This window comes from Pseudoalteromonas sp. BZA4, assembly GCF_040104395.1.
Lineage (GTDB): Bacteria > Pseudomonadota > Gammaproteobacteria > Enterobacterales > Alteromonadaceae > Pseudoalteromonas.
The window spans coordinates 56445-103636 of the sequence record NZ_JBECOT010000011.1 but is presented as its reverse complement, the minus strand read 5'-3'; the positions used below and the strand labels follow the sequence as shown (position 1 = coordinate 103636).

The window sequence follows — 47192 nt, the reverse complement described above, 5'->3', positions numbered from 1 at the left end:
TCATACAATAAGCCTCGTATTTCATTACTATTCGCTGTTCTGTCTCGCTCACATTTCTTGCGTAGTACATGCAGCGATTGAATATCTTGTTGGGTTTGGGTTTTTGTTCTAACAAAACGCATTTCTGGTCGCACAACACCTTCGGCTATGGCTAATGCATCATTAAAATCTGTTTTGTTACCTCTGACATAAGCCTTTACGTGTTGAGGCGCTATTTGTTTTACCCGATGCCCCAGTTTTTCGAGTTCTCTTGCCCAGTAATGTGCACTGGCACATGACTCGACTCCAACTAGGCAATCATCTAGTTGAGCAAAATAATTCAGTATTTCTTTTCTTCTCAGGATTTTTTTCTTAACAATTTTCCCTACTTGATTACAGCAAACCACATGACTCACATTCTTTGCTAAATCTAATCCAACTGTTGTAATATTCATCTCGGTCTCCTCGCTTTATTACTTGAATCGTTCAATTCCAAGTTTGGCACATTGCGATGCCGAAAGGGAGGAGACCATTTCATCGTTGAACTTTGTGGTATGAAAAACAAACAGCATGAAGATAAGATATAATTGAATTCGCCAGAAAACTTTACACCGAACCTACATGCCAAGATTAATGTTAACAGACGGGACATGGAGTGTTTTATCAAAAGTAATGTACTTAAGTGGTCGAATTTATAATAAGCCCGCCATAGAAAAACGCTCGAAGGCATACTGTATAAGATGCGCACAGGTATTCCATGGCGAGATTTACCTTCTGATTTTGGCCGTTGGAGTGCTATCTACAGACTGTTTAATTTATGGTCCAAAAAAGGGATTTTGAATGAACTGTTTCGCGCATTATCTCGTGATGCGGACATGGATTGGGTCTTCATTGATGGCAGTATTGTCAGGGCTCATCAACATAGTTGCGGTGCAAGAACTGCTGACAATGAATCAATTGGAAAGAGCCGAGGTGGAAATTCTACGAAAATTCATCTTGCAGTCGATAGCGGAGGGTTGCCTGTTTATTATGAATTATCCTGTGGAAATACGCATGATATCGTCCATGCAGAGTCACTCGTAGCTAATTGCCCAACAAGTAATATGGTTGTCGCAGATAAAGGCTACGACAGTGAAAAACTGAGAGCGTTTGTTCGTGATAATAACGCTACACCCGTTATTCCACGTAAGGGCAACAGTTTAGTAGGCAATGAAGATATTGACTGGTGCATGTACAAATATCGGCACTTGGTTGAGAATGCATTTGGCCGTATTAAGCAATATAGAGGGATAGCCACGCGGTATGAAAAGCTTGAACGAAATTATCATTCAATGCTCGCTTTAGCATTTACTATGATGTGGCTACCAATGTGGGCTGATTGATATATGTACTACAAAGATCAACAGCCCCTAATTATTTCCAGAAATTTCTTCCGTCGCCTCCTGACGCAGTTTCTGAGCATCCATTCCGTTTAGCCTTCCAATAGCTCTGTCTGGGGCACTTTGACGGTTTCCATCCACGTTTAGCGTACTTCCTGAGCCTGTGAGTCGTTCCAGATCCAGTGACGGTACTTCGGGTAGGTTGCCTGTTATTGACAAGATACCTATCCATTCATCCAGATTGACTTGGCTCCAATCTACCTGGTTTAACTGACTCGCAGTCAAACCTTCACAGTTTGGAGACTTCGCACTGCCCCAACCAAGGCCTAATTGCGGACGTACTTGTTCTTGAATGATCCGTGAAAGTGGCGAAGTAAAGCAGCAATATGACTGCCGTTTTTCAACACAGGCTCCTAAGAACTTAGACTTGCAGTAAGAGCCTACATAGTGGCAACTCTTCAATACCCGCTTGGCGTTCATTTCAAACTCACTCTGCTCACATTTCCAGATAAGCTGAATGAGGATCATGGTGACTGAATAAATCATGTATGCCGTCATAACCGTACTCAGAACCGCGCCCGCAGCGCCACCCAGCGCGAAGTTACCACCCGAAACGACACCATCGGCTCCAACTGCGCCACCAACGTTACTAAACAGTGCCGATTGTGCCCCCGAACCAAAGGTCGTACCTACCCATTCAGCCGTTTTGTTGGTCAACACCTGCATAAAGCCAGTCGCAGCTTGCTCCGCTCCCGCGCCGGCAGCCGTTGATGGCCCTGCTCCCATAAGAGAGTCCCATGCAGACACAAAAGGCTCCTTGACCGCACTCCAGGTACTCGTGATCGGTTCCCTGAGAGTATTCCAAGAACCATAGATTGCCGAAGACGGATTCATGGCCATGACTGCCGTATCAAGCTTGTTGACCGCCACAATCATTGTGATGTAATCCGATAACGACACGCCACTTGGCTTTTCACAGCAATCTACTATGCCGCCAACGGCTTTTTTACACTGGCCAGCATTACCTTTAAAGACAGTACACTCAACGTTATCTTGGCCATCAGCGCCCGTGCATGACATATCATTGGTCATAAACTGCGCCGCATTAAGCATCGCTGCGGCTTCTGCAAAGTTAGCCTGCTTGATTGACTCTGGCTCTAAACAATCTGTGCCCATGCAGCGAACTGGCCCCTCACAGTTGTATTGAGTTTCCATTCGTGCATTTTGCACTTCAACGCTTTGTCCGCAGTCATACACCAAACTTTGGATATAACAGAAGCCTTCATGACCAGCTCCGCCTTCAGTGCATTCGGTTCTGACATACTGGCAGGCCGGGTTTTGTTCTAGCGCGGCACACGTATTGGTGGTCGTGTTTTGTCCGTTATTGACGATGGTTTGCGTATTACCATTGGCATCTACCCAGCTATCTGAGCTGCCCATGTTGAACTCTGGATGAGCAGTCGAAGCATTGTAGGTCGCTCTTGCCCTCCAGCATGAGAGCCCCAGTCCATCAGAACTGCCGCGACTGGTTAAATGAGAAGGAGACGAAACAACAGCCGGATAAAGACTTCCAAGATTGGCCAACTCGCCACTACCAACCATTAATCCATCGATTCGTTTTGTACCCGTACCCAAACACTGCCACCGCACCGCAGTGAACTGATCCGTTTGCATCAAGCATTGCTCTATGCCCGGATCACTTGATTGATGAACAATGTCTTGCTCTAAGTACTTGCCAGAGAAGGTCAATGAAGCGCTCAGTTTCGCAGGAGCCAAGCACTTCTGAACTTCTCGGCTGCAAGTATCGAAATCGACTTCGTTCCAGCCGGACTCACATTTGGAACGAGTGACTTCCTGAGGTTCATGCCACGAAATAATCGACCCATTAACGACCTTGCACAATGAGCCAACCAAGGTTCCTTTTGGACAGGTCATTTCAGGGTACTTGATGGACGGTTTCGTCTCTGTGACCGCTTCTTTATTGCCCGTCAGTGAGAGTGTCGTTTTCCAACCATTTGCCTTTGACGGCGACTCGGTGATTTTTATCTCAGTATTTTGATTATCAAAAATCCTCAGCGTCGCGTTTCCAGTTTGCATAGTACTGCTGTGCTGTGGAACAAAACTGAGCGTTTCGGAGCTAAAGCAACCACGCTCAATGGACCAGCTTTGTTGATGGGTTTCAGCGGATACACGTCGCTCTAACTGACACTGAGTAAGCGCGCTGATCTTCTCGCACACCTGGTAATCCGGTACATGCTTGGTTTCAGTAAATGGCGTAATCGTCTGAGTAGGCTCACAGGCCTCAAAACTACTCGGCATAAGATTGGATACCACGCACTTTGGATCACTGGTTTGCAATCCACAGTCATAGGTATCGGTAAAACGCATGCATTCACCTTTATCATTGGTTTCGGCACATTCTGACGACATGAAGCCACAGGAAGGGTTCGCTTCAAGCACTTGGCAGGCCTGATTTTCAATCCCCTTATAGCTTTCATCATCCACACTGACTTCTACACGCCGACACAAAGGCGATATGCCAGCCACAGGGCTTGCGGCAAAATAGGATTCACAAACTGAAACACCATTGACCACCGTACATCCGTTGGTTGAAGACGGCTGATCCGTGCATTGAATGCTGTAGTCGGAAAACTTAGCCGGGATCTCCGCTGCTTGTTCGATACAGGATTGTGGCGACCAACGATCATTCATCACCACCTTGGTTGGATCAAAGCGCACCTTGATGCGTGCATACCCCTCACCACTACCCGTAACCGATACGCGAATTTTTACCGGCACTTCTAAACCTGGTTCTACCGCTTTTAGCCTGGCAGTGAGATCGGTATTTGGATTGCGCTCCCAACTGGTACTGAGCTCGCAGCGACCTGCCGTTTCTGGTGGAAAGTTATTGTTCGGTCCAGACCAGACTTTCTGATCGCCAAGCCACACTTGCATGTAGTCATCCCATTTGGCGTACTCAAGTACGGCTGAGGTAATCGCATCAGGGTTCACGACTTTGAGTGTGATGGCCTGTTCGAACACTTTACAACGGCCACTCCAGTAGTTGTCACCAATTCGTCCTATCCAAACTTCAAGACACCCCTCACCACAAGAGCGAAGGTTCATCGGTCCTGAAACATGTTCAATAATGCCTGCCGTGTAATCGTGAGTAATCGTGCAGCTGTTAACCGCTGTATTGAGCCTGTCACATTGCTGGTAGTTTGGGCTTCCTTCACCTTGAGACTCACAATCTGGGAAGCTTTGGGTTAATAGATTGGGGTCAGTTTGAACCGCATCAGTTAATGCCCAAAGCGGATCATTAACCATATCTGGCCGAGACCTGTCTTTGATTTGCTGTAGCGAGCGAAACGCCTCACCCGTAGCGCTACTTTCGGATGCCATGCTCTCTTGGCGCTGCGTCCCCAATTGATTCATGCTGGCATCAGAGCCATAAACGCCCGTTAAGACATCCAATGAGCCCTGATCCATATCAGGGAAAAGCTCTTGCAAGTTAATGGACTCATTACCACTGCCATTCGGCACCGACAATGTATTGCCATTGAGTGCGGGCATCGTCCAGTTTTGCAGCAATTGCTTACCTTCTTGTTGTCCGCTTAGGCCGGATTGGCGCTGCACATCAGCGGCCACACCATGTAAGGGCAAGCACGCCATAGTGATAGATAAAATACCCGCCAACAGTCGGGTAAAAAATGTTGGTTTCATAGTTAACCTCCCGAGTTACAGCAGTCTTGCCAGCGCCACAAAATGTAGAGCGCATCTTCACCGGCACCAGGGATCGTTCGCCACTCTCCCCATTTCATGGTGCTTTCACCAATGACATGCGCACTTTCAGTTTCCGGTACTGGGAAGAACATACTCATCTTGTATTGAGATTTCGGCAGCATGGGTTCGATAACAGGACGGCATAGCGCACTGTTCCCCATTGTTCGCCTTGCAAGACCACGCCTGTGTTGAGCCGCGATTGCACGCGCCGCTAAATGGCTAGTGTTTTCTGCTAATGAGCCAAAGGCTAAGGTGTGGCCAGATAAGGGATAGAGATGGCCCCAACTGCCAGCACACCAAAACAACTGGTCGATGGGTTTACCAAGCGTTGATGAGGCAGCGTCAGCGGTACAAGCAGATATAGCCAATGGATTAGCAACAGCAGCCGCTTCAGGCTGAGTAAAAAAGGCCAGTTCATCATTCAGCCATGTTGGGTCCAATTCCGACAAATACATCAAGTCAAAGTCCATGTAACCATCGGCATTGCAATTGCCATCCATGAACAAATCGAGTATGACCAAAAGCGGAAAGGCGTAATAATGGTAATGGTAGAAAGCGAGATCGCCGGTATCGTATTCACCTTCACCATGACCACCTTGCAGTCGTCTATCACCTAACGGTAAACGGATCCCTCCCAGGGAAGGCGAACAACCCGGCGTTCTGACCAATTCAATCAGACGCGCTGGCTCCCACATGCTGGTAACAATACCTGGCCTTGGCACGCCTAAGTTGTCTTCACACAAGCAAAATGACTTGTTTGATGCGCCGCTTGGGACATTGCCAGAGCCAAGAGGAAGCCCTGCAACCCGGATAGGAAAAATGCATGACCAGCAAACATCCGTCAGCAACTTGCCCGACAATAAACCCGCGTCTGGGCAGGTCAGTTCGGCTTTTGCAGGAATAGATGCGCCCAGGACAAGCATGACAACGAGAGTCCGCATCAGACGATACGTGTTATTGAGCTTTTGCATGAACAAGCTCCTTTGCTGGAATTTCTTCTATTTCAAACGCGAGCCCCTTTGCTTGAACAAACGATGGGGTGACTTGCAAATCAAAGCGCTGCTTTAGCGAGGCATTGAGAAGGTAAACCGGACTGTCCAATGTCTTTTCGAGCGCATTGAGGCTATTCCAACCTTGAGCACGGTCGAGCTGCGTGGTGATAAACGTAATGCGGCGTAGTGTCCTATCTTGGCCCTCAAGCCAATGCGCAACTGCGTTTACTTCCTCAGCGTTCGACGCATTAAACACCACGAGCTGCTGAGTAAATGGTAAGGCTTTTAGCGGGTTAATACGCGTTCCTGCTGGGATCAATGTTCGGCCATTGGCATCCAATAGTGGCCGCTGCATGACGATGGTTGGATCAACCATTCTTATCCGATACTGCGTGGCTTTGGGTAAGTTAGTAAATGTTTGGCGAGACCAGAAACGCTCAATGGCTTTTTTCTTTAACGCGCCGAGGTCAAGCGACTGTAAACGCTGCATCGCCACTTTCATCAAATCCGGTTCTAAAATCGAATGAATCGGACCGCGTTGACCCAATGAACCGCTATTGCCAGTTTCAATTTGGCGCTGCAACCAGTCCTTGCTGTAAACCCCTAGTGCACTTGCAGTCACCTTGTCATCCTCTATGCGGAAAATGGCAGGCACGCTAGTCACCCGCCAGTGCACAAAGGCTTTCGGATCGATTCGCACCTGAGGAACAGGATCAAGCCCTGTCATCAGTGTATGCCAATCACGGATAGCCGCCCCCAAGGTCTTTCCTTCAGGAATTCCCCGAAACAACACAATAGCGCCGGTAGTACTGGCCTCTTTAAATAGCTGCTTCAGTGACGAATCCCCCAGTGAGGACGACGCAAATATCACCCATTCATCGCTGTGTTTGAGCGACGCAGATTGTTCAACCGGTGCAAAAGGCTCAATAAATTCAGATGAGCCATCCACAGCACTTTGTAAAATGCTGCGGCTCATTTCGACGATCTTTTTGTCTTCGTCAGACAACAGAAAAGGCTCTTCTGCCCAGGACACTTGAACCCAAGACAATGGAGCAACCAACAAAAATAAGAGGCATAGTCTTCTCATCATCTACCTCCTACCAAAGCGGCCAAGCGCGACCGACAATCTGCTCGCGCTTAACGGCATTCCAATAGCGGGAGTCGAAACTCGTAGCAGCCTCGCCCGAAAACCAATATTCGTTTTCTTGCAGCGTCAATGAGCGGCTAAATTGTGATTCCGCGACACCAAGACGCTGGGCTAATGCCATGCCGGTAGAGACTTGAGCACCATTCACCAGCACATGCTCAGGCGTCACATTGACTTCATCCCCAGGCATCCCTGTTAGGCGTTTCAGCATCCGAGTACCGTCGTTATATAACGGAGCGAGTCCTTTTGAGTGGAAGGCATACAAACCATCCTTAACGGGCTCTTTATTCCATAGGTCAATCAGATACACCGTGGTATCAGGCAGGCAGCGCTCTTGCTGGGTATCAATACCTATTCGGTAGCGCATCATGGCGTAGGTGCCTACCATGGCCATGATTAACGCAAGAATGGTCAACCGAATGAGATATGGCCGCCAAGGCATTCTTTTACGGAGTATCTGCATGAGACACCTCCTTTGAGCCTACTGGCACAAATACAGAATCATCAGCACCCACCACCGCTTGGGCATCCAGCACAATAAAACCGGCTGCTTTTAGCTTTTCAATTTGCTGATTGGTCTGAAGCAACCTGGATTCGATGTCTTGTTCGCTGGCATTAGGACCCAGTGACAACACCGCCTCCCCAAAATCCACGACTGCAATGGGCGTACTTAACGCCAACTGGCTGTGGATGGGTTCGAGTGTTTTCATTAAGAGCCAGCTGGTCATTAAACCGCTACCAGCAATAGACAAAGTAATAGAAGCCATAAATGGCCAAAGCGTGGACTTATTCATAGCCTCGCTCCTTCAACAACTGAGAGATGGCATCAGCAACAGAAAGGCCTTTGCGCGTTAACTGCTTAATCGCGTTTACATCTTCTGCACGGGACGAGTACAACAGCTTGTGAAACGGATCGACGATAAGGCGGCCAATCCCGGTGCCCATTTCGGTAATAAAGAAAATTTCGGAATAGACACCCGTGACGGTATGAACGGTTTTCAGGTATTCGTAGCCGCCTTCACCTAGTGGCAAGCGACCTTCTTTTTTGAGTGCGTTGATGGTTTCAGCTTTTTGGCCAAGCAGGTACATATTGGCCGAGTTTTCAGCGATGGCTTTACCTGTTGGGCTGTCATACAAATCGTTGACCGACTGCGTTACCGTTACAGCACTGCCGCCATATTTTCGAAATCGACGGTAACCCGTCTCGATGAACTTACCGACATCACCTTGAGTCAGCAGATCCCAAGCTTCGTCAATGAACACAATCTTGCGACGATCCCGCTCACCTAAGTACATCTCTTGTTGGATTTGGTAGATAAGCTGAAGCAACACCACTTGTTGCAGGTGCTTGCGCCCCTTGAGCTCTTCTAACTCCAAAACGGTGAAACGGTTTTTGAAGCGAATATTGTTGTGGCCATTAAAGAAGCGGCCATATTCGCCCTGTGTCGTAAACGGATAGAGCTGCTCACCCACGTCCTGCACACGTCGGTCTTCATGATTTTTTAAAGCCTCTGCCACATCATCAACCAACATGGCACGACCTTTTTTCTCCCAAAGTTCACGGGTCTGACGCTTTAGGTTGGCCATCTGAAAATCGGTTAATGACTGCGTAGGTGCGGCCATTGCGGCCAATAACCCAACTAGTACATCCGCTTCTTCGTCATAGTCCTCAACGATTTCAAACGGATTTAAGCAAATGCCACTGTTCCGCCCGAACTGTAAGAACTCTCCGTCATAAACTTCACACAGCTTTTCATAGGAGCGGCCAACATCAATCACCCAGCATTGCCCGCCTTCTGATAAGTAGGAGGAGATGATTTCGTTCACCAGGAAAGACTTGCCCGACCCCGATTGCGCCGCTATGCAACAGTTGTAATTACTGCCCGAGTCATAAAGGGACACACTCATGATCTGGCCATTACGGGAAACAAAGTTAATCACTGGCGTGCCTGTACCTTTCCAATCCGCAAACAAAGGCAACAGAGGGATCACATGCCGTGTCGCCATAGTCTTGAATCGAAACAAGTCGTTCATCGCCTGGCGGTCGGCACCAAATGGCAGGGCATTCAGAAAAATGGGCAAACAGAAGTACTTGTCTTCCATCAGCTCAAATCCGAGTTCTTTGAAATAAGTTCGAGCATTTGAAACAGAGCTGATGGACGCTTCTTCAGTTGGTGAAAACAGCGTCAAAGTCATATTTGCCCGAATAGGACGATCACCTTCTTGCAAGGCTTCAAAAAGAACATCAAATCCCTTTTTCTTGGCTGCAAGCACCGGCACAAACTTGAGCATCGGGCCATAGGCCTGATTGACCGCCCATTGACGCTTCGTCTCTAAACGAGATCGCATCGCCTCAGCTGAAGGAAAGTGAATGGTGACATTCAGCAAAAAGCTTCCGCGTAAACCGCGACTGCCCGTCATCATATCGCCCGCAAAACTTGCGGCATGACCAAACCAGATCCGCTCAGGCAAGCGCTTAAACGATAAGGTTTTAACTCGGTAATCACCCAGCATCAGACCTTGGCTATCCACCTTGATAGCTCGGTCATAATCCAACACTTGCTCTCGAAGTGGTTTATCTGCCTCACTGCGGATTGGTGATGGATTGCGCCAGGAAGCATCTTTTCCCCAGTTAAGCTGCGCACTTAATGCCGCGAGCCAATTTCTGTCAGTCATCTCAGTGACACGAAAACCAACCGTTGCCAGCGCTTGCGAGAAAGAAGCTCGAAGCGCGGATGCTCGACTCAACTCACGCTCCGTCGGTATAGGACTTTCCAAAGGCAATTTGCAGGTGACGATCAGTTGAAAGTTGCGTACCTGAGTCTGGGTCGATTCTTCTATCGGTTGAACCGTGCCGCCATCGAGGAAATCCGCACGTTTGCGTATCGACGCCCTGAGCAATGGATCGGATTGACGATGCCGCAAGCCCATCATGCGCTGAAGGTCGGTTTGAATATCAGGCGAGGCGTACAGGCCAAATTGCAGCAAAGTGTCTTTTGGCCAGTCGTTGTTAAGTAGAACATTAACCCTGTCTGCAACAGACTCATCACCACCCGGCAATGGGTCACATAGAAAACCAAAGCCAACACTCTGGTCTTCCATGAAAAACAGTTGCTCATCGTCGGAATAGGCCAATATTGGCAACAGCTCTGAAGCGCGTTGCCCTGAATATAGAGAGGCTTTCATTAACGCCCCTCCAACCAAGCAGAAAGATCATAAGGACGACCTCGGCTGATGCGACCATCATTGGCGACAATGAAAGGCACACCTTGAATGCCCAGGATTTGAGCCGTCACCAAAGTACGCTGCATTGGCTCCAAGTTGCAGGCATCATCCTGTTCTAGGTTACCAATCCGGCCATTGAGCAATGCATCGGTGGCCGCTTTCTTATCACGCGCACAGCCAAGTTGGCGAACCTGACGCTCTGAATCTGGACCAAGCACTGGCACAGGGAGTATTTGGAAGGTGTATTCTTTGGTTAGCGGTAAAGCTTGTTTCAAAAGCTCATGGCAGTGCGGGCATCGTGGGTCAACAAAGACCACCACTTTCTTTTTGCCTTCGCCCAGCGTCAGTGGGTTCAAATCATCCATTTTTAAACCAAGACGACCTAAGTCCAACGTGTTACCCGCATCACGAATTGCTTCAAGGCTGGTAAGCGGCTTTTTCGACCAGGCATCATAGAGCGTGCCATCAATGACGAACCGGCCACTGTCTGACATGAAAACAATACGGCCATTGCTTTCGACCGCTTTCATACCCGTGACAGGTAAAGAAACCATGCCGTCAATTTTGCCAACGGGCGACACTTCAGACACAGGTTCAGCTTGAACCAATGGAGACAGCGCAAGCGCCAGAATAATTGGAGATAGTTTTCGCATGAGGAGTCCTCGTTAATGTAAATCGAGGCTCCAGTCTATGCAGTTGTCCTATGTGGACTCGGTTAGATAGATTGAAGAATTGGATGCCTTGCTAGGGTGCCACGTGTTGTTACGCACTATTAGTAGAGGTATAGCTCTCATTCTGGCAGCCTTACAGGCTTCCCCTAATTTATCTAGTTTATCTAAATCCTCTTTTTCACACTCTGGGTGTTAAATTTCATCACCGCGTAAACTAACCAAGCCCTTTCCTCCCAGAAGTCAAGTTTACAAGTTTGACATTTTTTAGTGTCGTTATTGTATACTTGCACTCCGCAAGGATTAAGTCTACACTTATGACATGTTTAAGTGTCATCCTTGATAACTAGAGGCGTATTGTGAAAAAGGCTGAGGCAATTAAAAAGCTCTTAGAATACGACAAGCGTGGTCGCTGTGTTTTTACTAATTCAGATCTGGCGAAAATCTTTCATCAAGATAATGAACGAGCATTGCGTGCAGGAATTAAACGTTTGCAAGACGATGGCTTACTCACCCGTATCATTAATGGTGTGTACTTATACAATTTAGCGCAGTCGAAAGGCAGCGATACGTTGGAGCAAATTGCTAAAACCATTCGGCGTGGAGAATATAACTACATTAGCCTAGAGTCTGCACTTTCTGATTTTGGAGTTATTTCGCAAATTCCAGTAGATCGCTTAACTGTTATGACAACGGGACGTTCCGGTGAATTCAAAACACCTTTGGGTACAATTGAATTTACGCATACGAAACGAGATCCAATGGATATTTTAGAAAATACCAGTTTAGTCGGCAGACCGCTTAGGTTAGCAACGAAACAAACTGCATACAGAGACTTAAAACGAGTTGGCCGAAATACACATTTAGTAAGCAAGGATGGGCTATATGAAAATTGATCAAGAAAATTTCGCGCAATTGGTAAATAAAGCAATGCAAGTTGAAAATGTATCTCATATGCGTTCAGTGATAGAGAAAGAGCTCTTACACTACGATATTTTATTTGCGCTAGAGAAAGGTGGACTTCTAGACAAACTAACTTTTCAAGGTGGCACTTCATTGCGCCTTTGTTATGGCGGCAATCGTTTCAGCGAAGATCTGGATTTTGCTGGCGGGAAGGATTTCAGCTCAGCAATGTTGGCAGACATGAAATATTGTATAGAAAAGTACATTGGCGAACGATACGGGCTTGAAGTGACAGTAAAAGAACCAAAGGATCTAAAGCAAGATCCTAAATATTCTGAATTGAGCATTGATAAGTGGCAAATAGCGGTAGTGACTTCTCCTGAGAGAAAAGATCTGCCAAAACAAAAAATCAAAGTAGAAGTGGCAAACATTCCAGCCTATACAAGAGAGCCGCAACCTCTTCAAATAAACTACGATTTTTTGCCTGATGGATACAGTGATACGCTAATTCTGACAGAAAGCTTGGATGAGGTCATGGCGGATAAAATCATTTCTTTACCTGCCACTACAAGGTATGTCCGCCACCGAGATATATGGGATTTAGCTTGGTTACAGCAACAAGGCGCGACACTCAATATGGACTTAGTTAAAAACAAAGTGTCAGATTATAAACTTGAGCACTTCAACAAAATGTTGGAAAACTTTCTCGAACGACTTCCTGATATTGTGTCTAGTGAAGCGTTCATTGCAGAAATGAAACGTTTCTTACCAACAGATGTATTTGATAGAACCCTAGCTCAGGATAAGTTTCAAGTTTACCTGCAAAATACTTTGGCGAAACTATTTAAAACTGTGAGTAACGAGTTACTAGGCAACGTTACAAATAATGAATTTAGAATGTAAAAATTGGGTCCACAAAGCAGTGACTTTGTAGACCCAAACCTTTTAAAGGTCTCTATAGAGTTTATCAGGTGCCCAGTAAGACGGCGCTGATTGCTGGAACTGTTGTGCCAACGACTTCTTGAGTGCTGGCAACAACAGGTAAAGTTGCAGACATGACACTTTCAACGACTGTTGGCGTATTGTAGAGACCCATACCGCCTCCAATGCCCAAGGCAAAAGCCATCAAGCTTTGGCGAGCGATACCGCCCACAATACCCACCAGAACCATGGCTCCCGCTACGATCCGTCCCAAAGTACCTTGGGTCCAATCTTTTAGGGTATCCCACACATCGGTGAAAGCATCACCACCGGTGCCCGCAAATGAGGGCTCCGAAATCATTAACGCCATTAAACCAAGCGCACCAATGGTCATTAGGCGCTGAGTTTGAATGGTGCGAACTGCATTTGTCATTCGTTAGTTTCTCCGTAGATACTCAAGTTATCGCGCTTACCAGCAGCTCCCGCTGACGCTGAATCGCTTTGAGTCTGAAGTGGACGTAGCACTGGCGAAACTGTTCGAGGTGCTGACACCCCAATATCCCACCGGCGCGGTTCAATTTCGGTAAACACGTAGCTGGATAAATTCAGATCTCCACGGTCATCCTCCCAAGGCGCAATCCAAATCCGCATTACCCTTGAAGGAATGCGAATAGGTGCAGATTGCTGCGTCTCGGGTAATGCTGGATGGCTCAGCAGTCCTGTCTCTAAATCAGATTGTGAATACCCAGAGGGAGAACCAATTCGAGTCGCCACAGCATCAATCGTCTTGGGTGCAGCTCCATTACTGGTAAGCTCATAGACTTCATGAGCGGATAAACAGCGCACACCGTCAGGCATACCTGGGCATCCATATTCACTACTCCCAAGACCCAATGAACTACAGCCAGACAATAAGGTTGAGCAGACTGCCAATAAAAGTAATCCAGCTTTAGACCACTGTTTTGACTGGTGCTTTGGGTTGTTCTGCATTGATGTCGTCATGATTCACTCTCCTCTGGATACACATCTTATTGTCTGAAACGGACTTCGATCGGTTAGCAACATGCAGGATTTTTTCATCTTCTTGCACCTCCCCCTTGCGAAGTGGCCAACGATAACGAGGCCCCACGAGTGACTATGACTTCAATCTTCCTTGCAGCGTCTACCTCTATGACTGGGAACATATTTTCAGCCATGTCCAAATAGAACTTGGCCACGCGATCCAATGCTTTACCTGTGCCTTTAATCGCAGCGCCTTGCAATGCTTCTTGGCTCATGACTTGCTGGTACAGCTGAGTATCACCGGCATTACCCGTCTGAATCGTCGGAACAGGATTTACATCAAATGCGCCAGCCAAGCCCTGAAGGAATCCAGCCATCATTGATTTGGCCACCAGCTGGCCTTGTTTCGACACTAATCGGCCACGAATACCGGCTTTGCCGTCTTCACCCACGGCATAAGAATCCAGTCGCGTTTCAATGACGCCACCATCTTCTCTCACACATGAAATGGTCTCGCCTCGCAAATAGGCACGCTCAGAGCTCAAATCACCGTAACCTGCGGCGATCAAGAAACACTCTTTGATATCCGCTCTAAATCGGTTGGGTAAAATGGCTTCCTTTTGAATCCTCAGCAATGCAGGAAAAGGTTCACGTCTTGCAGACTCGTGAGTAGGTGCATCCAAACCTGTGATCAAAGTACCTGAGATGATGCTGCCCGCCGGTAAATACAAAGGCGGCGCTTCTTGCACAACAACGTCTGGCTCGACAACCACTTCAGGCTCAATCATACGAATCGTGATTGGCGGCAATGGAACATCTCGTGCTCGTGAACCTTGGCCACTGGCTGGCTGCTGATAGAGCGGATCAGGCAGCGGCGCATTGGCAAAATAGTCGTCTGGGTTAGACGGCAGAGGCTTTTCGTCTTTGGGTAATTCCATGGCAGATAAAGGCACTTCAAAACGGCTATTTGTGCCTTCAACTGCTGCATCACCTCCTGCGCGAACATCATCAAGTTCCGCTCTAAGGCGAGCCAACTCCGCATTGACCTCACTTGGTATAGAAGGCGAACCTGAGCTTAGCCGTCCTGAATCGACGTCACGACGCAAGCGCTCAACTTCACGACGTAACTGTTCATTGCGCTCACTGAGTAGTTTTACGTTCGCAGCCAAACTATCGACCCCAACATCACGAGTATTGGTATCCGTAAGAATGTGCCGGATCGTTTCCTGTCTGTTCCGACTACTTGAGCCATCGTCAGGATTAGGTGAAAACACCATCACCATAAGAATGAGACCACCAGCAATACCAGCAACCGATAGGCCACGCTTCATGTTCGGGCTCATTTGTTCCCATAGTGCTTTCATCGTTATTCACCTCCCACAAGAAGCGAAGGTCGCTGACTTTCCACCGCTTCTTCACGATGATTGCGAACAACCACATACAACTCAGTCTTTTCACCCGGCAACAAGATATTGCGAGGCCAGTAGGCGCTTGCCACTATATCTGGTGCATGACAGGCTATTTCACTGGCTTCTATCTGCTCATCGGCAAAGCTTTAAACCAGACCTACGTAGACGGTGAAGTAATGTCCCGTCACAATTTGCCCCTGCTTAAAACCAAACTTTAAACCTGGCTGAAAACATTTCGGGCTTGTGTCAGTTTGGCCAGCTAAACGGATGTCATAGCCTTGTGGCAACTCATTTAGTGCAAGGCGTCTGAGTAAATCACGTAAGCTATCGACGTATGGCTGAGCCGTTTCCCAAGTGGCGGCTTTTCGGTTAACGACGCCCTTAATAGGCCACTGCTGACCATCAATAGCTAAGGTGATTTCACGCGGTGGAATACGACGAGGTACTAATGTGACAGATAATGCGGGCGCTTCCTGACCAGGCGGAGTGATGTAAAGTGAAACCGGTGATTCTTTGTCCGTGGCCACATATACAACATTCCCCTTGATTTGCGTCTGAGCATCACTGGTTGTTCTCACCTGAGGCGATTCAAACGGCGTCACAATCCGATTCAGATGGCCAAGTGCCACAGGGATCAGTTCATTGACTCCCGGTGTCATCAGTAGCGTTGTTGGCGCATCCGTTGAAACCGTATTGCTTTGAACCGGTGGATTTGCAGTAGCAGACTGCTTCATCACACTGGCTGGCACAATTGGCAATTCCACGTCTGCATACGACGCTTGAGATAACAGGACGCCACTCAAGCTGGTTGCAATTAAGCTTGGTGTCATCCATCGACTAATTTTGGTTCGCATCATTCACCCTCCGGTTTTGCTCTTGGGTCAACTTTTCACGAACGCGCTTCGTTCTAGCTTGCCCCTCGTACGTATCCATCCAACTGAGCTTTGGACGGTATTGCTCAATATCGATGTCAAACTCATAGGTGCGAGTTTGGCGTTGCTCATCGCCAGATGGTCCAGAGACCAAGGAATAACCGGTCACAAAGACATGGCCGGTTTCATACTCGTATTCCACTTGTCTGGGTTGGAATTTGAGCGTGACTCGGTCTTCACGGATTTGTCTTGCCTGAATCTCCAGTGCATCGACCACTTGCTGGTACACCGCTGGAGAAAGTAGCGGCTCAATGGCAACCCGGATAAAAGACACATTACCCGGCGTCACGTTGCCCATAAGCTCAGCCAGGTATAGCCCCCAGGATTCCAGGTAATGTTGAGTAGCTTGGTTTCGTGACACTTCAGCCGTTTCAGATAAGGTTGGCGGTTGAATAGCTACCACGGTATTGCGAGAAAATGCCGCTACCGCAAGCAGCAAATTAGATAGCACCAGCACCGCAATCAGGAACCGTTGCCATCGGTTCTCTAATTGCGTGCCTTGCCATGATTTTAAAAACACGTCGAACTTCACGGCAGATAGCTCCTGATAAATGGGTTAGGGATCGTCTTGGCTTTGGTTGGCAACAGTCCGACCCAGTAAATGGCGTGAAGAATAAAACCATCTGGGCGACCATCACGAAAACGCCGATAGAGCTTGGTTGTCACCAACCCCAACAGGCATAAAACCAAGGCATTACCGGTAAAAATGCCGATCACTAGCCCCAACAGAATGGGAGCCATCTCATCGGCACTCCAAAGCAGGAAGTGCGGCGGGTCGTCGATATAGGATGGAATATTTACAGGTTCCATAGTCACTCCTCGTTGTTTAATTTGAGAAGTGAAGAATGCCTTGGGATTGGCAGCTTCAGTGGTCAGCTAGATGCCGAATTCTTGAAGGTTTTGAGGTGGCTTAGTGATTCTGTACTTACAATCAGATTGATATCGCAACCTTAAGGGTTACAATTAGCTCATGGTAATTCGCACGTTACATTCAGATTCAATGGACGAGATGCAGAAATTGTTAACTACGAGTTTTATAACCAATGACTATGCATAACCCTGCTCACCCTAGTGAGATATTAAAAGAGATGGTCATCGAGCCGTTGGAGTTGACGATTACCGATGTTGCAGAACACTTGAATGTAAGCCGTAAAACCCTATCCGAGGTATTGAACGGACGAGGTGCAATAACTTCGGAAATGGCTGTACGCTTGGAGCTGGCTTTTGCTAAACCCTCTGCTGACCACTGGTTGCGCCTGCAAAATGCTTATGATTTATCAGCTCTCAGAAATCAAAAGACAACGCTGCAAGTCCAATCTTATGAACTAGCGTAGGGATAAAATTGATGTCTCTAAAAACATTGAAAGAAAAAGCACTCAAAAGCCCTAGTGTTGCAAGAGAATTTCATAAACTAAGTCGCGAATTTGCTCTAATCGAACGGAAACTTACACGTAAAATCGCTCGAACACACAAACCTTAAGCTAGTTGAAAACTGTCGCTAGTTCTATTGGCGTATTCTCTCAATGTTCGTATTTTTAACTCAAGTGTGCGAGCTTATAACGTGTGCTCCTCCCTCCCGCTTCACTTTTTACCAAGCAACCAATCTCGACCAACACCGCTAAATGACGAGAAGCGGTTGGCTTACTCACTTTTGCCACTTTATGGTATTGCGACGTATTAATGCCTTGGTCAAAATCTCCACCAAGCATTCGATTGAGCACTTTTACTTGCTCTGAGGACAGTCGCGTTTGATCGACATTTCGCCAGAAGTTTGTTTTAAAAACCGTTTGATCGATTTCTTCGAGCACATTGGTGAAGGTTTCACCTAAGGTGTTTAAAAACCACATAAGCCAAGCGGTAATATCAAGTTCACCTTTCTGGGATTGCTCTAATATTTCGTAGTAGCTTTTACGGTTGGCTAGAATCGCCACTGACATTGCATAGAATCGGACAGATTGGCGCTCAGCCTGGGCCAGCGCCAAATCAGTGAGTAAGCGGGTGATCCTGCCATTGCCGTCATCCAAAGGATGGAGCGTCACAAACCAGAGATGTGTTATCGCAGCTCTAAGTAATGGATCTAAAGTTGGGTCCTCACGAGAGTCATTAAACCAGCGAATAAACACGTCTAGTTCGGACTCAAGTACATCTCGGCTCGGCGCTTCAAAATGCACCGTGGGTTTATCAATCCTACCTGATACAACCTGCATAGGCTCTTCGCCGCGTAACTGCCCTCCTATAACAGGGTTGAACAAGGTGTAGCCCTCAGGAAACAGTCGTTTATGCCATTGTAATATTCTCTCAAGTGAGAGCGGCGAGTCTAAATTCTCCACCGCATCTAACATTATTTCTGCAAGGCCATCAGTGCGTTCAGTGGTTGGAAATGGTTTTTCTTCAGAAAGACCAAGTTTATTAGCCAACGACGAGCGAACAGAAAAAGCGTTGAGCTTCTCACCTTCAATGGCACTCGAATGAGTAATGTTCGCCAATAGCGTGTCTAACATACTTTGCTTTTGGTCTTTAGGTTGGCTCGACATCTTGCCCACCAACACCCCTTGGTGAAAGCGAATGTCTCGTAACTTGGGGTCAATAACCTTTTCATCCCAGATAAAGTTTGGCCAGTCAGCTTGTTGCCAGATCCACATCTTGTCACCTTTTGATTTAAATAACAGCACATTCAAATCATAGCACGATTCGAATAAAACCAACAATCACATCCAATAATGATGCGAATAATGCAGGTATTCATATCATCTTTCGATGTTATCACCTGTCTTGGCAGTCATTAACACTGGCCTCATATCTTCTTCTGCAAGTGACTTAACGCCAATCCCGCCATTAATGCCAAGCCGATGATCAGCGACGGTAACACCACCGGTGGAATAGCCAGCGGGGCGAACAATCCCATAAACAGCAAAATGACGCCTGAGCCCAGGATAATCATGCTGTAGCGGTGAATGATAGGGCTCGAAAAATCAAAGGTTGTCTTCTTAATTTTCCAGGTCATCAAGCCGTCCCACAGCGCCGGTAACATGAGAATAAGCGCAAAGGGCAACCAGACCATCAGCAAAGCAAATCGAGTGAACACCTGGTACAACACATCAAAAAATGCCTGAATACGGTCTTCTACCCAGACAAACCAAAAGCCTCCCATGTTCTCCATCCCTTTAGAACGAAGTCGCTGTTCTTCAGTGGGGATTAGAAAATCTCGCACAGATTTCTCCATCTGCGTATCCACAATCCATGACTGATACCAGCGATGGCTAGTTTGACCAATCCAATAGCTTGTTTGTGCGCCCAATTGATTTTGGATCATCTGCTTCTCTTTACTAATAACCCGGCCAGTCCAATCACCGGGCACTAACACGCCAATGGCAATAATCTCTAGCATCAGTGCCAGACACAGCAGCCAAACCGACTTATGCTTGCTCATGCCAAACATCCTCTTCTACTCGCGCCAGCATGGCTGCAACGGTTGGCGTCATAATCCGGGCTTTAATCACTTGTTGAAGCCGCTTTGTCGTCGTATGACCACTTTCATAACGCACATCGATGCGTCCTTCAGCTAAATACGCCATCCGATTCGGACGATTACGCATCCAGGTGTGGAAATAGACACCATCCACAGCGGCCCACTCGAAATGGTCAGGATCACGCAGGCGAATCCCCGTTAAAGCACTGGCGGCAGTCCAAGTCAGTGCCTCAATGAAATGCCACAGGCGCACACTGTCATCATCACAACTGACTTCTTCATAACTGCCCAAGCCATTACACAGACACAAATCAAAGATGGAATGGCCATCTAACGTGAGCGCATCCGTTAAATAGTCCGCCAAACAGTGCACTGAAGCCAAAGCGTGAGGCCAATCGGTTTCAAGCAGTCTTAAAGCTTCCTTGAACTGAGGGTTATGTTGCTGCCACTGAGCGAGCATTTCTTTACTGGTAAGTGTTGTCATTTTCAGACAGACAGAATGATGCATACAGACTCCTTATGCTGCCTGTGTAGAGCTGGTTAAAATAGGAATGCGACCTTTAATCACACGGCCACCTGAAAGCTTGGCGATGTACTCCAGGTTGGGAAGCTGGCCTAATAACTGCGGTGGAAACATATCGCCTTCTTCCTCCATCAAGCGCTCGCCATGATTGCCGGTAAATAACGCGGGGCTGTCCGAGTTTGACGACATACCTTGAGTTTGCATGATGTACTGGAACCGAGTCTTAGGCAGATTGTCGGTAATGTACTGCTGCGTTTCGGCATCCATCACCCGAAGGGCTATCAGGTTGTTGATGTTACCTAACACCTGGCGAGCCTTAGCTTCGCTGCCTGTACGAGCGGCAAAGTCAGCAAAGGTCTGAGTAGCAATCACACAACGCATTTTTGCGCCACGGCCTTTGTTGAGCAGTTGAATGAAGGGATCGTTGACGACTTCAGCCGCCTCATCGATGAAGATATTTACGGGACGATTATCAACACCATAGTTATAGCGGTCACCGGCCACGGCGGTGAGATCCGATAAAAGCAACGAACCGATGGCGCTGCCAACCATGGCGTCAGTTAATGAATCCAAGCCGATATACGCCACTTGGGCATTGTTGATAATACGGCCAGAATCCGTAATTAACCGACTGTCATCCACATCGTTTGCAATCGGTGATAACAGTGGGCCCAATTCACTTGATGTGAGCATATTGAGCACCGGCATCAGTGAGGCCACCATCTTTGAATAGTGGGTTCTATCGTGCTCAAACATGCTCAATAGCCCCTCCAAATCGGTATTGGCGGCAACAGGCTGAATGCGTTCGTAGTAGAAAAGCAGCATCGCCATGGCTTGTTTAGCCAAGGTATTGGCCTTTTCGGTAAAGCGCTTGATCTCCACACTAAAGTTCGGATACACCTGCTCCCCCCAGGCTGTGACGGCTTTTACTACCAAGCCTTCCGGGCCACCTTCCAAGAATCGTCTCAGTGTTTTCAGATCAGGACGCTGTGAAGTAAGCAACAAACCTTGCACTATGTTATTCAGTGCCATTTGGCCAAAAGCTTTAAATGGATCAGCACCGGTTTCAGATGGTATTAATGCCGCAATTCGGCTGGCAATTTCAGTGCCTCGGTTAAAGTTTCTCAGGGGATTAAGACGTACTGAATGCTCTGGAAAACCCGGATGAAAATACACAAAGCGCTCAGGACTACCGGCGGCAATACAGGCTCGCTGCGCATTATCCTTAAGCTCCTTGTCTCCCTTGGGGTCAATAATAATCACGGCTTCATTGCGCAAAATGGCCTGAGTGATCATCGCATCAAAGCAACGGGTTTTTCCGGCACCGGTCGTACCGACAATTAAGGTATGCCCCTCAGTGTGTCCAACTGGTTGGTACACATCGTCTTCTTTGGGCTCGACACCATGAATCCAGGTCGAACCCATTTGGCTATTCTTTCGATAAGAGGCGTGACCCTGGTTAAGCAAGGTTTGCTTATCACGTTTTAATATTTCATAAACACGTTGAGCATGACGCTGGTCCCACTCAAAGCCATAACCTAACCACAATTCATCAGGATGTTTTGCCATCACCTTTTGCAAATGCGACAGCGCCATAAAAGCCAATGGTTTTCCTTTTAGTCCCTTCTGCAATTTATAAAGACGATAAGCCTCAGGCAGGCGGTAAAACGCCATGCCCGAGGAAATCCCTGTCATCCACCAAAATGGCTCAGGTGGTAGCTCCGTCAGCATTTCTGCGGCAATCGCCCCTGTTGCACCAACCAGCCAACCTGCTGCTGCCATGGCTTCATAATTCGTGCGCCAAGGCATCTCATATGCGTTTTCTTTCATTCATGCTCCGCAAATAACCGTTTGCAATCCGCTTAATTTCAAATGGATTAACGTTTAGCGTGAGCGGTAAACAGAACCGTTTCCCCCTCATCAAACTGGCATTGGTCACTGGCCGAGATCCCCCGAAGCAGTTGTCCGGCTGGAATGCCATGCTCATTGGCGACTTGGCGTAAGGTTTGAATCGTGACGCGAATACCATCGGCACTATGATCCACGTCTGGGTAATCGCCATCGGTCAGTAAGATGGGCAAATCTTTCACAAAATTAACCATCTGTTGGCGCTGCGCGTGTTTAGGGTCTGTACTTAAGTTCGCATTGGCCGCAATCGGCTTTTGCTTACGCACCGCTGTTGTGGCGGGCTCTTTTGCTTGAGCATTGCTTGTATTAATTCGACTCGGACGCAGTGAAGTCTCTTCGTTCTGAATAGCTGCCGCCGGTTCTGCATCTTGTTTGGAGAGGTCTATCAGTGCAGTTAGCACTTTTGAAATAGATACCTTCAGCAGTAACCCTTGCTCCTGAACGCCATTATTCGAGGTCACAGTTCTGGCCTTACGTGTTGGGTTTGCGGGATCTAATTCAAGCCAATCTAATTGACTGAGTTCAGCAAGCAGTTTTCGAGGAGCACACCAAGGCCTTACGGCATCGGGATAGCGGATCAGTATCTGTTCACCAACCACAACCAGCGCACTGCTGGCTTCTGGGAGCCACGCCAAAGATTCAGGTAGATTCAATGCCTCTGCAACGTGCTGGATTACGTTATTTGAGATAGCGCCATCATTTAAATTGTTAGGCTTTTCATATCCATCACCCGGAACATTTTCATTTGCCTGAAGGTGATTAACATCACTGGCATGACGAAGTTCATCATCTTGTTCGGACGATTTTGTCGATGGTGACTCAGTTGAATTGCTGTGATCGATTGATGATGACTCTTCAGGCAAGTCTGAATGCTCACTGGAACGACTCTGAGGCTCTGCTTGTGTTTGCTGTGTTGCTTCCCACTCAGGTTTGCTGAACAGTCTCACGCTACTTGGTACATTCGAGCTGAACAATAAATCGGCCTCAGATATATGCAGCATGGGTAGCCAGATTGGCTTGTCGTCTTTGATCAGCACTTCAGGGGCAAGGCTTTCATATCGCTCATTTGAGGCGGATTTCGTGGCTAATCCTCGCTCAATGAGGATGTCCGCAAGGGTATCGGGATCTCTTGGGATGCCAGGTATCTTGTCTTTGGCCAATAGCTCAATGATGTCCTTAGCCGCGCTTTTCCAAACCAGGTAAAGATGGGTTGATTGATTCGATTTTCGTACCCAGACTCTGGCGTCTCGCTGATTGACTAACCACTGGGAACTGGCAAGTAATCGCCTCATGGCATCAAGTAGATAGCGTTCGACTGGGACACCAAGGGCATTGTCGTCAACGGAAATGCGTTGAGCCTTCAGGTCTCGCTGGACACTGGTTTGGTCGGCTTCAATGACCAATTTAGACAGGACATGCTCGGGATCGGTATTGCCAATCGCTTCTAGCATGGCTTGCAAAATTTCAGGGCCAGGTTGAGTTAACCAGACGAGCAACTCAGGTGTCATCACCCGGTTTAACACCAGAATTGAGAATTGCTCGTGCCGCTTGCACCGTCCGTCGCGCCAGCGAATAAAATAACGTTCAATGCTATTATTATTGGTCCACTGAGATAATGTTTCTAAAAAAGGGTTCCACTGATAGCGTCCATCTTCGTCTGTGATGGACAGGTCTGAAACGGGTTTACCAATATCATGGAACAAACCGCCTAATGCCGCCGCAACACGCCACCTTGGTTCCAGTTCTTTTTTTTCAACCGGGGTGCCACTGGCAACAAAGATGATCCCTTCAGCTGCTTGTGCCGCCCAGAAAGCAACTTCCAACGAATGACGAAATAGACCACCAGCACCACTGTGATGATGATGCTCAGAAGCTGGCAGCAAGTGGACATACGCAGCCAGATGATCAATGCAGGGCTGAATCAACCGTTGAAAATCACGCTGGTTGAAGCCAAGTACCTGGCGAAGTTTGGCAATTAGCTCGTCTTGTGTGGACTGCAAATCCTCGGGTGATGCAGCTGGCAACCCCTTCAGGAATGGCGGATAGCGTGGAATTTCCGTGTCCGGTTGCAATGACAGCTCTGGTAGTGCTTTGGTTTGAAAAAATAGGTTTTTGAACATAGTGAACCTCCGACACGATAGTGTGAAGGTTCAATCTGGTGTTGTCGGTTGATTAGACTCAAATAAACTATATCTTTTAGTACACCCTCATTTTACCTGAACCACCCACCAATTGAGCTACAACGAACTAACACCTATCGCTGAACTACTATATAACTGTCATGATCAGCTGATTTTACAGTAAAGTTCCATTTGCAGGCTTCTGTCGCTTCATAGTTCACATCAGAAAAATCGAAACGCTCACGTGAATATGCCCTTCGACTCGTCCAATAACCCATGCCCTGATCTAAGATTATTTTTACGATTGAAGTGTCCGACAGATGAATAACTAGAGACCTGCCATGTGGCATATTTCGTGGTTCACAAACCTCACTATAAACCTCCAAGTTCAGCTGTCTTCCTAAAGTGTTAATAAAATCAGCTAGAGATCCATCATCGTAAAAATTGTCAGCAACGCAATATGGACTGCGCCCTCTATGATCCTGCTTCGGCTGTGCAGTCATGATTTCAGCAATAAAATCACCTATCGCACGCTTTAAACTTGCCATTAAACTGACTATTAGATGGGCACTAATTGGGCTCACAATATATTTATCAAAATATTCTATTCTTTCAACACGATTATGAAGCTTATCCTTTAAGCCTTCTACATGATCAAATCAGAAACCAACAAACTCTTCACCAAAACACAGAACATTGACATCTAGACGGTCGTCAATGTTCTCTATGATAGTGAACCCACTGTTATTTAGCCGTGAATTCAGCAATCGCGTCTGGAGCAGACTCTTGGCCACAGGACATCAAGTGCTTCCATGGATCTTTAAGAAAGCGCTCGAATGTGATGCCAAATTCAATGATGCGGGCAGAGATGAAGATTTCGCCCCAGTATTCAATGTAGGTGTCTTGGTACATGGAAAGATTCCTCTTGTTGGTTAAACCATGAGTTCACTTTCCATTTTCCAGAGGTTTTCAAATATGCAAGGGGCTATGATAAAGCTTTAAATCGATTGCGGGCATCTTTGTAGTCATAGTGGGCATGTTCTGAACCACGATGATACAAATCATCCAGGTAAGTTTGTTCCTGGGCCAACTCGTCTTCGCTGATTTCGCGCCACCAATGTTTGTTGGCACCTTTAACACCGTCATGCCAACGGTAACCGCGCTCTTTTAAATAGTCCTTTACGTCAAACGGCGCACCAAACGCACGAACTAACACAGTTCGCCTGTCTGCTTCAGACAACAAGTTTGCAACGGACTCGGGCAACAAATAGAACAACCAGGCCATCGCCAAACAATCGGTTGCAGCTCGATGTCCTTCATAGAACCAACCTAAGCGAAGCAGCAGGTACTCAAGTTTCCGACTTTCAAAACCCAGTGCTTTCCAATCTATGCCACTGGCTGAACAGGCCCAAGATAGATGACCTAATGCAGCAAACCGCTTTTCAAAGAAAGGACGATCAAACTGTGCATTATGCGCAACCACCAGCGGATCATCGGATAACCAACTCGCAACCAGTGCATCATCAATGCGCTGGCCTTGCACCATATCATCGGTGATACCGGTTAACTCGGTAATCAGCTCGGGGATTGGCTTGCCGGGATATTCATACAAGCTGATCACATCAACAATCGATACAATCCGCTTAGCCGAGGGGCTGTAAAGCACCTTAACCATACCAAGCTCAATAATGGACTCGTCATCGGCAGACAGTCCGGTTGTCTCTGTATCGAGCAGCACCATTGGCTGTTCATCGCCGACCATAGGAGAAAGTTCAAGTGGCCAGGACTGCGGCTCACGCGTTAATGGAATACGCTCCAGCAATCTAAAATCTTCTGGTCTTTCTGGGATATCCGCGAGGCGCTCTAGCGGAAATGGCGCAGGGGCTCTTGTCATTGATGGTTCCTCTTCAATTCTGTTGTTCGCTTTGGGTTATTTCATTGTGCCCTGTTCGTTTATAAACGCGTTTGTACAAAATGCACCTTGGATACCTCAGCGTTTTTTTAATCTTTCTACTGGGTGAACCCATGTATGAAGGCTTTGGCTAAGCCTTTCAGAAAGTCTTAGCTAAACCGTTTAGGTAACCCTTACCGATACCCTTTACGTATGGCTTAGCCAACCCCTTTTCAAACGGTTGCAAAAGGCTTGAACTGAGTTCGACTGAGCATTTTAATGATGCTCCTGACTTCGCTTTAAGCCAGTAAATTCAATACGAAGCAGAATTTTACTAACTGTTTTTAAATCCTTTGCAAAGGGTTCAACAAGCCTTGTTTGACGGTTACTTGACCCATGCGTTAACCAGTAGCAATAACAGGATCAGTAACAGAAACAAGAGCAGTAGGCAGAAGCAGTATTGTCCAAGCCTTGCAGGCTTTGACGAGGGCGAGCGATCCCCCACATCAAGTTTTTCACCACAAAAAAGAAATCACCCACGACACAACGTCTTACTCGAACAACTACAGTTTTACCTACAATTTTACTTGTAGAAATCAGCATAGCATTAGATACTGTATAAACAAACAGTATTAATTATGATTTTTCGAGGTTCGTCATGAGTGTCTCGCTGATAGGCCGTAGCGGCGCACTTGCCTTCATCAAAGCCAAGCGCCTTCGTATCCCATTGTTCATGGAACGTGTTTCTGCTGGTTTTCCCTCACCAGCGCAGGATTATGTTGAGCAAACGCTCGACCTCAACGAGCTGTGCATCAAGCGACCGGCTGCAACGTTCTTTGTACGTGTTGAAGGTGATTCAATGATTGATGCCGGGATTCACCCAGATGATATTTTGGTGGTTGATCGCTCTGTCCAAGCAGAACACGGTGACATTGTCATCGCGGGTATCCATGGTGAACTCACGGTAAAGGAGCTTCAACTGAGGCCGAGCGTCAAGCTGCTCCCAAGAAACCGAGCATATGAACCTATCCATATTCCTGAAGGGACTGAGTTAGAGATATTTGGTGTGGTCACCAATGTAGTGCGAAACATGCGCCGCAAGTCGTGACTATCCCATGCCTGTATTTGCCTTGGTGGACTGCAACAATTTTTACGCCAGTTGTGAGAAGCTGTTTCGTCCTGATTTAAAAGATACGCCAGTTGTGGTGCTGTCCAACAATGACGGCTGTGTGGTTGCACGCTCGCGTGAAGCCAAGTCACTCGGTATTAAAATGGGCGTACCCGCCTTTCAGATCAAAGCTGAAATACAGCGTCATGGCATTTTGGCTTTTTCGTCCAACTATGCGCTGTATGCAGATTTAAGCAGTCGAGTGATGCGCACTTTGGAAGAGATGGCGCCACGAGTAGAGGTTTACTCCATTGACGAAGCGTTTTTGGACTTAACCGGTATTGAGTCTGCCATATCCCTTGTCGAGTTCGGACAACAAGTGCGAGAGCGGATAGGTAACTGGATTGGGATCACCGTCTGTGTAGGCATTGCACCGACTAAAACACTCGCCAAACTGGCAAACCATGCCGCCAAAAAGTATCCAGCCACTCAGGGCGTTGTAGACCTGACCAATCCTGATCGGCAACGTCGATTACTCGCATTAGTTCCGGTTGATGATGTTTGGGGAGTTGGTAGACGGCTTTCTAAGCGTTTAAATGCGTTGGGTATCACCACAGCCTTAGACCTAGCCAATGCCTCTCCTAGAGCCATCAGAGACCAGTTTTCGGTGGTTTTAGAGAGAACCGTCAGAGAGCTCAATGGCGAGTCGTGCATTGAGCTGAAGAGATCCCGCCAACTAAGAAACAAATCGTCTGTAGCCGTTCATTTGGCGTAAAAGTAACGCACTTTGAATTGTTACGTGAAGCTGTATGCGAATACGCTACCCGCGCCACTGAGAAGCTTCGCAAAGAACAGCAGCAAGCCAAAGTGCTGACCGTGTTCATACGTACCAGCCCCTTTAAGGACAACGAACCGCAATACAGCAACTCTGCATCGGGCGAGTTGCTGATCCCCAGTTACGATACACGAGATTTTATCGAACTGGCCAATCACTTACTCAAGCGGATATGGAAGGATGGTTTTCGTTATGCCAAAGCGGGCGTCATGCTGTCTGACTTTTACGATCCAGGCATGTTTCAACCAGGACTATTCGATGACGTATCGACCCGCTCTAATAGCCAACAGTTAATGTCTGTATTGGACACCATTAACCAAAGTGGTGCCGGAAAGGTTTTCTTTGCTGGACAAGGTACGAAGAAAGATTGGTCGATGAAGCGAGAGCATTTGTCTCCCGCCTACACAACACGCTGGGACCAGTTGCCGCGAGTGAAGTAGCGCAGTTAACTCAATAGGCATTCACTCTGCGACGCAGCATGTTGAGCTTATCAACCTGGCGTCGAATATCACTGAAGAATTCTTCTTTCTCCATGGCCAGCGCTAGCTCCCATTCTTTGGCCAAACCTTGGCAGTCCAAAAATGCGTATCTCAGCTTCGTCTTTGAAATACGCAGCCCTTTACTAAAGACTACACGCTTGCCTCGTTGACCGTGAAAGCTGTTGATATACCACTCTATGCCAAAGCCATACTTAAAGTCTCTGATACGGACACCAAGCAGCCCCCAGTCTTTAAAGGGCGCATTCTCGCGAACCTTGTAATGGGTAACCCAAAAGTCATCAACTTCAGCTCGTGCCAGTGCTTTTAGCCTGTCCGTTTCTTGCTGAAGTAAATCTGATACCTCTGCTTTCCATTGTTCATTGACGATTTCTACCAAACCAATTTCCCCATCCAATTAACCCCAAAAGCCAAAACCACTATCCGTTTGGCTTTTGGATCGAAACGCCAAACGTAAAACTGCCGTAACAATCACTGTTTGGCGTCTCGATATAAATCAACTCGCGCAATCCCATACCTGACAAGGGATACAGGCCGATTTTACTTAAAAACGCCTAAAAAGACGTATTGCCATGAAAATACAAACCGTTTGGCAAGTTCAGGCCAGAATGCAAACGACGTTTGGCGTCTCGATTTTTTTGGCTCAGTCATCCGCCGCCAAACAGAGCCTATTCTCATACTTTTGCGAAAATGCAATAGGCAGATAGATGAAAGGATTTGTCACCTTTCTGCCCACCGCCAGTACACCGAATCCTGATAATGACATTTGAGTGAACCGCCAGAGCACTTGGACATGCCCAAGCGTGAACAGCGCGGTTAGTTGAAAACCGTTAGAGCACTTTGAGTGCACAGGAGATAAGTATGTTTGTACTAGGCGTAGATATCGGTTACTCAAACCTGAAGCTGGCAATTGGCCAATCAGGCAGTGAACCGAAAACCATTATTCTGCCTGCGGGTGCCGGTCCTGCGGATCGTATGCCGGAGCGTATCGGTGGAGGCGATGATGAAACTTGTTTGTATGTGTCTGTCGATAATGAGCGTTGGGCCGCTGGAGTGCCTGCTGGACGCCTTCAAGGCTGGGAGCGAGAGCTTCACCCGGAGTATCCCACCACAAAGACCTATAAGGCGCTTTTTCATGCCGCCTTGTTAATGGCTGAAACTGACTCCATCGATTTGGTTGTCACTGGATTACCGGTTTCCCAGTTTCATGAACCACAACGTAAGTCTGACCTTGTGCAGCGTTTAAAAGGTGTCCATCAAGTGACACCTAAGCGCAGCATCACTGTTCATGACGTCAAAGTGCTGCCGCAGCCTGCCGGTGCCTACATGGATCTGGTTCAAACAGGTGGTGATTTGGGCTTGATTGAAGAAGGTCGCGTCGTCGTCATCGATCCCGGCTTCTTTTCTGTTGACTGGGTTGCCCTTGAGGCCGGAGAAATTCGCTACAGCTCATCAGGAACCAGTCTTCAGGCAATGTCCGTACTACTGGAAACGATTGATAAGCTGATTTCGGAAGATCATGGTGCCAAAGTGGGTATGGATCGACTTGAAAAAGCCATGAGAACCGGCGACTTGCAGGTGCTGCTATTTGGAGAAAAAGTCGATATTTCACCTTATCTGAATGCTGCCATGAAAAAGGTAGCGCCTGTCGCTCTTACAGCCATGCGCCAATCCATGCGTGACGAAAGCATTAATGCGGACTTGGTATTGATCGCCGGAGGTGGAGCCTTGGCTTATAAGGAAGCGGCCAAGGAGATTTTTTCACGAAGCAAGATCATCGTGCCTGAGCAGTCTGTTTTGGCGAACGTCCGAGGCTTCTGGTTTTATGGGTCCTGATCATGAGAGTTGTCGTCAACATTCCCCCAGGGAGCCACCCTGAACTGCTCAAAGAATTGGAAAAGACGCCGCCACGGGAACGCGCTGAGCGTCTGCGGATGCTGGCCACCTTTGGGTTAATTCACATGAGCCAACCCAATCTATCCACTTCATCTGTACCGGTGGATGGCCTTGCACCAGATGGTGAAGTTACTTCTATGAGTACAGCGCCAGAACCCAAAGCAGAATCACGTAAACAATCATTAAAATCAAAACTTCGGTTTGACTAATTAGGCGGGGATTTATGAAGTTGTCAGATGCAAAATGCAGAAATATCAAACCTACCGAAAAAATACAAAAATTAACCGATGGCGCAGGTCTGTATTTAGAAATTAAACCATCAGGAGCAAAAAAATGGCGTTACCGGTATCGCATTGCTGGAAAAGAAACAATTTTTACAATTGGTGATTATCCTACAATTAGCCTTAGTGAAGCCAGAATTAAGCGCCAAGAGGCGACTGAACTAGTAAAAGAAGGTAAACATCCAACGACAATCAGACAGTCTCGAAAGGTTAAAAACGAATGGGAAAGCGTTAATACCTTTCAAGCGTTGGCTCATGAGTGGATAGAAAAGAATAAGTCCAAGTGGTCCGAAAACTACAAGCGCCAGATTGAAATCAATTTACGGCGTTATGTGTTTCCGTCAATTGGCAAGTTGCCAATCAAGTCTGTTGAATCTGCCCATATTTTGGTAATTGTCCAAAAAATAGAGAAACAAGGTGTTGATAAAAGAAAAGGTAAGAAAGGATCACCGTCAATTGCATTGCTTGTAAAGCAATGGTGCGGAGCAATTTTCCGGTATGCAGTAGTAACATTAAGGGCTGAATACGATCCAGCAGCCCCCATTCAAGGAGCTATTACAAGACCGAGAGTCAGGCATCACCCTCATTTAGAGGGCCCAGAACTAAGCGGTTTTATGAGAGCGTTAAACGCCTATGAAGAACGAGGAATGCGACAAACCATAATTGCATTGAGGCTACTACTGCTTACCTTTGTTCGAAACGGCGAGCTACGTCTTGCAATTTGGGATGAATTTGACCTAGAAAATGCGATATGGCGAATTCCTGGCGAACGTATGAAAATGCGGGAGCCCCATGTCGTACCATTATCCAAACAAGCCATGCAACTATTAAGAGAGCTTAAAACTTTTACAGGGCCATTTGGTTTTATTTTTCCAAATCGCTCTACTGCAAATACGGCGATGAGCAACACCACGATAAATAGAGCCATAGAGTACATGGGCTATAAAGCCCGTATTACTTCGCATGGATTCAGGGGTACGGCATCAACAGTGCTTCATGAGCACGAATGGCCACACGAAATTATTGAGAGGCAACTCGCGCATGCCGAACGAAATTCTGTAGTAAAAGCTTATAACCATGCTCAGCATCTATCTAAGCGCAGAGAGATGATGCAATGGTGGGCGGATTATTTGGATGAAATCGAATCTAAGGCATTGGAGGTCGATTGATTAAGTGATGAATTTTTGCATCTTGCTGACCCGCACTGGTTCTCCTCACACTTCATAATACTCCTGAATTAAACATTAGGAGTTAGTCATGGATAATCGAATTTTACGTTTACCCCAAGTTATTGAGTTAACTGGTTTCAGTCGAAGCTCAATTTATGCACTCATGAAGACTGGAGAATTTCCGCTCAACATCAAGCTTGGACAAAGGGCTGTGGGGTGGAAGGAGCAGGATATCACCAACTGGATAAATACCAGAGCATCATATACTCAACACTATGCATCCAGTAACTAAAGATAGTGCGGGTATGGCCAGAATCATACCCGCATTCATACCCGCATTCATACCCGCAATTTATCAAGATGGTGCTAGATCGCAATAAACGCTACAGGAAAAAAACGTTTTGTAATCAACCAAATGACTTGTAACTACTGGACGTTTATACACCACGCTAGATACTCATGCAGATTATCGATCATTAACAGCATTGCGTGTAACCCAAAATTACTCAGTCAAAATAATGAAGGCACATTTTACCCCAAGCATTCATAAATGTCGGCAAAAAATGGGGTATTACTCAGCGATTAAATGCGCTGTAAGGTCAGCCCTTTCTTGCTCATTAAGTTTTTGCGAACATTTATTTGCAAAGTCATAACGTACTAGTACGGTTTTACCAACGGCACAGCAGTTATCTTGCTGCCAAGCCTCTTGGCGCAGTACAAATGAACTAGAGCCGATGTGCTCAACACTGGTTTTCACTGTGACATCGAGACCATAAAACAACTCACCGACAAAGCTTACTTCAACCTTAGCAATGATCAGTTTCCACTCATAAGGGTTTAAATCGGGCGTAAAAAACCTGAAAATAGGCGCTCGGGCGGCTTCAAACCATACAGGGAGTACGGTATTGTTGATGTGCCCTAGCACATCTGTTTCGCTAAAGCGTGGTGTGATAGTTTCAGTAAACATAGTAACCCTATAAAAAATATAAACTAAAGGTAGCTCATGACGGACTTTATTCGCGTATACGAAAACGCCCTCAGCAAAGAATTTTGCGACAACTTTATCACGGTATTTGAACAAAGCCCGCATTTAAAACAAGGCATTACCTCAGGCGGAGTAGATTTAGCGAAAAAAGACAGCCGCGATTTATACCTTAATAACCACCCCGAATACGCTGAGCAACTAAAGCATATTCAACAAACTACTGCGGGTTACGTCTTCAAATACCTTGAAGAGCATATTTTTATGATGATTGGTGCCTTTGGTTTAAAGGTTTACCATCCGCAAACGGGCAAACCTGTTGACTTAACACAGGATAACTTTGAAGAAGTCGGCAAACCACAATTGCCATTACTCGTGCAGCAAATTTTCCGCATGGGTCCAATTCAAGCACAGAAATACGATATCAATAAAGGTGGTTACCCTTATTGGCATAGCGAGGTATATCCGCAAGCAGGCCACAACGAGGCACTACACCGCGTGCTGTTATTTATGTTCTATTTAAATGATGTAGAAGAAGGTGGTGAAACAGAGTTTTACTATCAACAACGAAAAATATCGCCTAAACAGGGTTCTATGGTCGTAGCACCGGGCTATTTTACCCACACGCACCGTGGTAATAAGCCAATTTCAAATGATAAGTATATTTTAACCTCGTGGGTCTTATTCAACCGCGCGGAACAAATTTATGGCCAACCACAATCCTAGCGGTAATAAGCAGCCCACTCGGGCTGCTTGAAACTCATAGCTTAAGGCTTAAAGCTAAATACTTTTAAAAAGGCAAATAGATTTGCGCGCTGAGGCCTCCCTCTGGGCGATTAAGTAGTTGTACTCGGCCGCCGTGCATATCGACAATACGTTTTATTATCGCAAGCCCTAAGCCACTGCCTTCGCTACCGCGTGCGGCATCACCTTGTTTAAACGGTTCAAATACAGTTTCAAGTTCGCTTTCAGGGATCCCCGGGCCATGATCGTTAACCACGACCATGGCAAACTTTTTATTACTGCTCACGCGGGTTTCGACCTCTATATCACCATCTGAATAGCGAATTGCGTTTTCAATCATATTAGTAACAACACGCTTTATTGCTACCATACTCACTGGCACTTCGCTTAAGCTCGGATTCTCTTTAAAGGTAATAGTGCGGTGATGTTTTTGTTCAGCTTCGACAACTTCTGAAACAATCGCGTTTAAATCTTCTAGCTCAAGTTCTTCACGTTTGTGATGACGTAAGTATTCAATGAATTGGTCGATAATGGCATTCATGTCTTCAATATCATGAATGATCCCTTCACGCAGGTAATCTTCATCGTCCGACATCATTTCGGTGGCAAGGCGAATACGTGTAAGCGGTGTACGCAAATCATGGGAAACACCTGCCATTAATAACCGACGGTCGTTCTCAAGAGCTGCAATACCACGCGACATTTGGTTAAACGCACGGGTTACTTCAATGACTTCTGTAGAGCCCTGCTCTTCTAATTTGGTAGAAAAGTCACCCACGCCTACTTTCACAGCAGCTTGTTGCAATGCTTTTAAAGGTCTATTTAGATGGCGGGCAAACAACCACCCACCGAGTACACTTAAAAAGCCAATACTCGATAAATAAAAAGTTAAAAACTTTAAGTTGTTTTCTTGTAGGCCTGTGAGCGGCACACGCACCCAATAACCCGGTGCTTGCGGTGCTTCAACCCAATAAACCAGTGGATCGGTTTGACTAATTCGTACCCGAGCAGAGCCATTAAGCTCTTTCGACATGCTCCGCGATAGCATTGAGTACTCACGAGTTTCAGCTAACCCCTCACTCATCGCTTGGCGCTGGGTCATCACTTCGATGCCGGTGATCTCAAAAAACTTGTCAGAGGCTTCTTTGCTTACCTCAACGCCCTCTTCCCATTCAATAAACACGGTTTTCACCTGTTTAGATAGGATCAGGTTTACTTGTTCTATAGTTGGTTTAACAACATAAAAACTGACCGTGATATAAGAGACAATTTGATTGATTAACAGCAGGGCTGCAACCAAAAATACCGTTTGTCCAAACGCACTACGTGGAAACATGCCCATTACAGTTATTTTTCACCGTCTGGCACAAATACGTAGCCTAAGCCCCATACTGTTTGGATATAACGAGGATTAGCGGCGTCAACTTCGATCATACGGCGTAAGCGCGAAACCTGAACATCGATACTGCGCTCAAGCGCACTGTAATCTCGGCCACGCGCTAAGTTCATCAGTTTATCGCGACTAAGCGGTTCACGTGGATGAGTCACTAACGCTTTTAATACCGCAAACTCACCACTGGTTAACGACATTGTTTTATCACCATGGCTCATTTCGCGGGTCGCAAGGTTTAGTGTGAAGTCGCCAAAGCTAATTTCGTTTTCTTCGGCAGCAGGCGCACCTGGCACTTCTTTAGCACGACGACGTAAAATTGCTTTAATACGCGCTAACAGTTCACGTGGGTTGAATGGTTTAGGAATGTAATCATCAGCACCAAGCTCTAAACCGATTATACGGTCAACTTCATCGCCTTTGGCTGTAAGCATTACAATTGGAATGTCATTTTCTTTTTGACGTAAACGACGGCAAATTGATAACCCATCTTCACCTGGTAACATTAAATCTAATACAATCAAGTGGAAGTTCTCGCGCTCTAATAAGCGATCCATCTGCTCTGAATTTGCTGCTGAGCGAACAATAAAGCCTTGTTCTACAAGGTAACGCTCTAGCAAGCTACGTAAGCGCATATCGTCATCAACAACCAATACTTTTGTCGTTTCGTGTCCCATAACTTTCATTCTTTTTGTAATATGTTACTTATTAATATAAATGAAAAAGTTAAGAATAAAAAACGAATTACGCGCTTAGATTGTTACTGAACATTTCAAAATCCGACTCGACAAAGGTAAAAGACTTTTATACCTTGCGGCTGGTTTTCTTTTTAGGCTGAATAAAATGGCAAAGACAAATTTAATAACCCGAGAAGGGTATCAGCAATTACAACAAGAACATGATTACTTATGGCATGAAAAGCGCCCTGAAATTACCAAAATTGTTACTTGGGCAGCAAGCTTAGGCGACCGTTCTGAAAACGCCGATTATCAATTTAATAAGCGTGTTTTACGACAGATAGATCGCCGTGTACGCTATCTTCGTAAACGCATGCCAGATCTTAAAATTGTTGACTACAACCCACAGCAAGCGGGTAAAGTGTTTTTTGGTGCTTGGGTCGAAATTGAGAATGAACAAGGCGATACAAAGCGCTTTCGTATTGTCGGCCCCGACGAAATTTACGAGCGCAAAGATTACATTTCGATTGATGCACCTATGGCTAGAGCGCTACTTGGCAAACAGGTAGATGATGATTTTTCGGTGAACACGCCTGAAGGCGCAAAAGAATGGTATATCAATGAGATAACTTATCCGGACGCGAAATAACTTTTGCCAGAAAATTCAGAAAGCGTTAATTAGTGATTGTTTAGTCTAAAAATGTGATCTATAACTAAAGGTACTCAAGATAAATCATTACTTGAGTTTTAGAAGGTAGTAAGTATGTCAAACGCAATACAACGCATAATGAGTAATGCCATTGTATTCGCACTATTAATTAGTGTGAGTTTGATATCTTACGCCAGTGATATAGAAAGCCATTCAGACAGTGTTACGCCAACCGCTCACTTTATTGCGTGTGATAGTGCAGACCCTGCCAACTTAGATACCGACCTCGATAAACATACACCTGCGTTCGTTGCTAATGTAGCCCAACCACTGCCAGATGCACGTGTGGTTTCGTATGTTCACCCTTGTAATAAGGTGTCTGTTTATAGCGCGCACCAGCGAGGGCCACCAGCTTTTTAATTAACTCAAATTTTCTATTTCAGTTTAATTAAAATGTATGGTGACCAAAATGAATAATTTCAAAGAATTACGTCTTCAAGATATCTCTAATGGCGCATTATCTAATGCAGTGAATGAAGTTGAGCCAACACTAGATCTCACTTCTTCAGCTTTAAAAGTACTTAATAGCTTTACTAAAAAAGACCCTTTACGTGCACATTACGGCACCACTATTGTTGATGCTTTAAAGCAAACAAATAGCTGTTGCTCAGATTTTATTTTAGTGGTTGATAGCGAAGATAAACTACTCGGCATCACCTCTAGTGCTGATCTGCAAAGCTCAAAAATTATGATCCTTGCACAGCGCTTGAACTTACACCGTGACGAAATTACTTTACACGATGTAATGACGCCACTTAGCAGCTTAGCTGGTGTGAGCCTGCAAAGCATCAGCTACGCAAGTATTGGCGATGCACTGCAAACCATGGAACACCAAGGTATGATGTTCTTATTAGTAACCAGTGCTAAACAAGAAATATGTGGTTTGATTTCAGCTCGAGAGATCGCTAAAAAATTACATATCCCTGTTAATATCAACCCAATTGCTAATGGCTTTAGCGAAGTATTACAGCAGGTTGATCACCCGCACTAAGCGTTAAAATCTGCGTTGTGTAAGACTATTTTTGCAGGCCTTAAAAGCAGTGCTTTTAAGGCCTTCTTATTGTGATATTATTCAGGCAATTAATCTTCAGTTTTACTGATTTTCTATTTTTAAAAAGGTTTATGCATGAGCAATATCTCTGCACGCTTAGCAACAGAGCTAAGTGCCCAGCAACCACAGGTTGTTGCTGCAATCAAATTACTTGATGAAGGTGCCACAGTTCCTTTTATCGCCCGTTATCGTAAAGAAGTAACTGGTGGCTTAGATGACACGCAACTACGTTTACTTGAACAGCGCTTATCGTATTTACGTGAATTAGAAGAACGCCGTAGCTTTATCCTTAATACTATTGAAGAGCAAGGCAAGCTAACAGCCGAACTAAGTGCTGATATTAATAACGCTGACAGTAAAACTGAGCTTGAAGATTTATATCTGCCTTTCAAACCTAAACGTCGTACAAAAGGGCAAATTGCCATTGAAGCGGGTATTGAGCCGCTTGCCGATGCGCTATTTAACAACCCAAGTCTCGACCCTGAACAACAAGCAAGTGACTACATTAATGCTGATGCAGGCTTTGCAGATAATAAAGCAGTGTTAGATGGCGCTAAATTTATCTTAATGGAACGCTTTGCTGAAGACGCCAAACTGCTAGCTAAATTCCGTAGCCATATCGCACAACATGGTCAAATTGAAAGTACTGTAATCGCTGGCCAAGAAAATGAAGGCGTAAAGTACCGCGACTACTTTGAGCATCAAGAACCGCTTAAAAAAGTACCATCACACCGTGCACTTGCTATGCTGCGTGCCCGCAATGAAGGCGTATTACAACTTAGTATCAACCCTGAGCCTAGCGCAGAAAATCCGGCGCAAGTGTGTGCACAAATGATTGCCGATCATTATCGCTTAGATGTTAGCAATTCTGCTGCAAGCGCTTGGTTAATGGGTGTAGTGCAATGGGCATGGAAAATTAAGTTAAGCCTTCACCTTGAGAATGAATTTTTAGGTGCAATGCGCGAAAAAGCAGAAACCGGCGCAATTGACGTTTTTGCTAAGAACTTAAAAGATTTATTAATGGCCGCTCCTGCAGGTCCACGCACCACGTTAGGTCTGGATCCTGGTTTACGTACTGGTTGTAAAATTGCTGTTGTAGATAGCACAGGCAAGCTGTTAACAACACAAACGATTTTCCCGCACGCACCACAAAATCATTGGGATAAATCGCTTCGTACTCTTGAGCAATTATGCCGCCAGCATAAAGTTGAGCTAATCGCTATTGGTAATGGCACGGCTTCACGTGAATCTGACAAATTAGTAGCTGAACTGATTAAAGCCAATACTGAGCTTAAACTTAATAAAGTGATGGTTAGTGAAGCCGGCGCTTCTGTTTATTCGGCATCTGAGTTTGCCGCTAATGAATTCCCTAACCTTGATGTTTCACTACGTGGTGCTGTGTCTATTGCACGCCGCTTACAAGATCCACTTGCTGAGCTGGTAAAAATTGAGCCTAAATCAATCGGTGTAGGTCAGTATCAGCACGATGTATCGCAAAGCCAACTAGGTCAAACACTAACATCTGTGGTTGAAGACTGTGTAAACTCAGTGGGTGTAGACTTAAATATGGCGTCGGTGCCACTACTTACTCGCGTATCTGGCTTAAACAAAACGTTGGCACAAAACATTGTTAGCTACCGTGATGCGAATGGCTCATTTAGCAAACGCTCTGAACTTAAAAAAGTTGAACGTTTAGGGCCTAAAGCCTTTGAACAAGCTGCCGGTTTCTTACGTATCAGCACAGGCTCAGATCCTCTTGATAACTCGTCAGTTCACCCTGAAGCATACCCGGTTGTTAAGCGTATCTGCGAGAAGAACAGCTTAGATGTAAACAGCCTAATTGGTAACTCTGACATCCTAAATAAGCTCGTTGCAAACGACTACACAGACGAAAAATTTGGTTTGCCAACGGTTACCGACATTATCAAAGAACTTGATAAACCGGGTCGTGACCCGCGTCCTGAGTTTAAAACAGCTGAATTTAAAGCCGGTGTTGAAACCATTAACGACCTAAAACCAGGAATGATTTTAGAAGGTGTAGTGTCTAACGTTGCTAACTTTGGTGCCTTCGTTGATGTGGGCGTACACCAAGATGGTTTAGTGCATATTTCTGCGATTACTAACAAGTTTATTTCTGATCCACGTGAAGTGGTTAAAGCTGGCGATATTGTAAAAGTAAAAGTAGTTGAAGTAGATGCTGCTCGTAAACGTATTAGCTTTACCATGCGTTTAGACGATGATGTTGATACCAGCAATAAAGCCGCACCAGCTAGCAAACCTAAGCCTGCTGCGAAAGCGAAAAGTGCACCTAAGCAAAAACGCGAATTTGGCAATGTTGCCATGGGTAATGCCTTTGCAGATGCATTTGCCAATGCAAAAGTGAAAAAATAATAGGCTGTTGGCATAAGTCGAAAAAAACCGCGTAAGTGTAAACTTACGCGGTTTTTTATTTGTATAGCAACTTAATCAGTCTCGTTGCTATGAAAGGCTCAATAAACTGAGCCTTTATCGCTATTACTTACGACGACGAAGTGCAAGTAATGGCAGTAGTAACACAATGAAGTGACCTAATGAGCCGCTTGAAGAACTCTTAGTTTCCGCTTCAGTTTCTGGTGTTACTTGTGAAGCGAATTCACAGCTACCATCATCTTCATTCGCAGTCGCATCATAGTTAGTTGCAGCAGCATCAGTACAACCAAGCTCTACACCATCAGACTCAACCATAAGCAAGAATTCTTTGCTTACTTTGTCTGCTGGGTTAGCTTTGTCTTGCACTGTGACTGTTACCATTGTTTCACCATGGAAATGTGCATCAGGGATTAAGTTAAACGACATTCCGTCAACTTCAGCCGTAACATTCTCACCGGTTACCACTAATTCATTTGGCGACTGGTCTGCATCAACAACCATCACGTCAACACCATCGATACGGCCATTTTCTGCTACCGTCATATCAGCGATGTCGCTCATTTTCAGGTTGCTTTGTACGCCGATTGAGTGCATTAACATACCACCTTCTTGGCTACCTAGTTGGTAATCAAGGGTGATATCTTGCACTGAACCTTTCGCATCAGGCATAACCGTAGCAGTAAAGTTAAACTCAACTTCACTTTGCTCTGGGCCAACATAATCAAAACAGATTACTAAGTCATCTTGTAAGATTTTGCCAAGGTCGTCATAACTAACCACATTGCTTAATGCACCGTCTTTAAAGCCGGCAGTTGTAGAGTAAACACTATCACCACCTTCAATAAAGATAGTCCCTTCATCAACACCTGCGCCTAGGTTATCGTAAGCAAAAATAGCTTCGAACATACCTTCATGGTCATCGATACCACTACGTAAAATCACTTCATAGTCGAACGTGTCACCGGTATTTTTATCAGTCACATTATCGAATTCCATAAATACGAGATCACCTAAGTCAGGACGCTCTTCTTTATACTGAGAAGCAATCGTTAGACCTGTTGGATCCGTTGGATGGCGAAGGTTTTCAATTTCAAACGAGCCACGCCAGAATGGTGCAAGCGCTTCAACTAAGAAACCAGGACCGCGGTGTGCACTCATCATCCACCAAATAGGTGTGAACTGCATTGCACCTGTTGGATGTAAACGTACTTCGTTATTATTTACTTGGTTGTAAATTTCAAACTTCGCACCCTCTTTATAGAATAACCAATCAATTGGCACATCAAAGAACACATTTGAGCCACCTTCATACCAAGCAGCTTCAGGTTGAATGCGGAAATCACCCCATAAATCGATATATCCCCCTGTTGAGAATTCATCAATCATTGGCGTTTTACACATCTCATTAGTGATGTTGTTAGTTACCACATAATCACGTTGTACGTTTCGCGTTGCGTCTTGTGTACCTTGAATAGTTAACGTGTTGCCTTCTACAACTAATGAAGCTGCAACTTCCTCATTGTTTGAAGTTAGCGTTTCAGGCCAAACTTGCATGCCGTCAGGAATCGTCAATGACAATGAATAGTCACGTGCTTTAGATTCATAGTTGGCTTTAAGTTTTACATTAACGTTAACTAGGTCCATAGCGCGAGCAGTGTCTTGGTCAACATTTAAGGTAAGTGCCTCTGCATCACGCTTTAAATTAACCGATGTGAAACCAAGGGTGCCTTCAGCTCCCTCAGCATTACCTAATGCAAAGCCGCCATAATAAACATCATTCGGTTGCGCATCTGGTAAATCCCAATTTACAGCAATTTCATAGTTACCATTGCCGCTGTGCTGCTGTGGCGCTGATACACTGAATTCACCGGTATTTTGCTCTTTAACAATCGCATAATGTGTGACAGTTTGATAGCCAACATCACGAGCACCCGCAAGCGCTGCGGTCGCAAACCAGTATTTACCAGGCTTGGGATCGATAATATTACAATAGTTATCTTCAACACTACTTGAAGAATAACAAATCATTTCTTCATTAAGCGCTTTGATCAGTGCAGTAGAATCTTCCGCAACCTCCTCATCAGACACCATGAATGAGCCACTTTCATTAGCATCATAACCCACTATTAAGTGTGCTTTTTTCATTTGCCAGCGAGGCTCAGCAAGATCTTCTAAATCTGTAGTTTGCTCGGTAGATGCAACTTTAACCATTAAGCGTTTTGTACCTTCTGGTACTTCAAATGCCTGGATATCCCATGCTTTTTCTACGCGATCTTTTGTCACATAAGGTGCAACACCTAAGATATTTGCGGTAATCTCCGTTGGTTTTACTAGACCATAATAAGTCGGCGTAAATTCACTGTAGCTATCGGTATTAACAACGATTGATTCTGATGCACTTGCACGTGCCATATCGATATCAACCATGGTTGGTAGCTCATCAATGACGTTTTTCGCAACTAATGTGAAATGAGCATCAGGCGAGTCACCATCAGTGTTCTTGAATAACACTTTACCGTTGAACCAAGCATCTTTATTTAAGATATTGTCCCAAGGCGCACCTTCTTCAACAGGATCAAGCTTAGATTCGATGATATTTGGCAACTTCATAGTAACCATCACATCCTGTGTTTCACCAGCTTGAAGTGTGAAATTACTTGGTGTTACGCTAACTTCTACACCAAAGCTTTCTTCTTCACCTTCAACAGCCCAACCATAAGCAGTTGCATCCCAAGTACCATCTTTTGTTGCCTTAACTGTACGCATCCACGTACATTCAAGTTCGCAGTCTTGGTTAACTAACGAAGGTAGGTTAAGCCACTCTACTAAACCACCATTGCGCGGGTTCGCATCATGATAGTTTTCAATAGTCTCATCCATGATAAGACCCGCATTGGCAGCTTGTGCTACGTCAATCGCTCCGCCACCAGCCATGAAGTTGTAGTATGGGTCAATTAAAGTAACGCCGTTAGAAATACGTACTTTATTTGCCGTCATCATTAGTGCTGATTGAATTTCTGCTGGCGTCCAATCTGGGTGCATTTGCATAAGTAGCGTCATTGCACCAGTAACATGTGGCGTAGCCATTGAAGTACCGCTCATGAAAGTCCAATCAGATGCACGAGGATTAGCTGTAAATGGCTGGTCATCGGCATTCGCTGCATAAATATCTACACCTGGTGCCGTCACATCTGGAACAAGGTTATTGATGTAATAACTTGGCCCCATTGAGCTAAAGATCGCAAGTTCATTACCTGCTTCTTCATCAAATGAATAGTTATTTTCTGGCTCGCCAATTGTCGCAATAGCAGCGCCATCTGGGTTAGCATTAACCCAATTACGAATTGTATAGCGTGCGTTTGCTGGTAGGTGAATACCTGGGATCACATAATTATCAGCAACAATATTTTCTGCCGAACTAATGTTTTGCAAAATGAAGCCACCTGCTCCACCAGCTGCCACGTTCTTAGCTTTATCTACACGCGCGATGTCACCACGTAAACATACTACAATTTGGTCAGCCGTAAACGTGCCTGCTGGGAAAGGGGCATTACAGCTTGCAGCATCGTAATCATCATTTTCATTCGGGTCATCGTATTTTTCAGCAAGTACAACTTCACCTGTGATACCGCCAGAGAAACTCTTACCTGTATACTCACCAGCAAAAGGCGCGCGAGTGCCTTGGAAGTTATTGATGGTTTTAGCACCTAGGTCCATTACACGATCATGGGTTGATGCGCCTACTGTGGTTACCCAAGGCGAAGTATGATCCGCAGACATATAATATGGGCCTGAATTACCCGCTGCTGCTGCTACTGAAATACCTGCTTCACGCGCACTTAAGAAAGCCATTTCCATTGGGTCTTCCCACGGGAAGCTTTCACCACCACCTATTGAGAAGTTGATTGCATCTACACCATCTTCAATTGCATCTTCAAATGCAGATAAGATAGCTGACTCAGGACAGCCTGAGTATAGATCCCCCGAGTTTCCTGCATAACACACTTGGTACGAAATAATGTGTGCACGAGGTGCCACACCACTGGTACTTTCAAACGTAAATGGTAAGTTTTCACCATCACTTACTTTTTCACCGGTTGCAGCTTGAAGCGGCGTGTTTTGATGTAATTACCCGCCGTAGTGCTTGCTGTGTGAGAGCCATGACCATTATAGTCTTCACCATTTTCAGGGCGGCGATCTGCACGTGCAAATTGATAATCAGCATTCATTGCAGTGATTTCTGGGTATGAGCGAACACCAATTAGCTTGTCATTACATAGCTCAGGTTCTTCCTCACAGTCGCCAACGAAGTTACCTGCGCCTAGTGGATTTTTCTCACTGTATTCTTCGTCGCTAGCAAATGCAGGATGGTCTGTATTGATACCTGTATCAATAATACCTACAACCATACCTTCACCTTTAACACCTACCGATGAAGCCGGTGTTGCACCCTGCCATAATTGATCAGCACCAATAAACTCAGGACCACGGTCTGTGCGTAATTCAAAAATACGGTTAGGAGTAATACGCTTTACGCCTGATTGTGTCGCAAGTAGCTCTGCATCAGCTTGTGTCATTTCGACCACTACCGCGTTATTTGCAAGAGTAAATTGCTTTTTAATCGCAATATTGGCACCTATTGCACGCGCCTTACTTAATACTGCTGTTTGACGTTGCTTTAAAAAACCTTGATACGCGCGCACACTTTGCGACGCTGTATCAATACGCTCTTTAACCATTAAAGAGCGAGATTCAGTAATAGCTGTAGCGCTGAAACCTTGAATATCACCTTGATAACTTGCCACTGGCTCATCATGCATTTGCACAATGTAAGTTTGAATGCCTGTCACCCCATCTTGAGGTTGAAAAACATGTTCCGGCTGCTGACTTTGATAGTGCTGGTTTAAGCGTTGAGCACTCCCTTTGAGCAAGCTTGGATGATCTTCGATTTGTTTTTCTTGTTGATAATTCGCGATATCTTCAGCTGTAAATGTTGGCTGATAAAAGCCTTTATCTGACACTTTGTTAAAGCCAGGCTCTGCCGCAGCATAGCCTGTAGCGCCGACATACAAGGCTGTAAGTACGGCGACTGAACTTTTCTTCAAGTGTGCGATTTTCTTATTGCAAGGTTGCATATGATTCCCACTGATTTAATTCTAAACAGCTCATAAATTGTTTGAGCTGACACACTAAATTATTTAGCAGGCAAACATATACAGAGGGGGGGTTACATGGTCAAACCGACCTGTACACACTTGAGACACAAAATTAACATTAAATAAACACCAGAGCGGTAAAAATAAACGCATTGCAGGATATTTATACAAAATGTAGCGTTTTGTACAAAATACGATTACAGAAACAAAGTGAGTAGTGAAAACAGCTAGGAAAAGGCATCCCTAGCTGCTAAAAAATTAGAAGTTATAACGAACCGAAAGTGCAAGGTCTGAGTAATCATTTGCATCACGATAGCTTGCGCTTATCAGCCAAGCTGGTGTAAAGGCATAGTTTGCCCCCACATGAAATACAGCATTATTTTCGCTCTCTTCGTCGTGCAAACGCTCGTAGCCAACGCCAGCGTTGATCTCAAATGAATCAGTTAATAGATGTCTGATTTGCGCGTTAGCAGACAAAATATCTGCGGTTTCTGAATCAGAACCACTCTGTGAAAAGCTATTAAAAGTTTGATCTTGATATGATACGACTTCTTTAAAGTCAAAATCTGATTCTATTTTTAACTGGCCAATCTTTGCAGAAAAATCAACTTTAGTGCGATCTGATAGCGAATAAATATAGCCTAAACCAATTTCGTAACGGGTCATATCGATATCATAGTCGTAAGAATAAGATACGAGTGTGTCACCTAAATAATTATTATTGCTATCGTAAACACCCGAACCACTGAAATCGGAACGTGATGTTAAATCGTCATTTAAAATTGAATAGTGGCCTGTTACATACCAGTTCTCAGCAAACTGTTTACTGAAACTAAAACCAAAGCCTTTCAGAGATAACTCATCGATATCATCAATTTCTGTCTTTTTATATCCAGCTTCAACATAGTCATAGCTTAATGGTGAAGTGTTTTCTGCTATTACAGCAGTAGAAGCAAGTGATAATGCGCAAGCAAGAAGAGTGTATTTCATTGTTTAATCATCCTAATTATAAATCGCGGACAATCTACCAAAGCGAGCAAGAACCCACAATGGAAACAATATTCGTTTTTGTAGTCTAAATGTAAGAAACTGTTAGAGTCATTAATAAATTAAGTGAGTAGTTATGTAGTATTTAAACTTCGTTAGCGACAAGTTTTAACCACAAAGTGATTAACTGATACTGTTAATTAATATTAGTTAAATAAAGGCAGAGAACTGGTTTTGGTTCGTGGGCGAGGTAGCCGCTTGATAAAAATTAGCAATACGTGCGGCACGCTCGTCTACTTCAACATCACGCTTTGCTGTTTTGGTTTCGCTGGTTTGAGTAGCACTATCTTCGGCATACTCACTGTTTATTTTGAAGGTCGATTTGCCTGAGTCAGCATCGTCATCAACTGATTGACTGGCAAGCTCAGCTTGCGCTGCCATAAGCTTTTGTGTGGCATCGGCAGCAATTGAGCGATCAGCACTTGAAGGCTCTTGAGGTGCAAGCGCAGCTGCACGCACCGTCTGCATTTTTTCAATTGTAGCTTTTGGGTCACCTTTAATTTCAGCAACATCAATTTGCACCTCGCCGCCCACGGCATAGTTTGTACCATCTGGGCCGCGTTGATACTCATAGCTTGGTGAGCCAGCATATTGCCCTCCTACCGCTGCATGCGCTTGTTCATGAATACGCACTTCGGTATCGCGGGCTTTTAGCTCTTTAATTTGCTCAGTGTCTTGTTGCTCTTGCTCTGCAACCTTTTGCTCTTTTTGCTGCTCTTGTTTAGCTTCTTGCTGTTCTTGCTCTGATTGTTCAGGCTCGCCTTGTTCGCTACCTTGTTGGCGCTCTTCAATCACTTTGTCTTCAGCTAGACGACCTTTAGCATCATACGTACCAGCTTCAGAACCTGGCTGCTTGGTTTTATCGCCATCATTAAGGGTTTTATTTTCTGCGTTACTCGGCTTGGTAGCAGCAGGAGGTGGGATCACTTCACGTAACTGATTATCACGGCGAGCACTTTCAGTGTGCACATTCGCTGTGTTGATATTAAT

General features: G+C 45.6%; 43 protein-coding genes and 2 pseudogenes (1 of these 45 only partly in view). 15 read left to right on the top strand and 30 right to left on the bottom strand.

Annotated elements, in window-relative coordinates; translation table 11 throughout:
* On the bottom strand, positions 1-434 hold a 434-nt coding region (locus ABMY41_RS07160; RefSeq protein WP_349274400.1), incomplete at its 3' end, for a transposase.
* A gap of 166 nt (positions 435-600) precedes the next feature.
* Between ABMY41_RS07160 and ABMY41_RS07155 the strand changes: the two genes are divergently transcribed.
* Positions 601-1361 (top strand): IS5 family transposase gene (locus ABMY41_RS07155; RefSeq protein ID WP_349274399.1). Its coding sequence is split into 2 segments (ribosomal slippage): positions 601-685 and positions 685-1361, totalling 762 coding nucleotides; the frame shifts between segments, so codons are not numbered across the junction.
* 27 nt (positions 1362-1388) lie between these two features.
* Here the strand turns inward: ABMY41_RS07155 and traN are convergent.
* From traN to ABMY41_RS07120, 7 genes are read right to left on the bottom strand one after another with little or no spacing between them, the layout of a single operon-like run.
* Positions 1389-5081 (bottom strand): conjugal transfer protein TraN, encoded by a 3693-nt coding sequence (traN, locus tag ABMY41_RS07150; RefSeq protein ID WP_349274398.1) that lies wholly within the window; start codon positions 5079-5081, stop codon positions 1389-1391.
* Positions 5082-5083: 2 nt separating this feature from the next.
* Positions 5084-6112, bottom strand: a complete 1029-nt coding sequence (locus ABMY41_RS07145) for a TraU family protein (RefSeq protein ID WP_349274397.1) — start codon at positions 6110-6112, stop codon at positions 5084-5086.
* Complete coding sequence (locus ABMY41_RS07140; RefSeq protein ID WP_349274401.1) at positions 6096-7220, bottom strand: TrbC family F-type conjugative pilus assembly protein; 1125 nt, start codon at positions 7218-7220, stop codon at positions 6096-6098. The genes ABMY41_RS07145 and ABMY41_RS07140 overlap by 17 nt, the downstream gene beginning before the upstream one ends.
* A 10-nt stretch (positions 7221-7230) precedes the next feature.
* Complete coding sequence (locus ABMY41_RS07135; protein ID WP_349274396.1) at positions 7231-7743, bottom strand: S26 family signal peptidase; 513 nt, start codon at positions 7741-7743, stop codon at positions 7231-7233.
* Positions 7727-8074: a hypothetical protein gene (locus tag ABMY41_RS07130; RefSeq protein WP_004249366.1), complete on the bottom strand. Its 348-nt coding sequence runs from the start codon at positions 8072-8074 to the stop codon at positions 7727-7729. The genes ABMY41_RS07135 and ABMY41_RS07130 overlap by 17 nt, the downstream gene beginning before the upstream one ends.
* Positions 8067-10466: a type IV secretion system protein TraC gene (gene traC / locus ABMY41_RS07125; protein WP_349274395.1), complete on the bottom strand. Its 2400-nt coding sequence runs from the start codon at positions 10464-10466 to the stop codon at positions 8067-8069. Before traC ends, ABMY41_RS07130 begins: the two co-directional genes overlap by 8 nt.
* Positions 10466-11158, bottom strand: coding sequence for a DsbC family protein (locus ABMY41_RS07120; RefSeq protein ID WP_349274394.1), 693 nt, complete (start codon positions 11156-11158; stop codon positions 10466-10468). Before ABMY41_RS07120 ends, traC begins: the two co-directional genes overlap by 1 nt.
* A gap of 374 nt (positions 11159-11532) precedes the next feature.
* Between ABMY41_RS07120 and ABMY41_RS07115 the strand changes: the two genes are divergently transcribed.
* On the top strand, positions 11533-12069 hold the full coding sequence (locus tag ABMY41_RS07115) for a DUF6088 family protein (protein ID WP_007105006.1): 537 nt from the start codon (positions 11533-11535) through the stop codon (positions 12067-12069).
* Positions 12059-12979: a nucleotidyl transferase AbiEii/AbiGii toxin family protein gene (locus ABMY41_RS07110; RefSeq protein WP_175080733.1), complete on the top strand. Its 921-nt coding sequence runs from the start codon at positions 12059-12061 to the stop codon at positions 12977-12979. Before ABMY41_RS07115 ends, ABMY41_RS07110 begins: the two co-directional genes overlap by 11 nt.
* Before the next feature lie 64 nt (positions 12980-13043).
* On the opposite strand, the gene traA is transcribed toward ABMY41_RS07110, so the two are convergent.
* From traA to traL, 6 genes and pseudogenes are all read right to left on the bottom strand, one after another.
* Positions 13044-13430 (bottom strand): TraA family conjugative transfer protein, encoded by a 387-nt coding sequence (gene traA / locus ABMY41_RS07105; protein WP_143692912.1) that lies wholly within the window; start codon positions 13428-13430, stop codon positions 13044-13046.
* Positions 13427-13999 carry a type IV conjugative transfer system lipoprotein TraV gene (gene traV, locus ABMY41_RS07100; protein ID WP_217875230.1) on the bottom strand — a complete coding sequence of 191 codons (573 nt, stop codon included), beginning with the start codon at positions 13997-13999 and terminating at the stop codon, positions 13427-13429. The genes traA and traV overlap by 4 nt, the downstream gene beginning before the upstream one ends.
* 74 nt (positions 14000-14073) lie before the next feature.
* Positions 14074-15363, bottom strand: coding sequence for a TraB/VirB10 family protein (locus tag ABMY41_RS07095; protein WP_349274393.1), 1290 nt, complete (start codon positions 15361-15363; stop codon positions 14074-14076).
* A 2-nt stretch (positions 15364-15365) separates the two neighbouring features.
* Positions 15366-16262 (bottom strand): annotated as a pseudogene (locus tag ABMY41_RS07090) (type-F conjugative transfer system secretin TraK).
* Complete coding sequence (locus tag ABMY41_RS07085) at positions 16246-16872, bottom strand: type IV conjugative transfer system protein TraE (RefSeq protein ID WP_217875232.1); 627 nt, start codon at positions 16870-16872, stop codon at positions 16246-16248. Before ABMY41_RS07085 ends, ABMY41_RS07090 begins: the two are co-directional and overlap by 17 nt.
* Positions 16869-17150 (bottom strand): type IV conjugative transfer system protein TraL, encoded by a 282-nt coding sequence (traL, locus tag ABMY41_RS07080; RefSeq protein ID WP_040132784.1) that lies wholly within the window; start codon positions 17148-17150, stop codon positions 16869-16871. The genes ABMY41_RS07085 and traL overlap by 4 nt, the downstream gene beginning before the upstream one ends.
* A 233-nt stretch (positions 17151-17383) precedes the next feature.
* Between traL and ABMY41_RS07075 the strand changes: the two genes are divergently transcribed.
* On the top strand, positions 17384-17674 hold the full coding sequence (locus ABMY41_RS07075) for a HigA family addiction module antitoxin (RefSeq protein WP_349274392.1): 291 nt from the start codon (positions 17384-17386) through the stop codon (positions 17672-17674).
* Positions 17675-17875: 201 nt separating this feature from the next.
* Here ABMY41_RS07075 and ABMY41_RS07070 read toward each other — a convergent pair whose 3' ends face one another.
* The 8 genes from ABMY41_RS07070 to ABMY41_RS07035 all read right to left on the bottom strand — a co-directional run bounded on the left by ABMY41_RS07070 (position 17876) and on the right by ABMY41_RS07035 (position 26254).
* Positions 17876-18982, bottom strand: a complete 1107-nt coding sequence (locus ABMY41_RS07070) for a Fic family protein (protein WP_250661397.1) — start codon at positions 18980-18982, stop codon at positions 17876-17878.
* 152 nt (positions 18983-19134) lie between these two features.
* Positions 19135-19770 (bottom strand): DUF4400 domain-containing protein, encoded by a 636-nt coding sequence (locus tag ABMY41_RS07065; RefSeq protein ID WP_349274391.1) that lies wholly within the window; start codon positions 19768-19770, stop codon positions 19135-19137.
* The gene (locus tag ABMY41_RS07060) at positions 19757-20317 is read right to left on the bottom strand and encodes a conjugative transfer protein (protein WP_074989428.1); all 561 of its coding nucleotides are present in this window, start codon (positions 20315-20317) and stop codon (positions 19757-19759) included. Before ABMY41_RS07060 ends, ABMY41_RS07065 begins: the two co-directional genes overlap by 14 nt.
* 9 nt (positions 20318-20326) lie before the next feature.
* Positions 20327-22162: a conjugative transfer system coupling protein TraD gene (traD, locus tag ABMY41_RS07055; protein WP_349274390.1), complete on the bottom strand. Its 1836-nt coding sequence runs from the start codon at positions 22160-22162 to the stop codon at positions 20327-20329.
* Between the two features lie 47 nt (positions 22163-22209).
* On the bottom strand, positions 22210-24360 hold the full coding sequence (gene mobH, locus ABMY41_RS07050; protein ID WP_349274389.1) for a MobH family relaxase: 2151 nt from the start codon (positions 24358-24360) through the stop codon (positions 22210-22212).
* 134 nt (positions 24361-24494) lie between these two features.
* Positions 24495-24908, bottom strand: a complete 414-nt coding sequence (locus ABMY41_RS07045) for a hypothetical protein (protein WP_217875238.1) — start codon at positions 24906-24908, stop codon at positions 24495-24497.
* Positions 24909-25104: 196 nt separating this feature from the next.
* Positions 25105-25272, bottom strand: a complete 168-nt coding sequence (locus ABMY41_RS07040) for a hypothetical protein (RefSeq protein ID WP_217876817.1) — start codon at positions 25270-25272, stop codon at positions 25105-25107.
* A gap of 73 nt (positions 25273-25345) precedes the next feature.
* On the bottom strand, positions 25346-26254 hold the full coding sequence (locus ABMY41_RS07035) for a 3'-5' exonuclease (RefSeq protein WP_217875239.1): 909 nt from the start codon (positions 26252-26254) through the stop codon (positions 25346-25348).
* 655 nt (positions 26255-26909) lie between these two features.
* Here ABMY41_RS07035 and umuD point away from each other — a divergent pair.
* Positions 26910-27359, top strand: coding sequence for a translesion error-prone DNA polymerase V autoproteolytic subunit (umuD, locus tag ABMY41_RS07030; RefSeq protein WP_217875240.1), 450 nt, complete (start codon positions 26910-26912; stop codon positions 27357-27359).
* A gap of 7 nt (positions 27360-27366) precedes the next feature.
* Positions 27367-28634: pseudogene (gene umuC / locus ABMY41_RS07025) on the top strand (translesion error-prone DNA polymerase V subunit UmuC).
* 10 nt (positions 28635-28644) lie between these two features.
* Here the strand turns inward: umuC and mobI are convergent.
* Entirely contained in the window at positions 28645-29088 is a 444-nt protein-coding gene (gene mobI / locus ABMY41_RS07020; RefSeq protein WP_000348525.1) for a conjugative transfer protein MobI(A/C), read from the bottom strand.
* Positions 29089-29552: 464 nt separating this feature from the next.
* Between mobI and ABMY41_RS07015 the strand changes: the two genes are divergently transcribed.
* From ABMY41_RS07015 to ABMY41_RS07000, 4 genes are all read left to right on the top strand, one after another.
* Positions 29553-30527 (top strand): ParM/StbA family protein, encoded by a 975-nt coding sequence (locus ABMY41_RS07015; RefSeq protein WP_349274388.1) that lies wholly within the window; start codon positions 29553-29555, stop codon positions 30525-30527.
* A gap of 125 nt (positions 30528-30652) precedes the next feature.
* Positions 30653-30796 carry a hypothetical protein gene (locus ABMY41_RS07010; RefSeq protein WP_349274402.1) on the top strand — a complete coding sequence of 48 codons (144 nt, stop codon included), beginning with the start codon at positions 30653-30655 and terminating at the stop codon, positions 30794-30796.
* Between the two features lie 14 nt (positions 30797-30810).
* Positions 30811-32037 carry an integrase arm-type DNA-binding domain-containing protein gene (locus ABMY41_RS07005; RefSeq protein ID WP_349274387.1) on the top strand — a complete coding sequence of 409 codons (1227 nt, stop codon included), beginning with the start codon at positions 30811-30813 and terminating at the stop codon, positions 32035-32037.
* Positions 32038-32125: 88 nt separating this feature from the next.
* Positions 32126-32329, top strand: coding sequence for an AlpA family transcriptional regulator (locus ABMY41_RS07000; protein ID WP_055647226.1), 204 nt, complete (start codon positions 32126-32128; stop codon positions 32327-32329).
* 279 nt (positions 32330-32608) lie between these two features.
* Here the strand turns inward: ABMY41_RS07000 and ABMY41_RS06995 are convergent, their stop codons facing one another.
* Positions 32609-33004, bottom strand: a complete 396-nt coding sequence (locus tag ABMY41_RS06995; RefSeq protein ID WP_287245909.1) for a thioesterase family protein — start codon at positions 33002-33004, stop codon at positions 32609-32611.
* A gap of 36 nt (positions 33005-33040) precedes the next feature.
* Here ABMY41_RS06995 and ABMY41_RS06990 point away from each other — a divergent pair, with 36 nt between their 5' ends.
* Positions 33041-33745: a 2OG-Fe(II) oxygenase gene (locus ABMY41_RS06990; protein ID WP_054563475.1), complete on the top strand. Its 705-nt coding sequence runs from the start codon at positions 33041-33043 to the stop codon at positions 33743-33745.
* 64 nt (positions 33746-33809) lie between these two features.
* Here ABMY41_RS06990 and envZ read toward each other — a convergent pair whose 3' ends face one another.
* Positions 33810-35105: a two-component system sensor histidine kinase EnvZ gene (envZ, locus tag ABMY41_RS06985; protein WP_054562852.1), complete on the bottom strand. Its 1296-nt coding sequence runs from the start codon at positions 35103-35105 to the stop codon at positions 33810-33812.
* Positions 35106-35110: 5 nt separating this feature from the next.
* Positions 35111-35830, bottom strand: coding sequence for a two-component system response regulator OmpR (ompR, locus tag ABMY41_RS06980; RefSeq protein ID WP_054554428.1), 720 nt, complete (start codon positions 35828-35830; stop codon positions 35111-35113).
* Positions 35831-35996: 166 nt separating this feature from the next.
* Between ompR and greB the strand changes: the two genes are divergently transcribed.
* From greB to ABMY41_RS06960, 4 genes are all read left to right on the top strand, one after another.
* Positions 35997-36479, top strand: coding sequence for a transcription elongation factor GreB (gene greB, locus ABMY41_RS06975; RefSeq protein ID WP_063528319.1), 483 nt, complete (start codon positions 35997-35999; stop codon positions 36477-36479).
* A gap of 114 nt (positions 36480-36593) precedes the next feature.
* Positions 36594-36899 carry a hypothetical protein gene (locus ABMY41_RS06970; RefSeq protein ID WP_054562854.1) on the top strand — a complete coding sequence of 102 codons (306 nt, stop codon included), beginning with the start codon at positions 36594-36596 and terminating at the stop codon, positions 36897-36899.
* Positions 36900-36948: 49 nt separating this feature from the next.
* Complete coding sequence (locus ABMY41_RS06965) at positions 36949-37530, top strand: CBS domain-containing protein (RefSeq protein ID WP_058586152.1); 582 nt, start codon at positions 36949-36951, stop codon at positions 37528-37530.
* Between the two features lie 135 nt (positions 37531-37665).
* Complete coding sequence (locus ABMY41_RS06960) at positions 37666-39981, top strand: Tex family protein (protein ID WP_055020521.1); 2316 nt, start codon at positions 37666-37668, stop codon at positions 39979-39981.
* Between the two features lie 123 nt (positions 39982-40104).
* Here the strand turns inward: ABMY41_RS06960 and ABMY41_RS06955 are convergent, their stop codons facing one another.
* The 4 genes from ABMY41_RS06955 to ABMY41_RS06940 form a co-directional block, all read right to left on the bottom strand.
* The gene (locus ABMY41_RS06955; protein WP_349274386.1) at positions 40105-44037 is read right to left on the bottom strand and encodes a S8 family serine peptidase; all 3933 of its coding nucleotides are present in this window, start codon (positions 44035-44037) and stop codon (positions 40105-40107) included.
* Positions 44038-44081: 44 nt separating this feature from the next.
* Positions 44082-45134, bottom strand: a complete 1053-nt coding sequence (locus ABMY41_RS06950; RefSeq protein ID WP_289097520.1) for a S8 family serine peptidase — start codon at positions 45132-45134, stop codon at positions 44082-44084.
* 279 nt (positions 45135-45413) lie between these two features.
* On the bottom strand, positions 45414-46145 hold the full coding sequence (locus tag ABMY41_RS06945; protein ID WP_289097518.1) for an outer membrane beta-barrel protein: 732 nt from the start codon (positions 46143-46145) through the stop codon (positions 45414-45416).
* A gap of 207 nt (positions 46146-46352) precedes the next feature.
* On the bottom strand, positions 46353-47192 hold the 3' portion of the coding sequence (locus ABMY41_RS06940) for a putative metalloprotease CJM1_0395 family protein (RefSeq protein WP_175083000.1). It continues 27 nt past the right edge of the window; only the last 840 of its 867 coding nucleotides appear in the window; its start codon lies beyond the right edge, outside the window — the gene reads right to left on this strand; its stop codon occupies positions 46353-46355.

Coding starts and splice junctions, on each gene's coding strand:
- traN (WP_349274398.1), bottom strand. CDS start 5,081: ATGAAACCAACATTTTTTACCCGACTGTTGGCGGGTATTTTATCTATC.
- ABMY41_RS07145 (WP_349274397.1), bottom strand. CDS start 6,112: ATGCAAAAGCTCAATAACACGTATCGTCTGATGCGGACTCTCGTTGTC.
- ABMY41_RS07140 (WP_349274401.1), bottom strand. CDS start 7,220: ATGAGAAGACTATGCCTCTTATTTTTGTTGGTTGCTCCATTGTCTTGG.
- ABMY41_RS07135 (WP_349274396.1), bottom strand. CDS start 7,743: ATGCAGATACTCCGTAAAAGAATGCCTTGGCGGCCATATCTCATTCGG.
- ABMY41_RS07130 (WP_004249366.1), bottom strand. CDS start 8,074: ATGAATAAGTCCACGCTTTGGCCATTTATGGCTTCTATTACTTTGTCT.
- traC (WP_349274395.1), bottom strand. CDS start 10,466: ATGAAAGCCTCTCTATATTCAGGGCAACGCGCTTCAGAGCTGTTGCCA.
- ABMY41_RS07120 (WP_349274394.1), bottom strand. CDS start 11,158: ATGCGAAAACTATCTCCAATTATTCTGGCGCTTGCGCTGTCTCCATTG.
- ABMY41_RS07110 (WP_175080733.1), top strand. CDS start 12,059: ATGAAAATTGATCAAGAAAATTTCGCGCAATTGGTAAATAAAGCAATG.
- traA (WP_143692912.1), bottom strand. CDS start 13,430: ATGACAAATGCAGTTCGCACCATTCAAACTCAGCGCCTAATGACCATT.
- traV (WP_217875230.1), bottom strand. CDS start 13,999: ATGACGACATCAATGCAGAACAACCCAAAGCACCAGTCAAAACAGTGG.
- ABMY41_RS07095 (WP_349274393.1), bottom strand. CDS start 15,363: ATGAAAGCACTATGGGAACAAATGAGCCCGAACATGAAGCGTGGCCTA.
- traL (WP_040132784.1), bottom strand. CDS start 17,150: ATGGAACCTGTAAATATTCCATCCTATATCGACGACCCGCCGCACTTC.
- ABMY41_RS07075 (WP_349274392.1), top strand. CDS start 17,384: ATGACTATGCATAACCCTGCTCACCCTAGTGAGATATTAAAAGAGATG.
- ABMY41_RS07070 (WP_250661397.1), bottom strand. CDS start 18,982: ATGTGGATCTGGCAACAAGCTGACTGGCCAAACTTTATCTGGGATGAA.
- ABMY41_RS07065 (WP_349274391.1), bottom strand. CDS start 19,770: ATGAGCAAGCATAAGTCGGTTTGGCTGCTGTGTCTGGCACTGATGCTA.
- ABMY41_RS07060 (WP_074989428.1), bottom strand. CDS start 20,317: ATGCATCATTCTGTCTGTCTGAAAATGACAACACTTACCAGTAAAGAA.
- traD (WP_349274390.1), bottom strand. CDS start 22,162: ATGAAAGAAAACGCATATGAGATGCCTTGGCGCACGAATTATGAAGCC.
- mobH (WP_349274389.1), bottom strand. CDS start 24,360: ATGTTCAAAAACCTATTTTTTCAAACCAAAGCACTACCAGAGCTGTCA.
- ABMY41_RS07045 (WP_217875238.1), bottom strand. CDS start 24,908: ATGGCAAGTTTAAAGCGTGCGATAGGTGATTTTATTGCTGAAATCATG.
- ABMY41_RS07040 (WP_217876817.1), bottom strand. CDS start 25,272: ATGTACCAAGACACCTACATTGAATACTGGGGCGAAATCTTCATCTCT.
- ABMY41_RS07035 (WP_217875239.1), bottom strand. CDS start 26,254: ATGACAAGAGCCCCTGCGCCATTTCCGCTAGAGCGCCTCGCGGATATC.
- umuD (WP_217875240.1), top strand. CDS start 26,910: ATGAGTGTCTCGCTGATAGGCCGTAGCGGCGCACTTGCCTTCATCAAA.
- ABMY41_RS07015 (WP_349274388.1), top strand. CDS start 29,553: ATGTTTGTACTAGGCGTAGATATCGGTTACTCAAACCTGAAGCTGGCA.
- ABMY41_RS07010 (WP_349274402.1), top strand. CDS start 30,653: ATGAGCCAACCCAATCTATCCACTTCATCTGTACCGGTGGATGGCCTT.
- ABMY41_RS07005 (WP_349274387.1), top strand. CDS start 30,811: ATGAAGTTGTCAGATGCAAAATGCAGAAATATCAAACCTACCGAAAAA.
- ABMY41_RS07000 (WP_055647226.1), top strand. CDS start 32,126: ATGGATAATCGAATTTTACGTTTACCCCAAGTTATTGAGTTAACTGGT.
- ABMY41_RS06995 (WP_287245909.1), bottom strand. CDS start 33,004: ATGTTTACTGAAACTATCACACCACGCTTTAGCGAAACAGATGTGCTA.
- ABMY41_RS06990 (WP_054563475.1), top strand. CDS start 33,041: ATGACGGACTTTATTCGCGTATACGAAAACGCCCTCAGCAAAGAATTT.
- envZ (WP_054562852.1), bottom strand. CDS start 35,105: ATGGGCATGTTTCCACGTAGTGCGTTTGGACAAACGGTATTTTTGGTT.
- ompR (WP_054554428.1), bottom strand. CDS start 35,830: ATGGGACACGAAACGACAAAAGTATTGGTTGTTGATGACGATATGCGC.
- greB (WP_063528319.1), top strand. CDS start 35,997: ATGGCAAAGACAAATTTAATAACCCGAGAAGGGTATCAGCAATTACAA.
- ABMY41_RS06970 (WP_054562854.1), top strand. CDS start 36,594: ATGTCAAACGCAATACAACGCATAATGAGTAATGCCATTGTATTCGCA.
- ABMY41_RS06965 (WP_058586152.1), top strand. CDS start 36,949: ATGAATAATTTCAAAGAATTACGTCTTCAAGATATCTCTAATGGCGCA.
- ABMY41_RS06960 (WP_055020521.1), top strand. CDS start 37,666: ATGAGCAATATCTCTGCACGCTTAGCAACAGAGCTAAGTGCCCAGCAA.
- ABMY41_RS06950 (WP_289097520.1), bottom strand. CDS start 45,134: ATGCAACCTTGCAATAAGAAAATCGCACACTTGAAGAAAAGTTCAGTC.
- ABMY41_RS06945 (WP_289097518.1), bottom strand. CDS start 46,145: ATGAAATACACTCTTCTTGCTTGCGCATTATCACTTGCTTCTACTGCT.